We start from the raw sequence: 56,339 nt of genomic DNA, 5'->3' as shown, positions 1-56,339 counted from the left end.
AGAGCATGGGCATCGGCCGCGAACTGGTGCGCATTGCCATCGAGGCTGCCCGGCGCAAGGGGTCGGAAGCGGTGATCCTCGTCGGCGATCCGCCCTACTACATGCCGCTCGGCTTCGAGAAGGTCAGCTACAAGGCGCTGGAGTTCCCGGGGCCGGTCGATGCCAATCGGGTGCTGGTCGTGCCGATGGCGACCGATGTGCACGGGCGGTTGAAGGGCGTCATTGAATGGCGGCCCTTAAAGGTCGGCGGTTCGGTGGAAATTGCTCAGCTTGACAGCCCAGGATGGTCGTGGGAGACGGGCGAACGCCTGCTGCACGTCGGAAACTGATCGCCGGCAGCAAGCCGAAACGAGGGTGAGGTTCTGATATGCTTGCTGTCCCGTCGCATGGGGAGACTGCGTCTCATGGTGTCATCACCTGCTCGGACAGGCGCATGTTGCCAGCCGCCTGCTGTGCCCTGCTTTCGGCAAAACGGCATGTCGGCCTGACATCGGTGCGTTTCTTCCTGCTTGCCATCGATATCGACGACAATGCCCGCGAGCAGATCAAGATCTTCACCCGGCATCACGGTTTTGATATCGAAGTCGTTGATTTCGTGTCGCCTTCCTTCGAAGGACAGGGGTTGGGGCGGTGGCCTGCATCGGCGGTCGCGAGGCTTTACATGGATGAGCAGCTACCATCCGACATCGACCGTCTTCTCTATCTGGACGCCGACACGCTTGTGGTGTCGGCGCTCGATGCCCTGTTCGACATCGATCTCAAGGGCCAGCCACTGGCTGCGGTCGACGATTTCCTGATGGCTTTCCCTCGCAATATGGGCGTTCGCATCGCACAGATCGGCACGGCGCCGGAAAGTCGATATTTCAATTCCGGCGTGCTTCTGATCGACTGGGCTGGTTTGAAGCGGCGCAACTTCCTGAAGGATGCGCGCGCGCTGTTTTTCCGGGATTCCAATCGTTACGATTGCCCGGACCAGGATGCGTTGAACGTGGTGACCGAGAGGAACTGGTTGCCGCTCGATCCGAAATGGAATGCCCAGACCGGTATCCTGGCCTTTGTCCCAAAGCCTGCCATCCTGCATTTCACCGGGCCGAAGAAGCCATGGCATTCACGGGTGCAATTCATGCACCGTGATGCGCACCGATTCTACAAGACGGAACTCGCCGGTACGGCGTGGGCCGGCTTCTGCGCCACGCCATCAATTTTTGCCAATATCCGTAGCCTGCTGTCCCACCATCTGATCAATGTAACGAAGCAGCGCAAGCACAGGATCACGCAGCGCTATTTCGAGGCTCAACAGACGCCTCGCGGGACTTGATCCACATTCAGAACCGCTTGATCATCCAGGTGATATCGAAGCCCTGGGTGAAATTGTCGATCCGACCGAAGACATCGTAGCCTTGCCGCTGATAGGCACGGTAGGCATCGGGATTGATCGTGTCGATGTAGGCACCGATGCAGCCGCGGGCGCGGGCTTCCTGCTCTGCGCATTGCAGCAGCTTGCCGGCCATGCCCTGTCTGCGCAGGCGCTCGGGGACGAAGAGCATTTCGACATAAAGCCAGCCACGTCCGGTATAGCCGACAAGGCCACCATCGATATGGCCTTCGTCATCGGTCAGTGGAATGAAAAGGTTCCGGCGGTCCGTCTGGCCGAGCATGATGTCGTTATGCGCCTTGAGGCCGGCCAATATCGTGGCCTCGGCATCTGCCGGGACACTGTCGGATAGCTGCAGTTCGTCCATCCGTTCAGCGCCCCTCGCGCCACCACATGGCAGACACGGCCAGCAGCAGGATTCCGAGCCCGGCAAAGCCTGCAAACAGCGGCAGCGTATTGACGCCCTTCAGCACGGTTTCGTCGGTCAGGCGGATCAGCATGCGGCGATCGTCGGCAATGCGGATGTCGCCACGCACCGGCAGAATATCGGGCAGACGCAACCCAGCTTCGCCGTCATCGAGGCGGGTAAGCAGGCCGCGGCTTTTGCCGGTCACGCCGGCAAGCGTTTCCGTCGTCGAGACCATGGCGCGAAATTCGGGAGAATCGACGGCCCCGACATGCACCAGGGTCGAAAAGTCGCCGTTGGTGACGGTGAACAGGCCGGTTTCGGTCATCCGTCGTTCGCCGCGATAGAGGCCCGGCTGAATTTCAGCAAGATTCAAGCTCTCCGTCTGGCCCGACGGCGTGGTGATCGTTGCCGAACCCGGCGCGTCGCCGATGGTCTGGCGCGTGACTTCCATTGTGCGGCCGGTGGCGCGGGCCTTCAGCGCCTCTTCCTCGAGTTCCGGCTCCTTCATCAGCCAATGGGCGATGCGGCGATAGAGCGAGACATGCGGGCCACCGCCTTCGAAGCCACGGGCCCAGAGCCAGCCCTGGTCGGAGAGCAGCATGGCGACACGGCCTTCATTGGCGCGGTTGAGCACCAGCAGCGGGCGACCGTCATCGGCGGTCATCACGGTTTCGCCGGTGGTCTGGTCGACGTCGACGCTGCGGAACCAGCGGCCCCATTGCGGCGGTTCAACCGCCGACCCGTCAAGACCGCGGGTCACCGGATGGCGCTTGCCCTGTTCCGACAGGCGCGGATAGAAACCGGCCTCATGCATGTCGCCGGTCGGGGAGGCTGGCAGCACGGTGGCGAGCGGGGTGAGCGCGATCGAATCCTCGCCGGCATGTTCGGGACCGGCGGCAATCAGCAGGGCGCCGCCATTGCGGACATATTCGGCGATGTAGTCGTAGTAGAGGATCGGCAGCACGCCGCGATGCTGGTAGCGGTCGAAGATGATCAGGTCGAAGTCGTTGATCTTCTCGACGAAGAGTTCGCGGGTCGGGAAGGCGATCAGCGACAGTTCGTTGATCGGCGTGCCGTCCTGCTTTTCCGGCGGGCGCAGAATGGTGAAGTGGACGAGATCCACCGAGGCGTCAGATTTCAAGAGATTGCGCCAGGCGCGTTCGCCGGCATGCGGCTCGCCGGAGACGAGCAGCACGCGCAGGTTTTCGCGGATGCCCTCGATCAGGTGAATGGCGCGGTTGTTGACATCGGTGACTTCGCCGGGCGTTCCAGCGACCGAAAATTCCAGCACATTGTTGCCGCCGCGCGGGACCTTGAAGGCGAAGGACGTCTCGGCGCCCGGAACGGCGTTCAGCGCACCGATATCTTCGCCGTTCATCTTGACGGTCACGTCGGCCGGTTGATCGGAGGCCTTGCCGTCATCGAAGACGCGGAAGGTCAGTTCCTGTTCCTCGTTGACGATGCCGAAGCGCGGCGCGCGCAGGATTTCGATACGGCGGTCGAACTCGTCGGCCTTGCCGGTCACCAGTCCATGCACCGGGGCATTGAAGGGCAGGGGCTGGTTTTCACCGGGAATGTCATGCACCTGGCCGTCGGTCAGGAAGATCGCGCCACCGATGCGGGCCGGCGGTACGTCTGTAATGGCCGCGTTCAGGGCTTCGAAGAGTTTCGTCGAGGGCGCGTCGGATGTCGCCGGATCGGTCACTTCGACGATGCGTGGCTCGATATTGCCGAAGCGCGACAGACGGTCGCGCAGGCCCTCGAGCGCCCGGTCGGTCTGCTCGGCACGGCCGGCGATCTGCTGGCTCTGGCTGCGATCGACGATGACGGGGACAACCGTGGTGAGGGCTTCGCGGTCTTCCTGCAGCAACAATGGATTGGCAAGGGCAGCCAACACGGCTGCCGAGGCGGCAAAGCGGATGACCGTGCCGCGAACGCTGCGGAACAGGCCGAGCGTCAAGAGCAACACTGCCAAGACGGAAAGTATGCCGATGGCAATCCAGGGGATGAAGGGTGCAAATTCCACGGTCATGTCATTGCCCCAGCCGTTCGAGCAGGGCCGGCACATGTACCTGGTCAGCCTTGTAGTTGCCGGTCAGCATATACATCATGATGTTGACGCCGGAGCGGAAGGACATTTCCCGCTGCAGTTCATCGGCGGGGACCATCGGCATGACGCTGGCGCCATTGGTATCGATCGCCCAGGCGCCAAGCAGGTCATTGGCGGTGATCATGATCGGGGTGACGCCGTCGCCGGACGAGGCAACGCCGCTGGACGAGGACTGTGCTTCCTGCCGCGCCTCGACCCAGAGCGGGCTGCCATTGTAGCGCCCCGGAAAGCCGTTGAGCAGATAGAAGGATCGGGTCAGCACATGGTCCGAGGGGACGGGTTCCAGCGGCGGAATGTCGATATTGGCAAGGATCGCCTGCAACCGTTCGCCATTGACGCTCGGACCAGCGTCGTCACCGAGCGAGGAAAACTGGTCGCGGGTGTCGAACAGCACGGTGCCGCCAGCGCGCATATAGGCATCGATCCGGCTGATCGCGGCGGCTGACGGCATCGGTGCCGAAGCCGAGATCGGCCAGAAGATGATCGGGTAGAAGGACAGTTCGTCCTTGGCGATATCGACGCCGACCGGCGGCGCCGGCTCCAGCGTGGTGCGATAGGTGAGGAAGTCGGTAAGGCCTGCAAGCCCCTGTTCGGACAGGCGGTCGACATCGCTCTCGCCGGTGACGACATAGGCGAGATGGGTGTTGTCGAGCCGACCGAGGATCTGCTCGTCGCCGCGCTTCGCATCGGCTGCTTCCGACTGTCGCTGCGACACGGGGGAAAAAAGCAAGAGCGCGGCAAAGACGGCCATGGTCGCGGTTGTCGCCGCACGGCGCGGAATACGCGAGAAGGCGCCGCCCATGAACAGGACAACGAGGCTATCGGTTACCAAGAGCAGGAATGCGGTGATCAGCAGGCTCGGTTTCAGCGGTTTCGCTTCCGTGCCGGCCATCGGCTCACGCGCAACGGTCAGGCCGGCGGGGCTCGGGATCGGCCTGATCGTGGCCTCCGGGGGCAGCAGGTTGAGCGCGACGAAGCCGTCCTCGGTACCGTAGAGGCCAGGCGGGTTGTCGAAGGTTGCAGCCTCGGGGCGCGCCGGGCCAAGATCAAGCGGCCTTGCATTGCCGGCGTCGGCGGTCAGGGCGCCGCGGTCGGTCAACAGACGGTAAGGTGCCAGTGTTGGCGCGGTTGCCTGACCGGGCTGGGCTTCGGCAGCGCCGACGCGGGTCAGTTGCACGATCCGTCGCAGCATTTCGACGAAGCTGCCGGAAATCGGCAGATCCGACCATGTCGCCTCGGCGCTGATATGGAAGAGAACGACGCGGCCGGCGCCGCTTTCCTTGACGGTGACCAGCGGCGTGCCATCGGCAAGGCTCGCCCAGGTGCGCTCGGCAAGATCAGGGGTCGGCTCGGCCAGAACCTGGCGCTTGACCAGAATGCCATCTGCTCGCGGCATGCCGGCAAAGGGGCCAAAGCTGGGGAAGTCTGCGAGCGGTTGCGGTTCGGCCCAGGACAGGGCGCCGCCAAGGGCCCGCTCGCCCTGGCGCAGGATGACCGGCACGAGCGGGTCGCCGCTGGGTGCTGCAGCGAGGCGTGCGCCGGCAAAGCGGATAAGCGTACCACCCCGGGCAATCCAGCGCTCGATCGGTTCATAGACATCGGCCGGCAAGCGACCGACATCGGCAAGAACGATCGCGGATGGGTTCTGCTTGAGTATTTCCGGTATCGAGACGGCGAGGTCGGTCATGCCCGGTTTGACGAGATCGGCATAGGGGCCGAGGGCGCGTTCGATATAGTAGAGCGGCGAAAGCAGCGGCTGGAAACCATCGCCACTGTCGCCGGAGATCAGTGCTACCTTGCGTCGGCGGAAACCGTCGTCGAGCAGATGCGTGGCGCCGGCGCTGGCAATGCCGGCGACCGACAGGCGGGCGAAATCATTGCGCAGTTCGAAGGGGGCGGCGATATTGCCGCTGGCTTCGGTCGCGCCGACGGCAAAGTTGACCGGGCCCGAGGCGATGACGCGGCCCTGGCGGTCCTGCGCATCGACGATCAGGCTCTGGGCCTCGGCGCTTTTCAGGCGTGACAGGGTGACGGCCAGGGCATCGGCACCATTGTTGGCGCCGGTGATGGCGACCGTAGCCTGGCCGGATCCTTCGATCAGGCGAAACTCAACCGGTGACAAGGCTGCGAGATCGCCCAGAAACGGATCGTCGTCGCGAAGCGCTACGCCATCGGAAATATAGGCCAGCGTGCCGGCGCCGTCTTCGGCAAGGGCCGTGCGCAGCGCGTCGATGGTACGGGTCCGGTCGGGACGCAGCGGCCTGGGCGCTGCCGCGCCAAGCTTCTCCAAGGCTGCGGCGGATGTACCGGGCACGGCGTCATGCGTCTGGTCGGCGGTGAAGACGATCGACACCGGAATGTTGCGGTCACCAGCGTCGCCGATCAGCGTGGTTGCGGTTTCGACACGGCGATCCCAGTCGGCGGTGGTTGCCCAGCCGTTGTCGACGACAAGCACCAGCGGGCCGTCGGCCGACAGCGAGGCGTTGCGCGGATTGAGCACGGGATCGGCCAGCGCAAAGATGACCAGGGCGGCGATCATCATGCGCAGGAGGGTCAGCCACCATGGGCTTTTCGAGGGTGTTTCCTCGCGCTTCAGCACGCCGGCGAGTATCTTCAGCGGTGGAAACACTTCAGCCTTCGGGCGCGGCGGCGTGAGTTTAAGCAGCCACCAGATCAGCGGCAGGGCTGCGAGAGCCATCAGGATTGCGGGAGCGCCGAAGGCGAGCGGGAGGGCGTTCATGGGCCGCTGCTCCGGGCAACGGCAGGCGTCATGCCCGACAGATGCATGTGGATGGCGACCAGCGCTTCGGAGGCGAGGCGATCCGTGCGGTTGTGAACAAAGCTCCAGCCCATGCGGCGCAACTGGTCGCTGATGCTGTCGCGGCGGGCGATATAGGCCCGGCGATAGTCGTCGCCAAGGCTTTCGGCGCGACCGGATATCAGCTTGTCGCCGGTTTCCGGGTCGGTGAATTCGGTGCGGCCGGTATAGGGGAAGGTTTCCTCAGCCGGATCTGCGATTTCGACGACATGGCCGCGCAGGCCGCGACGGGCGAGCGGCGTGATGCGTTCCATGACGCGGTCTGCGTCATCGAGGAAGTCGCCGATCAGGACGATGTCGCTGGCGCCACGGATCATGCGCGTGTCGGGCAAGCCGCTGGTCAGCGGCGCGTGCATGATCGCGGTCGCCAGACGTTCGGCGGCATTGCGGGCGGAAACCGGCTCCATGATGCCCGGACATCCGATGCGCTCGCCGGATCGCGCCAGGATTTCGGCCAGCGCCAGCATCAGCACCACGGCGCGGCTTTCCTTGGACACCGAGGCGAAGCTCGACTTGTACATCATCGACGGCGACATGTCGGCCCAGAGCCAGACGGTATGGGCGGCTTCCCATTCACGGTCGCGGATATAGGTATGGTCGTCGCGGGCGGAGCGGCGCCAGTCGATGCGGGCGAAGCTTTCACCACCGGAATAAGGGCGGAATTGCCAGAAGTTTTCGCCGATGCCGCGCTTGCGGCGACCATGCCAGCCGGCAATCACCGTGTTGGCGATGCGTTTTGCCTCGACCATGCAATCGGGTACCAGAACAGCACGCTGGCGCGCGCGTTTCAGCACTTCGCTGCTTGAGGTCTGCTCGACGATCTGGCCGATCGATGCCACCTTGGCGATGCCTCCTTATGCCCGAAGGCTTTTGACAAGACCGTCAATCACGTCGCGAACGGTCATGCCTTCGGCGCGGGCGGCGAAGGTCAAGGCCATCCGGTGTTCAAGCACCGGCTCGGCCAGCGCATGAACATCGTCGATCGAGGGAGCGAGGCGGCCTTCATAGAGTGCGCGGGCGCGGGCGCAAAGCATCAGCGACTGGCCGGCGCGCGGACCCGGACCCCAGGCGACATTCTTGTCGGTTTCCGCATTGCCATGGCCGGGGCGGGCGGATCGCACCAGAGACAGGATGGCATCGACGACGGTGTCGGACACCGGCATCTGACGGATCAGCTTCTGGATTTCCAGCAGACGCTCGCTATTCACGACACTGGTCGCGCGGTTTTCGCTGACGCCAGTGGTTTCCAGCAGGATCTGACGCTCGGCGGCCAGTTCCGGATAAAGCACGTCGACCTGCAGCAGGAAGCGGTCGAGCTGGGCTTCGGGCAGGGGATAGGTGCCTTCCTGTTCCAGCGGGTTCTGGGTTGCCAGCACGTGGAAGGGGGCGGGCAGCTGATAGGCCTGTCCGGCGATGGTGACGTGATATTCCTGCATCGACTGCAAGAGCGCCGACTGGGTGCGCGGGCTGGCGCGGTTGATTTCGTCTGCCATCAGCAATTGGGCGAAGACCGGCCCCTTGACGAAGCGGAAGGAGCGGCGGCCGTTTTCGTCCTGGTCCATCACTTCCGTGCCGAGAATATCGGAGGGCATCAGGTCAGGGGTGAACTGGATACGATTGCCGTTGAGGCCGAGAACCGTGCCGAGCGTGCTGACCAGCTTGGTCTTGGCGAGACCCGGTACGCCAACGAGCAGCGCATGACCGCCGGACAGGATGGCCAGCAAGGTATTTTCGACGACTTTTTCCTGGCCGAAGATCACCTTGCCGACTTCGGCGCGGATATTGGCAATGTCGGCAAGCGCCTTTTCGGCGGCTTCGATGATCGCCTTGTCGTCCAGTGCGGCATCCGGATTTGGCATCATGCCCATGGTTAGCTCCAATTGGTTCGGCCTATTCCGGCGAATCGGGTGCGAACGCGATCCGCAGCGTCTGAAACTAACTTATTAGCGAACAAGCGGCTGACAAGCACGTTCCGAATGACTATCTCGTGACTGTGATAGGTTAGAGACCAAACCGGGACGCGAATATGGCAAGCGAAACGCTGAAAGCGACGACGGACGCGGCCGGACTGGCGGCGCTGATTTCGCGCGCCGCAGCCCAGACCGAGGGCGGAAAGGCCAGTTTGCCGCCCGTGGATCGCTGGGAACCGCCGTTTTGTGGCGATCTCGACATGGAAATCCGTGCCGATGGGACATGGTTCTATATGGGCACGCCGATCGGCAGGGCACCGCTGGTGCGGCTGTTCTCGACGGTTCTGCGCAAGGACGAGGATGGGAAAACCTATCTCGTCACACCTGTGGAAAAGGTTGGCATCCGAATCCAGGACGCGCATTTCGTCGCCGTCGAGATGAGTGCGACCGAAATTGACGGTGCACAGGTGCTGACGTTTCGCACCAATGTCGGCGACGTTGTCGAAGCGGGGGGCGAGCACCCGTTGCGGTTCGTGATCCATGGCGAGAACCATGAGTTGAAACCCTACCTGCATGTCCGCGGAAGACTGGAGGCGCTGGTGTCGCGCGCCGTGATGTATGATCTGGTGGAAAAGGGCGAGGTGCGCGAAATCGATGGACGCGCAATGTTTGTTGTCACGTCCGGCGGGGCTGTCTTTCCGGTGATGCCGGCGGATGAACTCGAACGGCTGTCGCGATGAACGGGTTTGAATTTTCGGCCGCGGATTTCCGCCGTCGGGCGCTGAACCAGGCTGGCGGGCCGGTCGATCAGGCATGGCGCGATCACGGCGATCATGTGCTGAACCTTGCCAGCGTCATCGAGATCGAAAGCCTGAAGCTCAAGGATGCAGCCGTCCTGGTGCCCATCATCGACGATGGTGACGAGGCGCGGCTGATCCTGACCAAGCGCACGACGAAACTGCGCAAGCATGCCGGACAGATCGCCTTTCCCGGCGGTGGCATCGACGAGACCGATGTGTCGCCGGAAGAGGCTGCACTGCGCGAGGCGCATGAGGAAATCGGCCTTGATCCGGCCTATGTCGAGACCGTTGGCCGTCTACCGCAATATCTGGCCGGTACCGGTTTTCGTATCGTGCCGGTGTTGGCCGTGGTGCAGCCCGGTTTCACGATCACGCCGAACCCGGCCGAAGTCGACAGTGTGTTCGAAGTGCCGCTATCCTTCCTGATGGATCCGCAGAACCACCGCCAGGACAGCCGCGTCTGGCAGGGCGTGGTCCGCCATTTTTACGTGATGCCCTATGGCGAACGCCAGATCTGGGGCATTACCGCCGGTATCATCCGGACGCTTTACGAAAGGCTTTATGCATGACCGATCTTTCCCAGCAGGACTGGTTCCGCACACCGGCGCTCGGGCGGCTGTTTGCCTTGCTGAATGCCGATGGCGGCGAGGTTCGGGTCGCGGGCGGGGCGGTGCGCAACGGCCTGCTTGGACTGCCGGTCAGCGATATCGATCTGGCAACGACGCTTCAGCCGGAAGAGGTGATTGCGCGGGCCAAGGCGGCGGGCATCAAGGCGGTGCCAACCGGTATCGAACACGGCACGGTTACCCTCGTCCTGGATGGCAAGGGCTATGAAGTCACGACCTTGCGTCGGGACGTGGAGACCGACGGCCGGCGGGCGCAGGTGGCTTTCGGGGCCGACTGGCAGGAGGATGCCGAACGCCGCGACCTGACGATCAACGGGCTCTATGCCGGTCAGGACGGGCAGGTGATCGATCTGGTCGGCGGGCTTGCCGATATCGAGACGCGCACCGTCCGTTTCATCGGCGACGCGGAGCAGCGGATTGCCGAGGACTATCTGCGTGTGCTGCGCTTCTTCCGCTTCTTCGCCTATTACGGCCATGGCCGTCCGGATGCGGCGGGGCTGAAGGCTTGCGCCAGGGCGCGCGAGAAACTGAAGACGCTGTCGGCCGAGCGGGTGTGGAGCGAGACGAAGAAGCTGCTTTCGGCGCGCGATCCGGGCCGGGCGCTTTTGTGGATGCGCCAGTCCGGTGTTTTGGGAGAGATCCTGCCGGAAACGGAAAAATGGGGCATTGACGCCATTCCGGGACTGATCGCGGCCGAACAGGCGCTGGGCTGGGCCGTCGATCCGTTGTTGCGGCTGTCTGCGATCGTGCCGAAAGATGCTGCGCGGGTCGCTGCGATGGCGGAGCGGCTGAAGCTTTCCAATGCAGAGGCGCAGGTGCTGGAGCGGTATGCGAAAGCGCCGAAGCCATCGGACACGACGACTGACGTTGCCTTCGATCGCGACCTCTATCAATTCGGTCAGGATGGGATGATCCGGGTCTTGAAGCTGGAGCTTGCTTCGGCACGCATGCAGGTGGAAGGCGATCCGAAATTCATGGCCAAAGCCGCACGCCTTTCGACGCTGCTGCAGCGTGCGGAGCGCTTCGAGCGGCCGGTCCTGCCGGTCAAAGGCAGCGATGTCCTGGCGGCAAACGTGACGCCTGGGCCAGCCGTTGGCGAGATCCTTGCCAAGGTCGAAGCCGGATGGATCGCCTCCAACTTTACCCTCGACCGGGAAAAACTGCTGGCCCGTATTGCGGCGCTTGCGAAAGGCTGATCTTCGGGACCAGAGCTTGCTCAGCTATCGACCTTGTGGTCTTCGCGGATGCGCGCCTTGATGTTATCGACCATGGCCGGACGTATGGTGTCCTCGCCATGGTCCGCGCGCAGGTGCTCGATAGCGCGCCGTACGACTTCCGCATCCTCTTCGGCGCGGGTGTGCCAATTGCAGCCCGGGACCAGGGTTCCGCATTCAAAGCTTTTCATGGTTGTCTCCTCCGTTTCAGTGCCTTTGGTACCAGCCCTTGCACAGGCAACGAACCAGAGGCCCCAATGTTCACGCCCATTTGCTAAAAAGCCGCCCGTGCAGTGCACGGGCGGATACAGGCGGTGGATTGTGGATCGTCATCTGCGCACGCTGGCGTCAGTCGGGCATGGCCCAGGCATGAAAGACAGATTGTGCCGCGGTTCTCTGCTGCTTGCGGCCGGGACCTTCAATGTCGTTCGCGACCATCTGGTCGGTCAGATTGGTCCCACCCAGACCAAGTCGTACCTGCTCGACGAAATAGGAGTGCGGAAGATCGACATCGCTTGAGCAGCGCAAACGTTCCGCCAGGCGGTCAATCAATTCGGGTACGTCAATGGAGCGTGGGGCGGTCTCACTCACTGCGGCAATGGTTGCAGTACCGGACTGGGTCATCGCATTCTCCTCCTCGAAACTGCGTGAGCCCGCAGAATGAGCAAGGATTCCGTTGAATGCAATGACTTCCGTCAAGCATTCGGGCTGCGCAGGCTAAGCTTCCGATATTTTAGCGTATTCTTTATCCACCGCCCTGTGCACGAGCAGTGGATAACTTTTATCGGTGCTTGCCTAGGGCCAACGAACCACAGGCGGCATGGAAGAAAGAATCGATTCGACATTGCCGCCGGTTTTCAATCCGAAGATCGTTCCGCGATCGTGGAGCAGATTGAACTCGACATAGCGGCCTCTGCGTACCAGTTGCTCGTCACGGTCTTCTTCCGTCCAGGGCGTGTTGAAATTGCTGCGGACGATCTTCGGATAGACGAGATTGAAGGCGCGGCCGACATCCTGGACGAAGGCGAAGTTTGCATCCCATCCGCCCTTGTCCGCCTGTGGATAGAGCCAATCGAAGAAGATGCCGCCGACGCCGCGTGGCTCGTTGCGGTGCGTGAGAAAAAAGTATTCGTCGCACCAAGCCTTGTAGGCGGGATAGTCGGCAATATCGGCGTGGTGCTGGCAGGCTATTTCCATCGCCCGGTGGAAGAGTTGCGTGTCCCTGTCTTCCTGGGTGCGGCGGCGGTCGAGGACAGGAGTAAGGTCGGCGCCACCGCCAAACCATTGGCTTGAAGTGACCACCATGCGGGTGTTCATGTGCACGGCGGGCACATTGGGATTGACCGGATGGGCGATCAGCGAAATGCCGGAGGCCCAGAAGCGTGGATCTTCTTCCGCGCCGGGCATCTGCTTGCGGAATTCTTGCGAAAATTCGCCGTGTACGGTCGACGTGTGCACGCCCACCTTTTCGAAGACGCGGCCTTCCATCATCGACATGCGTCCGCCGCCGCCTTCGCCGTTTTCACGCAGCCAGTCCTTGGGCTTGAAGCGTCCGGGCTGGCGATCCGACAAGGGACCGGCCAATTCGTCTTCAATTGCCTCGAAGGACGAACAGATGGTGTCGCGCAAGCTCTCGAACCACGTGCGCGCGGCGATCTTCTTGTCTTCAATATCGGCGGGAAGGCCTTTTGGCAGATCCGGTCGCTGCATGGATTTTCCTCATTGCGTCGCTGCGCGTCGATTATCAGTTTCATATATGCGCGGCCACCGGGATCGGAAGCCCCACCGGCAAAATCGACTCGCCAATCGATGTGGGGCGCACTAATGTCACGGGATGCGAGGTATGTCATGACGAGAATACCCGGTCCGCCGCCGCTTAACGGCCTGAGAAAACGCATTGCCGACCATCGGGCCGCCTCTTCAGGCGGCGGGAAAGGCCATTTTGTCCGCGAGACGTATTGCCTCACCCGCGACGAGGCCCGCGCAAAGGCGCGCGAATGGTTCGATACGTTTCCCAAGGCCGCCTACTGGACCGAGGTGGAAAGCTGGCGCCAGCTTGATGGCGACCAGATCGAATTCACCATGCGGCGTCTGCCGTCTGCCGATTGAGCAGCGCGCTTCCCGGAATGTTTGAAATATCTCGAATTCTAATGATTGGCGCAATCGAACGACAAAACATGGGTGGCATTCTGTGTCGTGAGGACGGCCGTGCATGATGCTTGCGGCATTGTTCGACATGATAGGCGACGCTAGGCTTCTCGATGAGTTCAGTCTCTTTTAATTCCACATCCGCGAGTTCGCTTGCGGTGCTGACCGGTTCGACTTCGGCGCTGGAGCGCACGCAGAGGCAGGTCGCGAACGGTCGTGCCGTCGAACAGGCGGCAGACAACACCGCCTATTGGTCCATTGCGACGACGATGAGGTCGAGCAGTCTTTCGATGTCGAGCGTCGAAGATGCGAACGGCCTTGCGGCAGCCCTAACAGATACGGCTGCCGTCGGCATTCGCGAAGCCACGCGCCTGGTTTCGGAAATCCAGTCCAAACTCGTGCTTGCTACCGCTGTCGGCGCGAACAAGCCAGCGATCAATTCCGAGATTACGCAGTTGAAGGATCAACTGAGTGCGGTGGTCGACAACAGTGCCTTCAACGGTCAGAACTGGCTGAAAGTTGAAGCGGGGTCGCAGCCGAAAGTGTCCTCCATGGTGGCGTCGGTCACGGATGGCGGCGAGGGTGACCTGTCGATCAACATGATCGATTTCGACACCGCGAAGTCCACCCTGGTTTCAGGCGAGAACGCCGCCGATGGCATGCTGACACGTTCCTATTCCGGTATGACGCGATCCGGTGCGCTGTACGACTTTCATCTGATCGATGCCAATTCCGTCGTGCCCAATGCGGCGAGTTCGAAAGAAATCAAGATCGACAGCCAGACCGGCAGTGCCGAACTGGACGGTATGATTTCCGCACTGAACCGGGTGATGGCCGACATGATCAGCACGGGGGCGGAGGTTGGCGCCACGCGCAATCGGGTTTCGGCGAACATGGAATTCATTCAGGGTGTGCAGGATGTCACCGAGACCGGCATTGGTCGGCTGGTCAACGCGGACCTCAACGAACATTCCGTCGTCCTGGCTGCCCAGATGGCGGCGCAGCAGCTTCAAACGACTTCGCTCAACATTGCCAACAATTCCATGAGCGCTTCGCTGAAACTGTTTCTCTGAACTGACCACGGATCATAGATAAAAGCCCGCAGAGATGCGGGCTTTTATCGGTGTTGATGCCAATCAGCGTTTCCGCGCGGCGCGTTTGCCCCGTGTCTTGTCGGTTGGTGTCTTGTCGGTTGGCGCCTTTCCCTTGGGCGATGCGGCCGACAGCGGGGGAGGAGACTCCGGTGCCGGCGGCAGCCCAGGATAGCTGTTCGTCTTGGCACGCGCGGTGATCGAGGGTGTTGCCGATGGCTTGTCCGATGCTGCCTTTATGGGTGTCGAAACCGGTGCCGAAGCCGCATCAAGCGCCGCTGACGGCGTGAAGTTGACTTCGCTGACCGTCGTGGGCAACAGGACCGCTGGCTCGGCATCGACCGCAGATGCTGCGGGCGCCGGCGCTTCGGGCTCAGCCTCAACCTTAGCCTCAGGCGGCTCTACTGGCGGGACCAGCGTCATCACGGCTGCGGGCGGCGGAGACGGTTTCGCCACGGGCGGTTCCGGCAAAATCTGTTCGTCCACGAGCGCTTCAGAAGGTGGTGGTTCGGCCACCAGGGTTATCGTTGGGGCCTCGTCCGCCGTCACTTCCCTGGCGCGCTCCGCGCCTTGGCCAAGGATATCCTTCAGAACCTTGGTGACCTGCAGTGCGCCGGCGATATCAGTATTGGTCGAATGGCCACACAGCGGAACGCGGATGTCGGTCTTGATCTTCGGGCGCGAATTGATTTCGCCGAACCAATCCAGTTCGCCCACCACATCGACGACGTCGGCGAAGATGTCCGGCATCTTGATGCGACCGCCGAAAGTGACGATGCGGGACGTGTCGGCCAGTAACTTGAGGCGAGCCGGTGCCGATGATGTCAGCAATTGCAAGGCATCCGCCAGGACACGGTTGCCGCGAGAGTGGCCGGCGAGCAGGTTGAACGAGAATTCGGGGTCAGCCAGCAAAGTGGCGACCGTGTCCGTGTCCAAGCCGGTGCTGCGGATGCTTTCGGTATCCGCATCGCGTTTGCCATAGGCGCCGAGTTTTGGCCGACCGACCATATCATCGATGACTTCGAGATTGCTGCGCACATGGCCGAGCCAGCCGAAGAAAAAGGCGCCACCGATCGCCTCGTTGACGATATCGCCGAGGCCGTAGCCAGAGACGACGGCCGCTACCGGAGCATCGATCGCATTGGCAACGTTGCGGGCGAAGGCGGCGGCGCCGATGGCCGATCCACCGATTCCGGCCACGGCGAGGGCGTGCACGTCACGACCACCGCGCAGGCGGTACTCCTCGATGCTGTCGCAGATCGTCAGCATGCCCTGTCCGGCCGGCGGGACGATCATGATCAGGCCTTCGGAGGCCAGCGCATCGCTGATATAGAACGTCTCTTCGGCCGACAGCGACTTCACGTCGTAAAAGAGTGCGTCGAGCCCGGTGTTGCGCATGCGCCATGGCTCGAGAGCCGCATTGCGCGCGGGCCGGTGTTGAAGCCGTTCGGGTGTGCTGAAGGTGCGGGCGAACTGGGTCAAACTCAGGGCGAATGCTGTTTCGAACATTTCCATCTCCCATTTTTGCTGCGCTGCAACATAAACCGTTCCGGATGAATTAGCAATTGTGGTTGTATATCGGCGCGCAATGGCTTTCGGCTTCGATCCGAAGCTAACGGATCGGGGCGGCGCGGTCCTTGACGATTGCCTTTTTCGGAGGGCTAAAGCGCGATCTGCCGCATTGCCTCGCCGACAATCATCGCGGCCGACATGGCCACGTTGATCGAGCGTTGGCCTTCCACCATCGGAATAATAACACGGGCATCCGTGATGTCATGAACATGATCGGGAACGCCGGCGCTTTCGCGGCCAAAGAGCAGTATGTCGTTCTGCTGATATCGGAAGCCGGTATAGGGCTCGGCCGCCTTGGTCGAGGCGAGAACGAGGCGGCGGTTCTCCCGGCGTCGCCACTGGTCGAATTGCTCCCAGTTGACATGGCGTGTCATCGCGACGCTGGCGAGGTAATCCATGCCGGCGCGTTTCAGGTTCTTGTCGGACAGAACGAAGCCGGCCGGCTCGATGATGTCGACTTTCAAGCCGAGGCAGGCGGCAAGGCGCAGGATGGTGCCGGTATTGCCGGGTATGTCGGGCTGGAAAAGGGCGATACGGAGCGCTGTCATGGGGCAGGTTCTACGCCAGGCCCCGGTGCGCCTCAAGAGGCTTGGACGTGCGGATCAACCTTCCGGTTGTTGTCTGCGTGCAACAGTTGCAGGGAATGGCCGGCAAGGCGCCATTCGCCGCTTTGCAAGGGCTGCCGAGGTGGTTACAACAGCTTCATCTGTAACACGCACGAGGGAGGGCCATCGATGGATTTTTTCGGTTTGAAGCCAGTGCCCCGCCTGCTTGCCAGGCCTGCGTGACGGCGACTTCATCGCCTTTGTATTTCCCAAACTGATTCATCTTGCGGCCCTATCTGGCCTCAAACATTGACATTTCGCGCATCTGCGACACGTCCCGATGGCCTGTCCGCTCGCGCGCTGCTTCATGGAGTTTCTCATGTTCTCGTGGTTTGAAAACCGCTTGAATGCCTATCCTTCGGATGCGCCTTCTCTGCCGCCCAAGGGGCTGTTTGCCTTTTGCTGGCATTACACGAAACCGGCCTGGCCATGGCTGCTGGTGCTCGGGATGTGCTCGCTGCTAATCGCGGTGGGCGAAGTATTCCTCTACCAGTTCCTCGGCAATATCGTCGACTGGCTGTCGAATGCCGACCGCACCACGTTCCTCGAAAACGAGGGTTCGCGGCTGTTCGCCATGGGCGCGCTGGTGCTGGTCGGTCTGCCGATCGTCGGGATCATTCACTCGATCACCATGCATCAGGTTCTGGCAGGCAACTTCCCGATGATCGCGCGCTGGCAGATGCATCGCTTCCTGCTGCGCCATTCGATGACGTTCTTCGCCAACGAGTTTGCCGGACGGGTGTCGACCAAGGTGATGCAGACGGCTTTGTCGATCCGGGAATCGACGATGAAGGTCATCGACGTTTTCGTCTATGCGACGAGCTTCTTCGTCTCGATGCTGGCGCTTGTGGCGGCCGTCGACTGGCGTCTGGTTCTGCCGCTTGCCGCATGGATCGTCATCTATGTGCTGATCCTGCGCTTCTTCATCCCGAAGCTGCGCAAGCTGTCCAGTGAACAGGCGGATGCGCGCTCGATGATGACCGGCCGCATCGTCGACAGCTATACCAACATTGCGACCGTGAAGCTGTTTTCCCATGCCGGCCGCGAGGAAAGCTATGCCAGGGAGGGCATGGATGCCTTTCTCAGTACCGTGCACCGCCAGATGCGGCAGATCACGCTGCTCAACATCGCTGTCGATATCAACAATGCCATCGTGCTGTTTTCGATCTCGGCGCTGAGTATCTGGTTCTGGCTCGACGGCGTGGTGTCGGTCGGTGCGATCGCGATTGCCATCGGTCTTGCCATGCGCATCAACGGCATGTCGCAATGGATCATGTGGGAAGTGGCGGCGCTGTTTGAAAACATCGGCACCGTCTACGACGGCATGGGCATGATGACCACGGCGCATGACATCGTCGATGTGCCGACGGCTAAAGCGCTGACGGCGCCGAAGGGTGAGATCGTCTATGACGCGGTCGGCTTCCACTATGGCAAGCGCAATGGCGTGATCGAGGATTTCGCGCTGAAGATCAAGGCGGGCGAGAAGGTCGGTCTGGTCGGACGCTCCGGCGCGGGCAAGACGACGCTGGTCAACCTGTTGCTGCGCTTCTACGATCTTGAAAAGGGGCGTATCCTTGTCGACGGGCAGGACATTTCCCAGGTTTCGCAAGACAGCCTGCGGTCGCTGGTCGGCGTCGTCACCCAGGATACATCGCTGCTGCACCGGTCGATCCGCGACAACATTGCCTATGGCCGGCCGGACGCCACGGACGCCCAGGTGATCGAGGCTGCCCGCCGTGCCAATGCCTGGGACTTCATCCAGACGCTGGCCGACCAGCAGGGCAGGACGGGTCTTGATGCGCATGTCGGTGAACGCGGGGTGAAGCTGTCCGGTGGCCAGCGCCAGCGCATCGCGATTGCGCGCGTCTTCCTCAAGGATGCGCCGATCCTGGTACTGGACGAGGCAACGTCCGCACTCGATTCGGAAGTCGAGGCGGCGATCCAGGAAAGCCTGTTCAAGCTGATCGAGGACAAGACGGTGATCGCGATTGCGCACCGCCTGTCGACGCTGACGCAGATGGACCGGCTGATCGTGCTCGACAAGGGGCGGATCATCGAAAGCGGCTCGCATCAGGAACTGGTGGCGCTGGGTGGCGTCTATGCCGACCTGTGGAATCGCCAGTCCGGCGGCTTCCTAGCAGCTGAGGACGGTGACGAAGCCGAAGAGGCGGCGGAGTAACCAGCCGTGGCTTGACATTGACGAGACGCGTCGCCCTTCACCCGGCGGCGCGTTTCAGTTTTTCTGCCCGCAGATCAGGAAATGTCGATTGGCATTCAGGGCCCGTATGCTTATGCGGGTGCCGGGCGCACTTCGAAATCAATGAAATGGCGAAACCGATGCGGTACTATCTCGACTGGTTCTGGGCTGCGTTGGCCGGCGGCATGCTGGCTGTGATGGTCACGCTGAACAGTGGGCTTGCCAGCTATTCCACCCCGTTCATCGCGTCCTGGGTCGTGCATGGTGTCGGAGCTGTCACAGCGGTCGTGCTGTTGCAGGCCAGCCGGATGTGGTCCTCGAAACCGGCTGACCTGGCGATCCATGCTGGCAGGCCGCCGCTCTGGTCCTATTTTGGCGGAGCGCCGGGCGCGCTTGCCGTTGCGCTGGGGTCCATTGCGGTCAATTCCAGCCTTGCCCTGGCCGGTGCACTGTCGTTGATGCTCGTCGGCCAGATCCTGTTCAGCCTCCTGTCCGACCTCTGGGGCTGGTTCGGGACGCCCAAACGCGCGCTCAACCGTTTCGACCTGCTGGCTGCCTTGCTCGTCACCATGGGCAGTGCGCTGGTGATCTATTCGGGAGGTGCGCAATGATCGGCTATGTGATGATCGCGCTTTCCGCCGGTGCCTTTGTCGGCATGTCGCGCTCGATCAATGGTCGCCTCGGCATGGATCGCGGGGCGTTCAGGGCGTCGTTCTGGAACCACCTGAGCGGCTTCCTGCTGCTCACGGTGTTCGTGTTGCTGTTCGAACGCGGCAATTTCCACACCCTGGGGCTGGCACCGAGCTGGGCCTTTACCGGCGGCGTCATCGGCGCGGGTTTCGTGGCCGTCAGTGCCTATGTGTTTCCGCGCATCGGCGCTGCCCGCTCGGCGCTGCTGATCATCGGCGGGCAGATGATTGCCGGGCTGTTGATCGACCAGTTGCAGGTCGCATCCGGTCTTCACCCCGGTCAGTTTATCGGCGTGTTCCTGATCCTGATTGGAATCTACCTGACGCGTTTCTCGCGCTAAGGCGAGACTGCACCGCGCAGGATTGCCCGGCTTCGGCTTTTCCAATCCGCCATCCGCCAATTCGCCAAGCCGCCGGTTTGCTGGAGCAACAGGCTGCTGCCCTCTCCGATCTGCATCGGCCTTCAGAACATCCTAATTTTACAATGACTTATAGTGGCGCGGTAGTGCTGGACTTCGCCGCCCGAGGTAATTTTTTCTTTATTTTAAGCTGCCAAGACAGGGCGATATCCATCAGGCTCAAACTGCGGTTTTTCAGATGTTCAGCAAAGTCAAAATCAAATTTCTCATGCCTGCGCTGTTTGCGCTCGTGCTCGTTCTCCTGTTGTTGCAGGGCGTGCTGGGAATGCGCTCAGTCTCCGAGCTCAATGCTCAGGCATCCAATTTGGGCGAGCGCATGGATCAGTCCCTGAAGACGGCGAACCTGGACAGGCTCTTGTCCGAAGTGCGCCGACTCTATCTGATGACGCTGACTTCCAGCAATGCGGCAGACCAGAAACGCATACTTGAGCAGTTGCAAAGCAAGACCGCGGAACGCGCAGCGGCGTTCAAAGCATTCAGTGATACGATTACTGATGCGTCAACGAAAGCGAGCATGGACAAGCTGAACGCGGTCCTGTCGACATACGATGCGCTGGGTGAGAAGTTCGTCACTGTGATCAAGGCGTCGCGCGTCTATGAAGCAAAGGCGATCATCGCGGAGATGATCCCGATCGGTGGTGAAGCCGGCATCCTCATGCAGGACATGATCAACGAAATCGGTGCCCGCAGCCAGGATGATCAGAAGGCGGCAGCGCTTGCAGCCGAGTTCGCCTATATCACCACCATCGGCGCCATTGTTCTTGCTGCAATTGTGGCTGCTGGCGCGGCATTGCTCAGCCTCGTCCGCGTCACGCGCCCGATCGGCGCCATCACCCAATCGATGAACATGCTTGCATCCGGCAACAACGAGATCGCGATCCCCCATACGGATCGTCATGACGAAATCGGAGAAATGGCTGCCGCGGTCTCCGTCTTCCGCGACAATGCCGTCGAACGCGAGCGGCTGGAACAGGAAACCGAAAGCAACCGTTCAATGAGCGAACGCGAGCGTCTCGCCCGGGACGAACAGACTGCGCAGGCCGCCGCCGACGTGTCGTTTGCGGTCGAGAGCATTGCCCGTGGCCTGAAGGGCCTGTCCGATGGCGACATGACATTCCGTCTCGACGTTCCCTTTGTCGGGCAGCTTGAGCCTTTGCGTGCCAATTTCAACGAATCGGTGGCGAAACTGCAATCGGTTCTGCAGTCCGTCGGCGAGAATGCCCGGATGATCGATGCCGGCGCCAACGAGATCCGTTCCGCTGCCAATGATCTGTCCCGGCGGACCGAACAGCAGGCGGCCTCAGTCGAGGAAACGGCGGCTGCGCTGGAACAGGTCACCACCGCAGTCAAGGAATCAGCGGTTCGTGCCGGAGAGGCCGGCAAGCTGGTCGAACAGACCCGTCACGGCGCCGAGCGCTCCGGCGAGATCGTCCACCAGGCCGTCAATGCCATGGAGGCGATCGAGAAATCGTCGAGCGAGATCGGCAACATCATCGGCGTGATCGATGATATCGCCTTCCAGACCAACCTGCTGGCGCTCAATGCCGGGGTCGAGGCAGCCCGTGCCGGCGAGGCAGGCAAGGGCTTTGCCGTGGTGGCGCAGGAAGTGCGTGAACTGGCCCAGCGCTCCGCCAAGGCGGCGCGGGAGATCAAGGCGCTGATCACGACCTCAGGCGAGAAGGTCCGGGATGGTGTCGATCTGGTCGGCCAGACCGGCAAGGCGCTGGAGTCGATCGTGACGGAAGTTCAGCAGATCAACAACAATGTCGCGTCCATCGCCGTATCGGCCCGCGAACAGTCGACCGGCCTTTCCGAGATCAACATGTCGGTCAACGAGATGGACCAGGGCACACAGCAGAATGCGGCAATGGTCGAACAGACCACGGCTGCGAGCCACAGCCTGGCGGCACAGGCGGCTGCACTCAATGGGTTACTCGCACAATTCAAGCTGGGTGAGGGGCGGGCTGACCTGCATGTCGCGACACCGGCCTCGCGTCCGGTCCCTTCGCCGGCGCATGCGATGAGCGGCAGGCTGGCCTCCGCATTTGGCGGTGCGGCGACGGTGGCCCGCCGGCGCTGACGATGGCCTGATCCGGTGAGGTTGAGACAAATAGATCAGGTTCGGCGGCTTCGGCCGCCGTTGCCATTTTTGCCCAGCCGGCATTACGTAAATGTAATGACCGCCATGCTTTGCCAGACGCCGGAAACCGCCTATATCGCATTGCATGTTTCAATCTGTTGCTCGTCTCTTCGAAAACTGGCTCGATCCGTTTTACCGCTCGGACAATTTGCGTCCGCCGGAAAAGACCTGGGCCTTTGTCTGGTTCTATGTCAGCCAGGCGAAGCTTGCCTTCCTGCTCATGGCGATATTCGGCGGCTCGATCGCCGTGCTGGAGGCCGGGCTGTTCTGGTTCGTCGGTCGGCTGGTCGATGTGCTCGACACCGTGCCCAAGGATGCCGGATGGGACGGGCTGATCGCGGCCCATGGTGGCGAGCTTGCCGCCATGGCCCTGGTGATGCTGGCGGGACGGTTCATTGTCGTGACGATCGGCGCGCTGGTCGAAGAGCAGGTCATCGTCCTCAACTTCTTCAACATGGTGCGCTGGCAGGCCTATGCGCATATCGCGCGCCAGTCGCTGTCCTTCTTCCAGAACGATTTTGCCGGCCGTATCGTCACCAAAGTCTGGTCGGCCGGCCAGTCGACCGGGGACCTGTTGACCTCGCTGCTGCAGGTCGTCTGGTTCATGGTGATCTACACGATCTCGACCATGGCCCTCGTCGCGCAGCTCGACTGGCGGCTTTCGGCGGTCATCGGTGTCTGGATCGCGATCTTCCTGGTGCTTGCGAGGCTCTTCGTCCCGCGTATCCGCTATCACGCGAGGGAATCAGCCGAAGCGTCGTCGATGTTGAATGGCCGTCTGGTGGACAGCTATTCGAATATCCAGACGCTGAAACTGTTCGGCAAGGAGCGGCAGAACGATCACTATATCAAGGCGGGTTTCGACCGGTTCCAGGACACGTTGCGGCCGTTCGCACGGTTGCTGACGGGTGTTCGTGCGTCGCTGGCTGTTTTGTCGGGGATCATGATTGTCACGGTCGCCGCGCTATCGATCGATCTTTGGTTTGCCGGCGCGATTACCGGCGGCGGCGTGGCGTTCACACTCGGCCTCGTGCTCAGGCTCAACATGCTGCTCGGTCGGATGATGACGCAGATGAACAGCATCATGCGCAATATCGGCACGATCCAGAATTCCGCCGAACTGATCGCCAGGCCGATCGACCTGGTCGACCGTGCCGATGCCACTGCGTTGAAGGTCGTCTCGCCCGAGATCCGCTTCGAGGATGTCAGCTTTCACTATGGCCGCAAGAAGGGCGTGATTGATCATCTGACACTGACCATCGCGCCGGGCGAGAAGGTGGGCATTGTCGGCCGCTCCGGGGCAGGTAAGTCGACCTTGGTCAATCTGCTTCTGCGCTTCTACGATGTCGAGGGCGGCCGTATCGTGATCGACGGCCAGGATATCTCGACGGTGACGCAGGAGAGCCTGCGGTCGCAGATCGGCATGGTGACGCAGGATACGGCGCTGTTGCATCGCTCCATCCGCGACAACATCGTCTTCGGACGCGAAGATGCGTCGGACGATCAATTGCTGAAGGCGGCGGATCGGGCGGAGGCGCTCGACTTCATCCAGCGGCTGGAGGATCAGCGCGGGCGCAAGGGTTTCGATGCGCATGTCGGCGAGCGCGGGGTCAAGCTATCGGGTGGGCAGCGCCAGCGGGTGGCGATTGCCCGCGTGATGCTGAAGGATGCGCCGATCCTCGTTCTGGACGAGGCGACCTCGGCGCTCGATTCCGAAGTCGAGGCTGCCATCCAGTCCAATCTCGACAAGCTGATGCGGGGCAAGACAGTTCTGGCCATTGCCCATCGCCTGTCGACCATTGCCGCGCTGGATCGCCTTGTCGTCATGGACAAGGGCCGGATCATCGAGCAGGGCACACATGCGGAACTCGTCGCGCGGGGCGGGCTCTATTCGGAGCTTTGGGCGCGGCAATCCGGCGGCTTCCTCGATACCAAGGGCGTTGTCGAGCAAGCCTGATGCGCTGTTGCTGCCCACCGGCATCCAGTTGATGCGTTCAACAGTGGGTGGCACGTGCTCAGTTGTCGGGTGCGACTTCGCCGATCAACGCGACGTCGGCGACAAGGCCGAAATGGTTCGATCCATAACTCTCGTCAAGGCGTTTCAGCGACAGGGGCGCGATATCCTTGTCGACGAAGATATGGTCGATCGGAATGCCGGCCAAGCCGGCTTCGACCGGCCAGGTGGCAGGTTCGGCGCCGACCTTGCGCAGACCGGAGCGCCTAAGAAAGCGTTGCATGTCCGGCGCAATACTGTCCGAATTGAAATCGCCGGCCAGGATCACGCTGCCCTTGGCATCGTTGAGGCCAAGGATGAGGTTGTCCAGCTCGATGCTGTGGTAGTCATCGAAATACGGTTTGGAGAGATGAGCCGCGAGGAGACTGATCCGGCGGCCGGCAACCTCGATCTCAATTTCGGCAAAGCGGTCGGCGCGCAGGTCACTGAGCTCGTCGTAGCGGCCGGCCCGGATCGGATGTTTCGACAGCATCATCAGATCGCAGGTCGGCGTCTCGATGCCGCAGCCAATTCTGTAGGGATAAGTTTCGCCCAGCCGATCGAGTTCGCCAAACAGCGGATTGGCTTCCATGATGTAGACAACATCGGCCTGCGAACCCTGGATCATGTCGGCGATCTTCTTCGCGTTATCAACATTGTCGTTGAGGACGTTGAAGCTGAGGATGCGCAGGCGCGGGGCATTTGCCACGACTTCGGGCGGCAATGGGCTCGGCACGAACTCCCGTTTCATCCACAGGCTGTGGCCAATCAGGGCGAGACTGGCTGCCAGCAGCATCCAGGCATAGGTGCCACGCTTGACGAGCAGGCAGATCACGGTTCCGGCAAGAACGATGACGCTGATTTGCAATTGCAGGCTGAAAAAGAAGGAAAAGATCCAGAGCTCGGTGACGTAGCGCATGCTGAGAGCCGTGAGCGCCAGTGTCAACAGGACGCAAATTACGCAGTAGATAGTATCTCTCATGCCCGTCCCGACCCTGTCTTCCGGGCGCGGCCGGAGGCACGTGACCATGCTCGAAAAAAGCCTTACTTGCAAGAACCGTCCGCTTCATCCAACCTCATGGCACAACGTCAGAATTTATTGCGCGACATAGTGGCTCCTTCCCCTGCGGAGACTGGACAGAATGGATTATCAAGCTTAGAACGCGCCAATCTGGGGGGAATCTATGGCCGGACTATGTCTGCTTGATGATTCCCGCTACGGGGGCAGAATGCGGTGTGTCGCAGGATTGCGAAGAGGATAATTTGACCGTGAGCGAACACGAGACCAATGCACAACATGCGGCCGAACCTACGCGCCGTGACTTTCTCTACATGGTGACCGGTATGGCCGGCGCAGTTGGCGTTGCCGCTGTCGCATGGCCGTTCATTGATCAGATGCGCCCGGACGCCTCCACTCTTGCGCTCGCTTCGATCGAAGTCGATGTGGCGGCGCTCGAGCCCGGCATGTCGCTGACGGTGAAATGGCGCGGCAAGCCGGTGTTCATCCGCAATCGCACCGCCAAGGAAGTCGAGGAAGCCAACCAGGTTGCTCTTGCCGACCTCAAGGACCCGATTGCCCGTAACGCCAATGTCGATGCTGCCGCTGACGCGACGGACCTTGCTCGCTCTGCAGGCGAAGGCAAGGAGAACTGGATCGTCATGATCGGTTCCTGCACCCACCTCGGTTGCGTTCCGCTTGGCCAGGCCGGGGACTTCGGCGGATGGTTCTGTCCCTGCCACGGCTCGCACTACGATACCGCGGGTCGTATCCGGAAAGGTCCGGCGCCGATGAATCTGGCAATTCCGACTTTCGGATTTGTGTCCGATTCTGTGATCAAGATCGGTTGAGGGGATAATTAAACATGAGTGGTCCTTCCAGTTACCAGCCGACGACCGGCGTCGAAAAATGGATTGATGCGCGCCTTCCGTTGCCGCGCATGGTCTATGACAGCTTCGTCGCCTATCCGGTTCCCCGCAACCTGAACTACGCCTACACCTTCGGTGCCATGCTGGCCGTCATGCTGGTGGTACAGATTCTGACCGGTGTTGTGCTCGCGATGCACTACTCGGCGCATGTTTCGGTGGCATTCGATTCGGTTGAAAAGATCATGCGCGACGTCAACCATGGTTGGCTGCTGCGCTACATGCATGCCAACGGCGCGTCGTTCTTCTTCATCGCCGTTTACCTGCACATTGCCCGTGGTCTCTACTACGGGTCCTACAAGGCGCCCCGCGAAATCCTCTGGATCCTCGGCGTGGTGATCTTCCTCCTCATGATGGCGACCGCCTTCATGGGTTACGTGCTTCCCTGGGGCCAGATGTCCTTCTGGGGTGCTACCGTCATCACCGGCTTCTTCACCGCGTTTCCGGGCGTCGGCGAGTGGATCCAGCAGTTCCTGCTCGGTGGCTTTGCCGTCGACAATCCGACGCTGAACCGCTTCTTCGCGCTGCACTACCTGCTGCCGTTCATGATCGTCGGCGTTGTCATCCTGCATATCTGGGCTCTGCACGTCACTGGCCAGACAAACCCGACCGGCGTCGAAGTCAAGTCGAAGACGGACACCGTGCCGTTCACGCCTTACGCCACGCTCAAGGATGCTTTCGGCATCTCGGTCTTCCTGATCGTCTACGCCTGGTTCGTCTTCTACATGCCGAACTTCCTCGGCCATCCGGACAACTACATCCCGGCCGACGCGCTGAAGACCCCGGCTCACATCGTTCCGGAATGGTACTTCCTGCCGTTCTACGCGATGCTGCGCGCGATCACCTTCAATGTCGGTCCGATCGACTCCAAGCTCGGTGGCGTTCTGGTGATGTTCGGCGCGATCATCGTGCTGTTCTTCCTGCCCTGGCTCGACACGTCCAAGGTTCGCTCTGCGGTCTATCGTCCCTGGTACAAGCTGTTCTTCTGGCTGTTTGTGGTCAATTCGATCATCCTCGGCTGGCTCGGCGCCATGCCGGCAGAAGGCATCTATGTCGTCCTGTCGCAGGCCGGAACTGCTTATTACTTCGGTTTCTTCCTCGTGATCATGCCGCTCCTCGGTCTGTTCGAGACGCCACGGCGTATCCCGAACTCGATCACCGAGGCGGTTCTCGAAAAGAGCGGCAAGTCCGCCGCCGCCCAAGCCTGAGCACGTGAGAGGAACAGAACAATGAAGAAGCTTTTCACGAGCATCGCGCTGATTGCTGCCATGGCCGGATTTTCCGGCCTGGCTTCCGCAGCGGAAGAGGGCGATCTCGCCCATCAGGTCGAGCACGCGGCAAAGGTCGGTCACTACCCGATCCTCAAGCCGGAGCAGATCGACTGGTCTTTTGCCGGTCCGTTCGGCAAGTATGACAAGGGGCAGCTCCAGCGCGGTCTCAAGATTTACACCGAAGTCTGTGCCGCCTGCCATTCGATGAACCTGGTCTCCTTCCGCACACTGGAGGATCTGGGCTATTCGGAAGAACAGGTGAAAGCCTTCGCGGCGAACTATGAAGTGCAGGACGGTCCGAACGCCGACGGTGAAATGTTCACCCGCAAGGCGGTGCCGTCGGATCATTTCCCATCGCCGTTCCCGAACCATGAAGCGGCTGCTGCTGCCAACAACGGTGCAGCGCCGCCGGACTTCTCGCTGATCGCCAAGGCGCGCGGCGTGACCCGCGGCTTCCCGACATTCGTTTTCGATATCTTCACGCAGTATCAACAGGGTGGCCCGGATTACATTCATGCCCTGTTGACCGGCTATCAGGAGCCACCGGAAGGGATTGTCGTTGCCGAAGGCACGCATTTCAACCCGCATTTCATTGCCGGCCAGTCGCTTGCCATGGCGCCACCGCTCAGCGATGGTCAGGTGACCTATGACGACGGTGCACCGCAGACGCTGGACCAGTATTCCCAGGACGTTGCCGCATTCCTGATGTGGGCTGCCGAACCGCATCTGGAAGACCGCAAGCGGATGGGCTTCATGGTGATGATCTTCCTCGCGATCTTCACTGCGCTGATCTACCTGACGAAGAAGTCGGTCTATTCCAACAAGGAACACTGATCGTCTGTTGTCGATCATTCGGAAAGGCGGCCTCCGGGTCGCCTTTTTTCGTTGGGGACGGCATTCACAAGTAAGCGTTCCATTTACCACAGGTCCTTCGAAACATCAGCTTTTCCATCGCCACGGGGCTGGAGATGCGGTATGCGAAGGGCCAGTTTGCCGCCAAAATCTTCCACAGGTCACGGATACCCATGAGCTCGCCAGTCCAGAATTTCCTCGTCGATTCCATCCGCTCGATTCCCGACTATCCGAAGCCGGGCATCATCTTCCGCGACATTACGACCCTATTGGGCAATGCCCGAGCGTTTCGTCGTGCCGTCGATGAGCTGGTGCAGCCCTATGTCGGGTTGAAGATAGACAAGATTGCCGGCATGGAAGCGCGCGGCTTCATCCTGGGCGGTGCCGTGGCGCATCAGTTGTCAGCCGGCTTCGTGCCGATCCGCAAGAAGGGCAAGCTGCCGCACGAGACGGTCAGCATCGCCTATAGCCTCGAATACGGCGTCGACGAAATGGAAATCCATCTCGATGCGATCCAGCCCGGTGAGAAAGTCATCCTGGTCGATGACTTGATCGCGACCGGAGGTACGGCCGTTGGCGCGGTCCAGTTGCTGCGCCAGATCGGCGCCGATGTCGTCTCGGCCTGTTTCGTCATCGACCTGCCGGATCTCGGCGGGCGCCAGAAGCTCGAAGCGCTCGGCGTCGAAGTCCGGACACTGGTCGAATTTTCCGGTCACTGACAAGGCGGATGATCAGGTCAGGCGGTGGCAATACCCCCACCTGCGCGCCGCTGAGCTTGCTCAGGCGGTCAGTGCCTTTGCGATGTCTGCCTCGATCTCTTCCGGTGCTGTGCGCGGCGAAAAACGGGCAATCGGTTTGCCGTCGCGGCCGATCAGGAACTTGGCAAAGTTCCAGGCGATCTCGTTGCCCTGTTCCTCGCCCGGCGTCTCTGCCTTCAGATAGGCAAAGAGCGGATCGGCGCTTGCGCCGTTCACCTCGACCTTGGAAAAGAGCGGGAATGTGACGGCAAAGCTCGTCTCACAGAAAAGGGCGATGTCCTTTTCCGTTCCCGGCTCCTGGCCGCCGAACTGATTGCAGGGAAAACCGAGCACGACGAGGTCACCCTTGAAGGTCTGGTGAATTTTTTCAGGCCGCTGTATTGCGGGGTGAGCCCGCAGGCGCTCGCCGTGTTGACGATCAGCATTAGCTTGCCGGCATAGTCCGACAGTCTGCGGTCCCTGCCTTCGATGTCGCGGGCGGTGAACTGGTAAATGTTCATGCGGGCTTATCCTCTGGTGCTGGAAACTCGATGATATTGCTGTTGAAGCGCAGGACGGGTTCGGCATTCTGATTGAGGCCTTCGCACAGGGCCGTGATGACCATGTAGCCTTTTGAACCTGGCATGCGGCGGGTATCGATCGGCGTCATAAAATAGGTGATCCTGTCGCCGGCGTAGACAGGTTTCAACCACTGCAGTTCAGAAAAACCAGGCGAGGGGCCGAGCCTTGGAGCGTCGGTCCCGGTGGCGTTCAACCGTGTCGCCTCCGCATCCCAGAAGGCGACGAAATTCTTCATCCAGCCGGCGCAGGTATGCCAGCCCGAGGCGCAGAGGCCGCCAAAGACATACGACTTCGCCGCTTCGGCATCGATATGGAAGGGCTGCGGATCGAATGTGCTGGCGAAACGGATGATGTCTTCGGCGGTGAAGGTCATAGAGCCGAGCTCGATGCGGGTGCCGGCGGGGTGGAGGTCGAGCATCTTCATGCGGAGATACCCACAGTCTGGCGCAGCCGCATCATGATCGAGTTGCGGGCCGAGAGGACCAGTTGGCCGCGCTGGTTGGTCAGTTCGTGCTGAAAGGTCACGATGCCCAAATGGGGACGCGAGCGCATCAGCCGGGATGCTTCCACAGTGGAATGGCCGGCCAGCGTGTCGCCGGCCAGCACCGGCTTCCGCCATTGCATCAGGTCGATGCCGGGGGCACCTTCTGACGCCGAGCGGAGAACATAGGTGTCGATCATCATGCGCATGAAGATACTGCTGGTGTGCCAGCCCGAGGCGGACAGTCCGCCAAGAATGCTGTCTCGACCGGCTTCCTCCGACAGATGCATCGGCTGGGGATCGAACTCACTGGCGAATTCGATGATCTCTTCGGCGGATATGGTCTTCGGAAGGAAATCAAATCGCCGGCCGGGGGTGAAATCCTCGTAGTGAAGCTTGTCTGTGTCGCTCATCTCATTCTCGCTTTCACCGGCAGTCTGCGCAAGATGGGATTATGTTCAAGTCTGAACTTGTTTTCTGCGCATAAAAAAAGCGCCTCGTTGAAGGCGCTTTCTTGCTTGCCTCAGGTGTTGAAGCGGAAGTGGATCACGTCACCGTCCTGGACGACATATTCCTTGCCTTCGTCGCGGCCCTTGCCAGCTTCCTTGGCGCCGACTTCACCCTTGAAGTTGATGTAGTCGTCATAAGCGATGGTAAAGGCGCGGATGAAGCCGCGCTCGAAGTCGGTATGAATGACACCGGCGGCGGCCGGGGCCTTGGTGCCGCGCACGATGGTCCAGGCGCGGGTTTCCTTCGGGCCGACAGTGAAATAGGTGATCAGGTCGAGCAGGTGGTAGCCGGCGCGGATCAGGCGGTCGAGGCCTGCTTCTTCGAGGCCGAGCGCCGAGAGGAATTCTTTCGATTCCTCGTCCGGCAGCTGGGCAACTTCGGATTCGATCGCAGCCGAGATGATGACGCATTCGGCGCCTTGCGCCTTCGCCATTTCGGCGACAGCCTTGGTATGCGCATTGCCGTCGACGGCATCGCTTTCCGCGACGTTGCAGACGTAGAGTACCGGATGCGAGGTCAGAAGGTTCAGGCCTTTCAGAACTTCGATCTCGTCGGCAGCCAGGGTCTTCAGCAGGATTCGCGCAGGTTTGCCGTCGTTGAGAAGCTTGATGACCTCTTCCATGACCGGCAGCTGGGCGAGCGAATCCTTGTCCTTGGAGGCTGCGCGCTTGCGGGTCTGCTCGACGCGGCGCTCAAGGCTCTCAAGGTCGGCAAGCATCAGCTCGGTCTCGATCGTGTCTGCATCGCCGACCGGATTGATCTTGCCCTCGACATGGGTGATGTCATCATCCTCGAAGCAGCGCAGGACGTGCACGACCGCATCGACTTCACGGATATTGGCGAGGAACTTGTTGCCGAGGCCTTCACCCTTCGATGCGCCGCGCACCAGACCGGCGATATCGACGAAGGAGATGCGGGTCGGGATGATTTCCTTCGAGCCTGCGATTGCCGCCAGCTTCTGCATGCGCGGATCCGGCACGGCCACTTCGCCGGTATTCGGCTCGATGGTGCAGAAGGGATAGTTTGCAGCCTGGGCTGCAGCCGTCCTGGTCAGCGCGTTGAAGAGAGTGGACTTGCCGACATTCGGCAGTCCGACGATACCGCATTTGAAGCCCATGGGTTCATTCCGTCACGTAGTGGGATTTGTTGCCTTGCCTATGGGGGAAGGGGCGCGCCGGGTCAAGGGTTTCGGCTGATATTGCGCCGCGCGCAAAGGTCAGGCAGGATAAGTTGCAGCCGTGGGGGATGAGGAACGTCTGTTGTTGAATGGCCGGATAAGTCATTCATGCCGAAATGATCGACGACGGAAAGAGCCTTATGCCGAATAAAGACGTCTCCCTGAAGCCGAAATTGCAGTCCAAGCCGAAGCTGGAGCAGCCCAAGCTCTACAAGGTAATCCTGCTCAATGACGATTACACACCGCGCGAATTTGTCACTGTCGTGCTGAAAGCGGTGTTCCGCATGAGCGAGGAAGCCGGCAATCGCGTGATGATGACGGCGCACAAATTCGGGTCTGCCGTGGTTGTCGTTTGCACGCGCGATATCGCCGAAACGAAAGCGAAGGAAGCGACGGATCTGGCCAAAGAGGCAGGATTTCCGCTGATGTTCACCACTGAACCGGAAGAGTGAGCCGCCTGTCTCGGTTGGCTTCGGCTTCGTTTCATGCCACGCGGGCCCTCCGTATCTCGATCTTTCGACACATTGCCACAACTACCAAAACTGATGAAGGTCGTTGACCAGCAATTCCAGGTCGTGTGTCTGCCCGTTGCGTGAAGATAAAATATTGCTAATGTAAGTTATTCGATAGCCGCGGTGCCTGCAGCGAGGGGAGCGTTGTAGTGCTTTGTCGAGGCCGCGTTCATGCATGGAGGGGGCTCATGCGTTCTAAACTGCTTGCCGAATTCCTGGGTACGTTCTGGCTGGTGTTCGGGGGCTGCGGCAGCGCCGTACTGGCCGCCGCGTTTCCGGAGGTCGGGATTGGCCTTCTGGGCGTGTCTCTGGCTTTTGGCCTCACCGTCTTGACCATGGCCTATGCGGTTGGCGGTATTTCCGGCGGACATTTCAATCCCGCGGTCTCGGTCGGGCTCACTGTAGCCGGGCGGTTCAACAAAGGTGATCTCGCGCCGTATGTGGCGGCACAGATTCTGGGTGCTGCCGCTGCGGCGCTGGTGCTCTACATCGTTGCCACCGGCAAGGCGGGTGGCGACATCGGCGGCTTTGCCGCAAACGGTTACGGCGAACATTCTCCGGGTGGATATTCCCTCATCTCGGCGCTAGTGATCGAGGTGGTGCTGACCGCCTTCTTCCTGGTCATCATTCTCGGCTCCACCGGTGCCAAGGCACCCGCCGGGTTCGCGCCAATCGCCATCGGCCTCGGCCTGACGCTGATCCACCTGATCTCGATCCCGGTGACCAATACTTCGGTCAATCCCGCGCGCTCGACCAGTCAGGCGCTCTTTGTCGGGGGCTGGGCGTTGCAGCAGCTCTGGTTGTTCTGGGTGGCCCCCATTGTCGGTGCGGTGATCGGGGCCTTGCTCTGGAGAGGATTGTCCGACGAGCGGAAGTAATTGCCAGCGTTTTGGCGGCTACCGCCTGCTGTCCTGCAGTTAGACTGCGGAGGGGCATCGATCGCACCCGCCGTGCTCAGTCTTCCTTCTTGCCGAACATGCGTTTCAGCATGTCGGCCATCGGGCCGGTTTCGGGCAGTTTCTTCGGCTGGTTGAAATTTCTCGCCTGGTGGATATGAGACTTGCCGGCTTTCGACGCCTTGGGTTGCTGGGCGGCCGGTTTCTCGTCGTCCGCCTTGCCGCCGGTTGCCAGCGCAAGCTTGTTCATCAACTGCGAATCCTCGCCCTTGACCAGCATGTCGGCATTGTCGGCCAGCGCCTCAAGCAGCGGGTCGAGCCATTCCGCATCCGATTTGGCGAAGTCGCCGAGCACATAGCCATGGACGCGCGACTTGTCGCCCGGATGGCCGATGCCGAGGCGCAGGCGGCGATAGGCGAGGCCGCAATGGGCGTCGAGCGACTTGATGCCGTTGTGGCCGCCATGGCCGCCTCCGGTCTTGATCCGCGCCTTGCCGGGCACCAGGTCAAGTTCGTCGTAAATGGCGACGATATTTTCCGGCCCGAGTTTGTAGAAGCGCATGGCCTCGCCGACGCTTTCACCAGAAAGGTTCATGAAAGTCTGCGGTTTGATCAGCAGGACTTTTTCGGAGCCGAGGGTCCCCTCGGCGATCAGGGCCTTAAACTTCTTCGACCAGGGCGAGAAGGAATGGCGCCGATGGATCTCGTCCACGGCCATGAAACCGATGTTGTGACGATTGCGCTCATATTGAGAGCCCGGGTTTCCGAGCCCAGCAAGGATCATCATGGCTTGCGTCCGTTCCTGCCGTTCTGGTCATTGATCGCGCCGCTTATGGCACGATCTTTCACCACAGCGAAACGCGCCGAATGTCAAGGCGTGGTGGCGAGCCCGCTCGCGTTCGCGTCGAGCAGACCATAGTTGCCGAGGATCTTTGCCTGCCGGCCATCGGCGATCATTGCATCAAGCGCGCCCTGCATTTTGGCCAGAAGTTCGGCGGGGAAAGTCGGGTTGCAGGCAATCGAGAACTTTTGCTCGGTGAAGACGAATTTGACTTCCAGAGGCTCACCCTCCTTCACCAGTTGCACGTAGTGCTGTTCGTCGATCGGCATCAGGTCGAGACGCCCGCTTTCCAGCTTCTTCAGCGTCAGCTTGAGGTCGGTGGCGAGGTCTATCTTCTCAAAACCGGCGTTTTCAAGCAGCGTCTGGGTATAGTCGTTGCGTTGCGTGCCGACCGTGTAGGACTTGGCCTCGTCGGTGTTCTTCACATCCAGCACCGATCCCTTGCGGGCGACCATCAGATTGCGGCCGACGGCCAGTGGCTCGACCCATTTGAACAGCGTATCGCGTTCGGGGATATGGGCGGTGGTCAGGACGCAGTGCATGGCTTCGGTCTGGGCCAGCGCAATCGCACGGGCCCACGGCATCATTTCGACGGAGTAGGGGACCTTCAGTTCCTCCATGATGACGATCAACTGGTCGTAGCCCGCGCCCTTGATGTCATTGCCCTCGCGGAAATTATAGGGCGGATAGTCTTCGGTGGTGAAGTAGACTGTGTCAGCGGCGGCAACCGGGGCCGCCGCAAGTGAAAGCAATATGCCGAGAACTTTCATTGCGGTATGCCTCTCTTCCTGGTGTTCCTAGCCTGCCGCATTTTCGCGCAGGCGGTTCAACTTGATGGCGGTTTCAATCAGGCTGTCGACCGGTTGCGGCCGGGCAAAGAAATAGCCCTGACCAAAATCGACGCCAAAGTCGTTCAGCAGCTGGCGCTGTTCTTCGGTCTCGACGCCTTCTGCCACAACGCTGCATTCCATCTTGTGCGAGATGGCGGTAATGCCCTCGACCAGCATGCGGCTCTTGTTGCGCAACTCCGGTTCGGCCTCGGAGAGCGAACGGATGAAGGACTGGTCGATCTTGACGATGTCGACCGGGAAGCGGTTGAGATAGCTCAGCGACGAATAGCCGGTGCCGAAGTCATCCAGTGCTATCCGATAACCGAAGCGGTTGAAGTCATCGAGGATGGTGCGGATTTGCGGATTGTCGTGCAGCAGCGTTGCTTCGGTGATCTCGATGACGATGCGTTCGGGCGCGACGCCATGTCTCGTCGTCAAGGTGGCCAATCTGACGGGCAATGATGGTTCGAACTGCAAAGGCGAGAAGTTGATCGCCAGATAGGCGGTATGGTCATCCTTTGCCGTGCTCAGGCGCACGAGGTTCTCCAGCGCTTTTTCCAAGACCCTGCCGCCGACCTTGCCGATGGCGCCGATCTCCTCGGCAATGCGGATGATCTCGATCGGCGGAACGATACCGCGCTCAGGATGCACGAGCCGCATCAAGGCTTCGTAGCCGATAACCTTGCCAGTTTCGATCTGGACGATCGGCTGGAAAAAGGCATCGAACCAGTCATTGTTCAATCCCTGCTCGATGTCGCGTTCGATCTCCGCGCGCTGACGGGTGTCGTCCTGGATCAGCGGATTGTAGAGTTGCGCGCCATTCTTGCCATCGCGTTTCTTGCTGTACATGGCCATATCGGATTTTTGCAGCAGTTCGGCGGCATTCTCGGCGTGGCGCGGGTAGAGGGCTATACCGACACTGGCACTCAGGCGGGCGGTGGCACCGTCGATATCGATTGGTTCGACAAAAATATCGCATAGCTGCCGGCTCAACGTCATGGCGACAGCCTCGGCGTCCGGTGCGCGCAACAGGATGGCAAATTCGTCGCCGCCCAGACGGGCTGCCGTTGCGCCGTTCGGCAGATGTGCCTTCATCCGCTCGACGAAATGGCACAGCACGGTATCACCGGCCTGGTGGCCGAGATTGTCGTTGATCCACTTGAACCGATCGAGGTCGACAAAAATGCAGGCAAGCTCATGATGCGCTGCGTCCGTCAGCCGTATTTCGTCGTCGAGTGCGGCTTCAAAACCCTTGCGGTTGCGCAGGCCCGTCAGGTGATCGGTGATGGCCTGGCGGTGATTGCGTTCCTCGGATTGTTTCAGGGCCGTCACGTCGGTCATGACGCTGAGCGACAGGCCTTCGTCTCCGTCGTAGGCTGCACGATTGGCTTCGGCGATCAGGACGTCCATCACTGTCCCGTCGGCGCAGACGAACCGTGTGGTGGCTTCGAGAACGCCGACGATCGCCTTGGTGTTTTTGCGCTCCAGGTAGTTTTCCCAAGCGTCCAGCGGCACGAGTTCGGAAAAATGCCTACCGACGACCGATTGACGCTCATAGCCCGTTGCCAAAAGCCAGTAATCGCTAACGCCGGTAATGCGGTCCTGCTCGTCGAGGGAGAAGAGCATGGCGGGGGTCAGGTTGTAGATTTCGGTGGTGCGCTGATGGGCGAGCTTCAGTTCGCGTTCTTCCTGTTCGAGCTTGATCTGCATTGCATTGAAGCTACGGGCCAGGCGACCGATCTCATCATTCGATTGCCAGTCGACGTGATGGCGTGAGCCGAGCCGGCGTGTTGCCTCAATCGCGGCGGTCAATTTGAGCAGCGGTTTCATCACCATCACGCGGTTGCCGATGACTGCAGCGCCAACAACGCCGACGACGGCCAGCATGAAAATGCCGATCAGCATCACCTCTGCCTGACGCAGAGAGGAGAACATGTCGATCCGGCTATAATATATGGTGATCGTGCCGACGAGTTTCGGCCCCTCGATGGCGTTGTAGAAAATTTCGCGGGTGATCGAGCTCAGGCCGTTCTTCGGCCATTTGGGCAAAGCCGGCATGGAAACATTGATGCCGTTCGACAGATCGCGGACATGAACACGACTGACGGTACTGCTGGAGATGATGGTGGCTGTGATCTGTTCGACACTCTCGCGGTCGAAATCCCACATCGGCTTGGCCAATGCCTGGGCATTGGCGGCAATCAACACTTCCAGGTTTTGCTGCAGTTCACCGGAAGCGCGGTCCGTGGTCAATGACAGGAACAGGGCAAAGAGCGGAACGACAAGGATGAAGATCGTGATGGCAACAATCGCCAGGAATCGACTCTCGACCGATCGCGTCATCGGCTGCTTTCCAGTGTGTGCCGGTGACAATGCGACATGTTTCTCGGGAGGCTCCCTTTTTGGCGAGAATACGGCTGTCACGCTTTCACGAAACAGTTAACTCAAGCTGAAGCTGCAACCCGCATTTCTTTCAGTTTTATGACTAAAAGACCCGTGAAACGAAAAAACCCACCCTGTTTCCAAGGTGGGTTCTTCTCCAACCGAAATTTCGGTTTGATCAGGCTTCTGCTTCGGCTTCTTCTTCAACGCCACCAGCCGGTGCAACCAGGGTTGCAATGGTGAAGTCGCGGTCGGCGATGACCGGAGTCACGCCTGCCGGCAGTTTGACGGCCGAGATGTGAATGCTGTCGCCGATCTTGGCGCCGGAAAGATCAACCGTGATGAATTCCGGGATGTTGTCGGCCGGGCAATGCAGTTCAACTTCGTGACGAACGATGTTGAGGACTGCGCCGATCTTGACGGCAGACTTTTCTTCGTTGACGAAATGCACAGGAACCTGAACCGAAACCTGGCTGTTGGCCGAGATGCGGAGGAAGTCGATGTGCATGGTGAAATCACGAACCGGATCGAGCTGGTAATCCTTCGGGAGAACCTTGATCTTTTCGCCGTTGATTTCGATAACGGCGATCGTGGTCATGAAACCGCCGGCATGAATGCGCTTGGTGACCTCGTTCGTATTGAGCGAGATCGAAATCGGGGCCTGCTTGTCACCGTAGATGACAGCCGGGATGGAACCGTTGCGGCGAAGTTCGCGGGAGGACCCCTTACCTACCCGTTCGCGTGCTACGGCCTTGAGCTCGTAAGAAGCATGGCTCATGGCTTTACCTTTCAAGTTGTCTGGAGAGCCCCGGTGGCTGCATGTGGGCAGCGGTCCAAGGCTAGAGGCGTTTGACAGCCTCATCCGCGTTGCCTCCAAGGGTGTCTACGCGGACGGGGGCGCTATAAACCAGTCGCCCCCGAATAGCAAGTTTTGTTGCATCAAAACCACCGGCTGACCAAGGGGTTTGGCGAAGATCCTGGGTTTTATCACGATTTCAGCCGGCGTAGCGATCTCGGTAACTATCTTTGCGAAGCATTTGGCAATTGACGAATGTTATTTCGTTGCCGAGCAAGATTTTTACATACGGTTTTTTGATGCTGAAATTCGTGAATTGCATTGTCGTCGATCATGATCCGGTCTCGCTGGCCGCGGCGGTCGGAATATGCGTTTGTGGTGCCCTTCTGACCATGCGGCTTTTCGGTCGGATCCGCAGCACCCGTGGGGTGGCCCGTGCCAGCTGGATCTCGCTGACCAGCGTCATTGGCGGTTGCTCGATCTGGACGACGCATTTCGTTGCCATGATGGGATACGAGGCCGGTGTCGTCACCGGTTATGAGCCGCAGCGGACATTGATGTCCCTGGTTCTGGCGGTCAGCATCACCGGCATTGGCTTTGCCATTGCCGGCCTTGCCCAGCGCAGTCTCGTCATCGAGGCGGGCGGCGCGATCGTCGGTCTCGGCATCGCGGCCATGCATTATGTCGGCATGAGCGGATACCAGGTTCAGGGACAGCTTGAATGGGACCGCAGTTATGTCGTGTTTTCGCTGCTGTGTGGTGCTGTCTTCGGCGCGATTGCAACGAACCGCGCGTCGCGGCCGCTGACCCGCTTTTGTCGCCTGGGCGGCGGTGTGGCCCTGCTTGTCGCCATTGCCTCTACGCATTTCCTCGGCATGACAGCGGTAACAGTCGTGCCTGACATCCAGGCGCAACTGCCGCACGACGTGTTGCCCGAAAGCATTCTGACCGTTGTCGTGGTTGTCGTGACCATGATGATTATGACGATCGGTGCAACGTCCTACGCCATCGACAAGCAGTCGTCGAAATCGGCTGTCGAGCGATATCGTCAACTGTCGCTTCACGATGCGCTCACCGGTTTGCCGAACCGCTCCGCCTTTATCGAGCGGCTCGGTCATATGATCGACATGCCCTCGACACGCAGCGAGCGCATCTATGTGTTCTCTTTCGATCTCGATCGTTTCAAGGAAATCAACGACGTGCATGGCCATGCGGCCGGGGATCAGGTTCTGCGCGCCGTTGGCGAGCGCATGACTGCCCGTTTGCGCGACGGCGAATTTGTCGCCCGTATCGGCGGGGACGAGTTCGTCGCAGTATCGTCGCGGCTCTACACCAAGGCGGATGCGCAGCTATTCGCCGAAAAAGTCATCCAGGATCTGGGCGCCCCGGTCGAATGGCAGGGCGAGACATTTGCGATCGGGACCAGCATCGGCGTCACCATGTATCCCGATGGGGCCGAGAGCATCGACGACCTGATGGCGCAATCCGATATCGCCATGTACCGGGCCAAGGCGATCGGCTCGAACAATGTGTGCTTCTACGACCGTTCGATGGATCTGGCCGCGCGCGAACGCAATGCACTGGCGATGGACATGCGCAGCGGCTTCCAGCGGGGCGAGTTCGAACTTTATTATCAGCGGCAGAACAACACGTCCACGGGTGAGGTCATCGGGCTGGAGGTGCTGTTGCGCTGGAACCATCCGGTGCGCGGGCTTGTGTCGCCGACCGAGTTCATTCCGATTGCCGAGCGCAGCGGCTTCATCCTCGAACTTGGCGACTGGGTTCTGCGCCAGGCCTGCCTGGCGGCGGTGCAATGGAGCAATCCGTTGAGGATCGCCGTCAATGTCGCGCCGAAGCAGCTTGCCGATATCAGACTGGCCGAGCGCGTGCGCGAAATTCTCGAGGAAACCGGGTTGCCTGCGGAGAGGCTGGAGTTGGAAATCACCGAATCCGGTATCATTGCCGACCAGCAGCATGCGCTGCAGATCATCCGCCAATTGAAGGCGATCGGCGTCAAGATCGCGATGGACGACTACGGAACCGGGTATTCGTCGCTGTCAACGCTGCAACTCTTTCCTTTCGACAAGATCAAGATCGATCGTGGCTTCATCGATGGCGTGGCCAGCAGCCGACAATCGGCAGCGATCGTGCGCTCGACGCTGATCCTTGCCTCCAGTCTCGATATCCCCGTTCTCGCCGAAGGCGTGGAAAGCGAGGCGCATGTGCGTTTCCTGCAGGCCGAGGGTTGCGAGCAGGTGCAAGGCTATTTCTATGGCCGGCCAGTGCCGCTGTCAGAGTTGCGTGACGTGATCGATCTGGTGCGCATGATCAAAGCTGACGCGTCTCCGGTATTGGAATCGGGCAAACCCGACCTTGCAGCCTGAGAGCGCAGCCGGTTGATACGGATTGTGAATTTGTCGCATATATGCGCCACCTCCTGAGGCGAATATGTTCTGTTGCTTGTGTTCTTTCGTCTCATTGAAACATGCTGCATGCAGGATCATAACTGCATCCAGCTTTGGGAGGAGCCGATGCGACAGGATATCAGCCATTCGGCACTCGTCTATTCGACCACGCAGAAAGCCTCGGCAGCGGTGACGTCGCCGGTTGCCGCCTCGTGGAGCCGTTGCCTCAATCTTTATCACCTCGCGCCGGAAGAAGCGCGCAAGCCTGCTCAGGTGGACGATCTTGCCTTCCGGGAGGCGCATCAGCGTATGGAACGGCTGATCGGCAGCTCGACGGACGAGGTGGATCGGCTCTACCATATGATCGGGCGCTCGGGTTGCTGCATCATCCTGGCCGATGCCGACGGGATTGTTGTCGACCGTCGCGGCGCGCCGGGCGATGACACGGAATTTCGCGCCCTCGGCCTCTGGCAGCAGAATGTCTGGAGCGAGGCAAGTGTCGGGACAAACGGCATCGGCACGGCGCTTGTCGACGAGCGTGCGGTGGTGATCCACCGCGACCAGCATTTCATGAGCGCCAATATCGGTCTTTCCTGCGCGACGGCGCCGATCCGCGACCACCTTGGCCGGGTCATGGCAGCGCTGGATGTCTCCACCTGCCGTAACGACGTCACCGACATGACGCTTGCCGTCTTGTCGCAGGCGGTCAAGGATGCGGCTGCCCGGGTGGAAACGAACCTCTTCCGACAGGCTTTTCCGGGCGCGCGGATCGTTGTCGTACCGCAGGCAAATTCGATATCGGCGCTGATTGCAGTCGATGGCGACGATCTGATCCTTGGCGCGACCAGAGCAGCCCGAATAGCCCTCAAGATCGATGATCAGGCGATTTCTCAGGGCATGGCGGCGGCCGATGCGCTGCGTGAGGCGCGCGGCGGCGGTGGCAGCGATCTCGACGATGCCGAGCGCGCAGCGCTCCGCCGCGTCTTGTCACGCACGCAAGGCAATGTCTCGCAGGCGGCGCAGATCCTCGGTATCAGCCGGGCGACGCTGCATCGGAAGCTGAAGCGCTTCCAGGCGCAATAGAGATTGGCAGCAGTGTCGCATTCCTGAAACAGAGTGCAGTGCGGCACGCACACGGTGGACTTCACCGCGCAGCCAATCGCGGCAATCATCCTCCGACCGGCCCGAGGAGGGGCCTGTTCACAGGGAGGATTGAGAGATGAACATTCAGGTCCAGAAAATTGCAGCGTCGCCGTTCAAGCTGAAATATGGCAACTTCATCGGCGGCGAATTTCGCGAGCCGGTCAATGGCCGCTACTTCGAAAACACCACGCCGGTCACCGGTGGCAAACTCTGCGATGTTGCTCGCTCCGACGAACACGACATCAATCTGGCGCTCGATGCGGCACACGCCGCCAAGGATAAATGGGGCCGCACGTCGTCGACCGAGCGTTCCAACATCCTGATGAAGATTGCCCAGCGGATGGAGGACAATCTCGAACTGCTCGCGCGTGCGGAGACCTGGGACAACGGCAAGCCGTTGCGCGAGACCATGGCGGCCGATATTCCGCTCGCCATCGACCACTTCCGCTACTTCGCGTCGTGCATCCGCGCCCAGGAAGGCACGATCGGCGAGGTCGATCGCGACACGATCGCCTATCACTTCCATGAGCCGCTCGGCGTCGTCGGCCAGATCATTCCGTGGAACTTCCCGATCCTGATGGCGGCCTGGAAGATGGCGCCGGCACTGGCTGCCGGAAACTGCGTCGTGCTGAAGCCCGCCGAGCAGACGCCGGCCTCGATCCTCGTCTGGATCGAACTGGTTGGAGACCTGCTGCCGCCGGGCGTGCTCAACATCGTCAATGGCTTCGGCCTCGAAGCCGGCAAGCCGCTCGCGACCAGCCCGCGGATCGCCAAGATCGCCTTTACCGGCGAGACCTCGACCGGCCGCCTGATCATGCAGTATGCCAGCCAGAACCTCATTCCTGTGACGCTGGAACTGGGCGGAAAGTCGCCGAACATCTTCTTCGAGGATGTGATGCGCGAGGATGACGACTATCTCGACAAGGCGCTTGAGGGCTTTGCGATGTTTGCGCTCAACCAGGGCGAGGTCTGCACCTGCCCGAGCCGCGCTTTGGTGCACGAGAAGATCTATGACCGGTTCATGGAAAAGGCGCTGAAGCGAGTTGCCGCAATCCGCCAGGGCGATCCGCTCGACTTGTCGACGATGATCGGTGCGCAGGCCTCTTCCGAGCAGCTTGAGAAGATCCTGTCCTATATGGATATCGGCCGGCAGGAAGGCGCCGAGGTACTGATCGGCGGCGAGCGCAACAACCTCTCGGGCGATCTGGCGGGTGGCTACTACGTCAAGCCGACGGTGTTCAAGGGCCACAACAAGATGCGGGTGTTCCAGGAAGAGATTTTTGGGCCCGTCGTGTCCGTCACGACCTTCAAGGATGATGCGGAAGCCCTCGAAATCGCCAATGACACGCTTTACGGCCTAGGATCGGGTGTCTGGAGCCGCGATGCCAATCGTTGCTACAATTTCGGCCGCAACATCCAGGCCGGTCGCGTGTGGACCAATTGCTACCATGCTTATCCGGCCCATGCGGCGTTTGGTGGCTACAAGCAGTCGGGCATCGGCCGCGAGACCCACAAGATGATGCTCGACCACTACCAGCAGACCAAGAACATGCTGGTCAGCTACAGCCCGAAGGCGCTCGGCTTCTTCTGAGTGAGCTTCCTTCTCCCCGCTTGCGGGGAGAAGGTGCCCGAAGGGCGGATGAGGGGCCGCTCGGATTTGCCCCTCGCCCTAACCCTCTCCCCGCAGGCGGGGATAGGGGACTGTGCCGGAGTTGCTCATGACCACGACCACCAATCCAGGCGAACCCCGCGTCATCGCCACAGAGGCCGCACTCGCGTTCCTCGGCGAAATCCGCAAGGACCATTCCGATGTCCTGTTTCATCAGTCCGGCGGTTGCTGCGACGGGTCTTCGCCGATGTGTTATCCGGCGAGCGACTACCGGGTCGGTGAGACCGATGTGAAGCTGGGTGAGATCGGCGGCGTGCCGTTCTATATCAGCGGCAGCCAATTCGAGGTGTGGGCGCACACGCAACTGATCATCGACGTCGTGCCGGGGCGAGGGGGCATGTTTTCCCTCGACAATGGCAGGGAGCGCCGATTTCTCACGCGGTCACGGCTGTTTTCCGGTGGCGAGGCGTGTCCGCTGCCAGCGCGCTGACCGAATTTGCCGGGGGGATTGCTCGGTCCGTCAGCGAATGCCGAAGGTTTCGCAGGCAGCGTCGATGATCGCCAGCTTGGCGGATTGCGATTCCGCGTATTCGCGGCGGAATTCCTTCGAGACCCACATGACCGAACGGCCGCGGGTGCCCTCCCAGCCGATGCTGCCGATCGCTTCGGCCTCACGCAGCTTGCGTGTGAGATGGGTGCGCGACAGGCGGAAGGTTTCGGCCATCTGCGGCACGGACTTGACCTGGGTTGCGACGCGCTCGACAGACGGGTCCGCCGGTTCGATGCCGGCCAGCAGCCAGTCCATGACAATGCCGCCATTGTTCAGCCAGGTGAACAGGGTGAATGTCTGTGGCGGCGTGCGGATTTCCGGAGATATCAGAAAATTCGCCGTGATCTCCGGGTGCAAGCGATGAAGCAATGTCGGGTTTGCCTCATAGGCCGCCTGCCGGTGCCCACCGTCCAGACGGTCGAGCGTGACGAGATGGATCCACATCCACTGGCCGACGGCAGCCGTCGTTTGCGATGCCGGCCTTACCGGTCGGTTGCGTTTGTCGGCGGTCGCCATCTGCTCGGCTATGCCATAGACCAGCATTTCCTTGATGAAGGCATCGGCGGTATTGACGCTCGATATGTTGTGGTTTTTGACCTGTTCGTAGAAGCGCGCCATAACAATGGCTGGATCTGCCGTCCCGCGGGCTGCTTCGCTGAAATAGATCGACATCGCCAGATGTGCCAGGAGCCAGCGTTGCTGCGTGCCGAATACAGCGGCAAGCTTGGGCGATACGGCATTGATTTCGAGAAGCGCTTTGGACTGATCGCGAATTGCCTCGTGCAAATCGGAATTCCGGAGCAGCATTTCGACTGTCAGAGACATGAGGGCTTGGCCAGGTGAGAGTAATTCGATGCATGCGCAGACGCAGCAATCACTCAACATGATAGCCGATCTGTTTTAATGGACTTGCGTCAAGGAATGACGTTTCGCGATATAACTAAAAAAATAAGCTAAATATTCCAGTGCAATGCGTCCAAATGCGACGCATTGCACTGTATTGCCGAATATCAGTCGAAGAGGCTGGAAACAGACTCTTCCGCGCTGGTACGGTTGATGGCTTCGCCGAGCAAGCTGGCGGTCGAGAGCACACGAATATTGTGCGCCGACTGGACAGCCGTGGTCGGCTGGATAGAATCGGTGATCACCAGTTCGCGCAGCTTGGAGGAGGCAACGCGGGTAACGGCACCGCCGGACAGGACGCCGTGGGTGATATAGGCCGTTACGCTGGTGGCGCCGTGTTTCAGTAGCGCTTCAGCGGCATTGCACAGCGTGCCACCGCTGTCGACGATGTCGTCGATCAGGATGCAATCCTTGCCGGCGACGTCGCCGATGACGTTCATGACTTCGGACTCACCCGGACGGTCACGGCGCTTGTCGACGATGGCCAGCAGACAGTCGAGGCGCTTGGCCAATGAGCGGGCGCGCACCACGCCGCCGACGTCGGGCGATACGACCATGACGTTGTTCTGGTCGTAGTGTTCCTTGATGTCGCGCGCCAAGAGCGGCACGGCATAAAGGTTGTCGGTCGGAATATCGAAGAAGCCCTGGATCTGGCCGGCATGCAGATCAAGCGTCAGGACGCGGTCTGCTCCAGCCTCGGTGATCAGGTTTGCCACGAGCTTGGCCGAGATCGGCGTACGCGGTCCCGGCTTGCGGTCCTGACGGGCGTAGCCGAAATACGGAAGCACCGCGGTAATGCGCCGAGCAGACGAACGCCGCATGGCGTCGATCATGATCAGCAGTTCCATCAGATGGTCGTTCGTCGGAAACGACGTCGATTGCACGACGAATACGTCCTCACCGCGCACGTTTTCCTGGATTTCGACGAAGATTTCCTGGTCTGCGAAACGGCGGACGCTGGCCTTGCCGAGTGGAACATTGATATAGGAGCAGATCGCTTCGGCCAGCTGCCGGTTCGAATTACCTGCGAAAACCTTCATCGTGGCCCGCCTGTTACATGCCTTGAGATGGGCGCTTTTTACCGTCCTTGCCCCTGAATGCAATAGGCTTGGCGGCGTTCACCCGCTTTTTCGTCAATTCGGGGTGAGTTAACTCTGGATAGGGTGAATAAGGCAACTTTGACGGGTTGAAATCCAAGGTCTAACCGGTCTGCGCGTTTTTCCATGCCACATATTGTGCCACGCTCTTGGTGGCGATCTGCTGCATGACGGAGGCCGGAACGGAAGCCCATGGATCCTTTGCGCCAGAAGGCAGGCTTTCCTGGCCCTGAATGCGATGAAGCCGGCCGCCGCTGGCGTCCAGAATGTCCCAGACATAGACGATCGTCACGTTGCTGCCGTCGGCAAAGGCAGAAAAATAGCCCTTCAGGATATGTTCGCTGGCCGGATCATTGGCGCTTTTGATGGTCAGGCCATGCGCGCGCGCTTCTGCGCCCAGCTGGCGCGAGAGTGGCGTTACGGCCTGAACCGGCGCGCCGATGATCGGCAGGAAGCGGATTGTGCCGCGGGCGGTCGTCGCGCCGGCTGGTGCGAGGGAAGCCTGTTGAGTCTGCTGAGCGACCGGCGCCGGCTGTTGCTGTTGTCTGGCCGCCTGTGCTTGCGGTTGCTGTGGAAAGGCTTGGCTTGTCCGATCGTTATTGTAGCCTTCTCCGTCGAGGGGCGCGGACGCTACCGGATTGTTACCCTGACTGAGGGCAGCCGCCTGGGCCTCCAGCGTATTCTGCGGAGAGCTGTGGTACTGGTAGCCGGGTTGGTCGAGAGGGGCGCTCTGGACGCCTTGGGTGGCAACCGCTCCCAGCGGTGCGGCGGATGTCTGGCCCATGTCGCCGCCGCCCTGGCCGCCATCACCGACATCGACGGGCGGCGTCAGGACTTCGGTACTGTTACAGGCGCCAAGCTGCAGGAGCAGGACGAGTATGGATGCCAGCCGTACGGAACGTCTCATCTATCGCCGATCCTTCTCCGTCACTCCTGTTTGCAAGCTTGTAGCAGCAATTTCCTGTCAATTCTCTGAACAGATGGTGATCGCTTCTCGCCTCAGCGGATGATCAGCTCGAGCGGATGGCGGGAGAGGGGGCGCGGCGCATCCTCTGTCGTCAGATAGGTGTGACCGAGCGTCATCGCCGTCTCGCGCTCGCTGTCCATGATGATCATGTGCACGAAGAGCGTCATGTCCGGCAGGATCGGCTGTACATTGCCGGCGTGAAACATCTGGTGCTCCATCCACGAGGGTGAAAAGCGGGCGCCGAGCGAATAACCGCAGGCGTTCAGGCGGTGCCGGGTCAGGCTACGGTCATCGAGGATACGGGCATGGGTGTCGAAGACATCGCCGAACGTGTTGCCCGGGCGCAGCACGCCCTCGATCGCCTTGATGGTTTCGTGGCAGGCGGCATAAAGCTCGCGGTGGCGCGTGCTGGGTTCGCCAACAATCACCGTGCGCATCATCGCGGCATGATAGTGCGCGGCGGCACCGGCCCATTCGAGGGTCAACTGGTCGGTGGCAGACAGTTTGCGGCGTCCGGCCTTGTAGCGGCACAACAGTGCATCGGCGCCGGATCCGATGATGAATTCATTGGCCGGGTAATCGCCGCCGCCGCTGAAGACCGCGCCCTGCATGGCAGCCAGAATATCGGCCTCGTCCGCGCCGGCGCCAATCAGCGGCAGTGCCGCGTCGAGCGCGTCGTCGGCGAGTTCGGCAGCTCGTATGGCAAAGGCGATCTCGGCCGGGCTCTTGGTCAGCCGCAATTCACTGACAAGGTAGGAAATATCGACGATCTCGCAGAAATTCGTCATCTGATTGTCGAGCAGACGGGCGACGCGGCCGGTCATGCCATGCGTGTCATATTCGATGCCGATGCGCGTGCCGAGCAGGTCCATGTCGCTGAGCAGGCCGCGCAGATCCGCCGTTGGATCGGCGTTGACCCGATCGACCCAAATGACAATGTTCTGGATTGTCGAGGTGTGCTTGGCCTGGCGCAGGTCGGCTGATCGCGTCAGCAGGGTCATGCTGCCATCGGCCTTGACCACGAGGGTCTGGAAGAAGCAATAGCCGAAAGTGTCGTAGCCGGTCAGCCAGTACATGCTTTCCTGGGCGAACAGCAATACCGCGTCGAGCTTCTGTTCCGCCATGCGCGCGGTCAGTCGTGACAGGCGGGTCGCATATTCGCTCTCGTTGAAGTGTAGTGCCATGTCAGTGCTCCAATATCGCGATTGCGGAAATCTGCCGTCCGTAATCCGGTTCGCCGGCATGGGTGGTGCGGCGGTAGGAATAGAACGTCTCAGGGTCGGCATAGGTACACAGGCCCAGTGTGTCTGCTTCGATGCCGGCTCTGGCGAGACGCATCAAGGTGAGGCCGGGCAGGTCAAACATGGCGTGGCCTGGTTTTGCCGAGGGAGAGAAGAAGGGGGAGAAACCGGGATCCTCGTTGGCGAAGCGTTCGACGAACTCTGGACCGACTTCGTAATTGGCGACACTGATCGATGGGCCGAGCGTGGCACGGATCGACTGGCGTCGCGCACCAAGTCCAATCATCGCTTCGATCGTGTTTTCAATCACGCCTGTCAGGGCGCCTTTCCAGCCGGCATGGGTCGCACCGATGACACGGTTTTCCGGGTCGGCAAACAGGATTGGACCGCAATCCGCGGTCAACACGCCAAGGATCACGCCCGGCGTTGCCGTTACCTGTGCATCGGCCTTCGGACGGCTGCCGTCGTAATGCGCGTCAATGGTCACCACATCCGGCGAATGGACCTGATGTGCGGTGGCGAGGCGATCCAGCGGCTGGCCAAACCATGTGCTGACCCGACGACGATTTTCCTCGACGTTTTTCGGTTCGTCATGCGATCCTAGGCCGACGTTCAAACCGCGATAGATGCCGTTCGACACACCACCGGCGCGGGTGAAGAAACCATGGCGGATACCGGAGGCCGCTGCCTGCTGAAGCCGCGCGCCGATGATGGGCTGCGGCGTCGAGGTCTCGCTCATGTTTTCGTCTCCGGCATTGATATGTCCTCCGCAGCCTGATTCTTTTTCCAGTAAATATTACTGAATTTATTGGCTTTCTTGGACTTCCCTAGGCGCTGTTTTCGACGCGATGGTGGCAATGGCAGGCTATCAAGTCAATGCTTGACCTTGAAGGGAGCGACATGCACGACCGGATTGGACACGGCCATCACCTTGAACAGTTCCCCCATATAGCCGTTGCCGGAGCCTGCCAGTCGCTTGACGGCCTCGACGATATCGTTCTGGATCTTTTCGTCCTTGCCACGACCAAGCGCGGCGGCCCGCTCTTCGATTCCGAGCCCGACGAGAAAGTCGCCCTGGTGCATGCAGCCGTTCAGATGGACGCCGGCGGAGAGCGATGTTCGGGCGAGATTCTCAAAGTCGACATGGCTGGTCAGGTCGGCGAGACCGGGATGGGCGAGTGGCGGATCATATTCATGGGCACGCACAGCCTGCAGTGTGTCGCCGAAATTGCTGACCATATGGCCATAGTCGATGACCAGAGCCGTTCCATGATGCTGCCGCAGCCGTTCGCAGATGGTCAACATTACGGATTGACGGGCGGGAGCGACCTCGTAGATGGCACCGTCGTCCGGCAGAGCAAGTTGTTGTGGCAACAGAGCCGCATCGAGCGTCGCGACGCCGGTTGTGAAGCAAAGGTCACCCTGTTTATCCAGGCCGACCATGCGCTCGCGAAATCCGGTCGGCGTCTTGACGAACTGGCGGATCGGGATCGCATCGAACAACTCATTGGCGGCAAGCAGTGTGAAGCCACCCGGCACGCCCTCGAAACTGTCGTGCCAGGACACCTTGTCGCCGTGCGATGAGAGTGTCTCCATCTGGGTCAGCTTGAGCAAGGCACTGGTTTCGACCAGATGCACGGTGGCGGTTTCATACAGGCCGGGTGCGACGCGGGCGATGACACGCAGCATGTCGGCCATCATCGTGCCGCGGCCAGGGCCGATTTCGACCAGCCGGACATCCTGGGGTTCGCCGTGGCGCTGCCAGGTGGTGATCATGAAGACGCCCAGCATTTCTCCGAAGAGCTGGCTGATTTCCGGCGCGGTGACAAAATCACCGGCGCGGCCGAAAGGATGGCGCGTGCGGTAATAGCCGTGCTCGGGATCGGCAAGGCAGAGGGCGAAATAGTCGGTGATGCTGATCGGGCCGTTGGCCAGGATCAAGGCCTTGATCTTTTCGGCAAGCGGTGTGGGCATTCGCATGACCTCCTCAGCCTCGATCCGTCCGATCAGCGCGAACGGCGGCGCGACCGGACCACACGATGACCCAGATGCCGATGGCTACCATCGGCAGGGACAGGACCATGCCCATGGTCAGCCAGCCACCAAACAGGTAGCCGATCTGTGCGTCTGGTTCGCGGAAGAACTCGACTAAGATCCGGGCAACGGCATAAAGGCTGACAAAGACGCCCGTAATGCGGCCGGGAAAGCGCAGTGCCTTGAAGACACGTGCGAGGACTTGCAACAGCACGAAGAGCAGCAATCCCTCGAGCGCTGCCTCATACAGTTGGCTGGGATGACGCGGAAACGGGCCACCGGTCGGAAAGGCCATGGCCCACGCGACATCGGCTGGACGGCCCCAGAGTTCGCCATTGATGAAATTGGCGATGCGACCGAAAAACAGGCCGAGCGGCGCGACGCTGGCGACAAGATCGAACAGGCTCCACAATGGGATTGCGTGCTTTCGGGCGAAGAAGACCATAGCGAGCGTGGCGCCCAGGAAGCCACCGTGGAACGACATGCCGCCATTCCAGACCTCGATCGCGCGCATCGGATTGGCTGCAACCGAGGCGAAATCGTAAAAGAATATATAGCCGAGGCGTCCGCCGGCGACGATACCGATGGCCGCCCACAAAATGAAGTCATCCACCTGCTGGATGCTCAGCGGCGGCTGGCCATTGGGCCAGAGCTGCGGGCGGCGCAAAAGATCGCGGGCAACGAGCCATCCTAGAAGGATGCCTACGACATAGGCCAGTCCATACCAGTGGACAGCCAAAGGGCCGACCGAGAAGGCGATCGGATCGATCGCGGGAAAGCTCACGACGGCGAAAAGTTCCAAGACTGACAACAATGGCGTTCTTTCGTTTATGCAGGGCGAAAATGGCGTTGCGAAATGACCCGGTCAAGCCCGGCCTGGATGGAATCGCGTCACCCTGCAACACCGTCAACCACCTTTATCAGTTCGAAACTTCTTGCAAGCTCCCGGTTGAATGCCTACCTCATCTTCAACGGGGTGATCCCCGACGGATCTTGATTGAAGAGGAGCCATGCCATGTCGACCGGGCCGAACCGTATCATGGACGAATTTGCCAAACTGATGACGGACGCAGCCGGCGCCGCGCAAGGCGTGCGCCGGGAAGTCGAAACCGCGTTTCATGCTCAGGCCGAGCGCTGGATGAACAGCATGGATCTGGTCAAGCGCGAAGAATTCGACGTCGTGCGCGAGATGGCGCTGAAGGCACGCGAGGAAAACGACCTGCTGCAGAAGCGGATCGAGGCGCTCGAAGCGCAGCTGTTGGGCACAACGGGCAAGCCGGCGGAGTGAAATCCGCTAAATCGGTTCAATCACTTGAATTGCAGCAAGACCCGTAACCTGTTGGTTGCGGGTCTTTTGTCTTTCCAGGCCCTTGACCATGCGTTCTCCACCGCCAATCCCCGGTTATTTTGCTGCTTGTGGACAGGTGGCAAAAAGCCAATGGCCAGAGTCGCTTATGCCGCATTGCGCAGGCGATTCCCGAAGGTCCATCCACAGGCCCGGGCCGCAATTGTGGCATTGGGGGCTGGTGCTTGGTTCTGGCGATTATACACTGATTTTAAATGATGATTCGAAACGGGCCTACGTAAGTTTCGGACAGGGTGCGTGTTTTATCCTGGGGTCCTTCGGAATCGTTCCAGTGTAGTTTCCGGTTCTGGTGTTTGAGTTGTTCGGCATGCCGCCGAAAGCCTACATTCATTCCGGTCAAGAAGGTGATGCATGAGCCTCATGGAAATGGAAGTCGAACGCCAGTCCAACCCGGTCGATATGATCGAGTTTGTCGCGGCGACCAATGATTGGTCGTTCGAGCGTTCCGGCGAAGACGAGATCGCAATGACGGTCGAAGGGCGCTGGACCGATTACCATGTGTCGTTCTCCTGGATGGAAGAGTTCGAAGCGCTGCATCTTGCATCAGCCTTCGACCTGAAGATCCCGGAAAATCGCCTCAACGAGGTGATTAAGCTTCTCTCCTACATCAACGGTCAGGTGCTCATGGGGCATTTCGACTTGTGGCGTAACGAGGACGTGGTCATTTTCCGCCAGTCGCTGCTGCTTGCCGGTGGCGCTGAGCCGACCAACCGACAGGTGGAAGTTCTGCTTTCGTCGGCGGTTGATGCCTGCGAGGCCTATTACCAGGCCTTCCAGTTCGTCGTCTGGTCGGGTGTCGATGCCAAGACTGCCATGGACGCAGTGCTGTTCGAGACCGTCGGAGAGGCCTGAGCATGAGCCAGTCAGCATTCGGGCAGATCGTGCTCGTCGGCGCCGGCAATATGGGCGGCGCCATGCTGTCCGGATGGCTGAAGAATGGCGTACCGGGCTCCTCCGTCACGGTGCTGGATCCGTCGCCGTCCGAAACGATGATGGCGATGATCCGCGATGCGGGTGCGAGCCATTCGGTCAATCCGCCGGAGGGCCTCACTGCCGATATCCTGTTCCTGGCCGTAAAGCCGCAGGTCATGGATGCTGTCCTGCCGAAACTCAGTTCGCTGATGGGCGAGACGACTGCTGTCGTTTCGGTCGCGGCCGGCAAGACGATTGCTTCCATGGAGACCCATCTGGGCGCGGCCGCCATGGTTCGCGCCATGCCGAATACGCCGGCGATGATCGGTCGTGGAGTGACCGGCGCCTATGCCAATGCCGCCGTCAGCGAAACGCAGCGCGATATCGTGCATCGTCTGCTGAAGGTTTCCGGCCCGGTCGAATGGGTCGATAGCGAGGACGCGATCAATGCCGTGACTGCGCTTTCGGGCAGTGGGCCGGCCTATGTGTTTTATCTCGTCGAATGCATGGCAGAGGCAGGCCGCAAAGCCGGACTGCCGGCGGACCTTGCCATGCGTCTCGCGCGGGAAACGGTCGCGGGGGCTGGTGAACTGCTTCATCAGTCTCCCGACCCCGCTTCCAAACTGCGCCAGAACGTGACTTCGCCGGGCGGCACGACCGCCGCTGCCTTGTCCGTCCTGATGGCGGACGAGGGCATGCAGCCATTATTCGACCAGGCGATCGAGGCTGCTCGCAAGCGGGCCGAGGAACTGGCCCAGTGAGCGAAAGCAGCGTGAGCGAGATCAGCTTTGCCGACTTCGAGAAGGTCGATATCCGCGTCGGAACGATTGTCGACGTGGAGGCCTTTCCCGAGGCGCGCAAGCCGGCCTTCAAGCTGAAGATCGATTTTGGGCCGGAGATCGGGATCAAGAAATCCTCTGCGCAGATCACCGTGCATTATACGCCGGATAGCCTGCTCGGTCGTCAGGTGCTGGGTGTGGTCAACTTTCCGCCACGCCAAATCGGACCGTTTCGCTCCGAGGTCCTTACGCTTGGCTTCGAAGATGCGAACGGTGCGATTGTTCTGGCGGCCGTCGAGCAGGCGGTTCCGAATGGCCGTAAACTGATGTGATCAAAGGCCCGCGAGGGCCTTTTCCTTTCAGTGGATGTCCCTGCTGACGGGATCGGTGAGCGAGAAGCCGTGAAAGCGGACCTTGAAGCCCGCCCGTTTTGGCGAGCATGCGGTGATGCCGACCGAGAGCTGTTCAATGTCGGGCGGAAAATAGGCGAGCCTCGCCATCTGCCAAGGACTGTCTTCATCCAATCGATACTGTACAAAGAACGCGTCGCCGAGGCGGCTGGCTCTGACACCGATGGTCTTTGTCGACGGGGGCAGTGCAAAGGCCGACCAGTCGGAGCGTCCACGCGTGGTCGCGACGGTGCTGAAATGGCACAGGCCATCTGTGAATTCGATGCCGCACTTCATCCAGTGATCCGCGTCGTGACGGATCATCAGGCCGGCCTGATCATAGAGTTCCTCATAGGCGCCGGTGAAGCGGGTCTCCGCAGTGAAGTCACCCTGCCGGGTTTGTTGCAGGACATGACCATTGTCATGCTGGAAGCCGTAATAAGTCCTCTGCCAGAAATCCGTCTCCCGACCGGTCTCGACCACCAGGTCCGTTCCTTCCAAATGGGTGGAGGCGGGTGGATTGAGCCATGTCATGCCGTTCCACGGGGTTTTCGAGGGGGCGTTCCACGATGAGGTCATTTCAGCATCCTTGCCGGATCAGACGGGTATTCGGATCACGGCACGAAGGCCGCCAAGGGGGCTGTCTTCGAGCGTGACATTGCCGCCATGGCTGCGGGCGATATCGCGGGCGATCGCCAATCCAAGCCCGGTGCCCGAGGCATCGAGATTGCGGGCTTCGTCAAGCCGGAAGAACGGCTTGAAGACATCTTCACGGGATGCCGGCGCAATACCGGGGCCATTGTCGTCGAAGATCACCACGAGCCATTTGGCGGTATGGCGTGCCTCGATGTTGAGCGTCGTTGCGTAGCGCCGCGCATTGGACGCGAGGTTCGACACCAGGCGGGCAAAGGCGTTGGGTCTGACGGCTATCTCTTCATCGCCGTCGATCGTGTAGGTCAGCGTCTTCCTGTGCAGGGCAAAATCCGTTTCGAGCTTTTCGAACAGATCGCCTAGCCTGATCCGGCCGACGTCTTCCTCCGCCTCGCCCTTGGCAAAATCGAGATAACCTTCCAGCATGGTCTGCATGTCGTCGACATCCTGATTGAGGTTGTCGAGTTCCGGATCGTCGCCGGCGAGTGCCAGTTGCAGCTTGAATCGGGTCAGGATGGTGCGCAGGTCGTGGCTGACACCCGATAACATCGCGGTGCGCTGCTCCATCTGACGTTCGATGCGCTCTCGCATCAGAATGAAGGCGAGGCCGGCGCGGCGCACTTCATCGGCGCCACGGGGACTGAAATCGTCTGGTGGCCGCTGACCCTTGCCGAAACTCTCTGCCGCATTGGCCAGCGCCAGGATCGGCCGGATCTGGCCCCTCAGGAACAGGATGGAGATGATGATCAGCACCAGCGACGTGCCGACCATCCAGACAAGGAAGATATGGGTGTTGGAGGCGTAGGCCTCGTTTCGCCGGGCAAAGATCTGCAGGATGCCCTGGTCCAGCACGATGCGGATCTCGACCAGGCTGGAATCGCCGACGGTGTCGATCCAGAAGGGCCGGCGGATCTGGTTCTGGATCTGGTCCGACAGGATCTGGTCAAGGATGGAGAAGAAGGGGCGTGGGCGGGCAGGCGGCAGTTCCGAACCTGGCTCCATCGCAATGGTGAGGTTGAGGCGTTCCTTTGCGATCTGCACCAGTTGCCCATAGTCCTGGGGGCTCGGATAGGCTTCGATCAATGCAATGACTGCCGAGATGTCACGGGTGACGGCAGCGGACAGGCGTTCGGTCACCAACTGCCAGTGTCGCTCCATGAAGACGAAGGCGACGACGGTTTGGAGGATCAGCATAGGCAGGATGATGATCAGCAGCGAGCGGGCGTAGAGACCCGTCGGCAGCCGGTGGCGCAGCCACCGAGACAGATAACGCAGCCCGGTTGGCGGACTGCGGTCCTGATCCCGGCGGATCTGCTCGAAAAGCGTCATTGTCTTCGCTTCCTTGGTCTTCGCTTCCTACGGGGGCTGGCCACCTTATGCCGGCTGACCTCAGTCCATGCTCAGGCGATAGCCGATGCCGCGAACGGTTTGCAGCCACAATGGATTGGCCGGATCATCCTCGATCTTCCGCCGCAGACGATTGATCTGCACGTCGATCGTGCGTTCGCCGACGTCTGCGTCATTGCCAACCAGTTCGTGGCGCGGGATGGTCTCGCCAGCCCGTGTGGCGAACAGATACATGATTTCCTGTTCACGATCGGTCAGACGGATGGTTTCTGCACCTTTGCGCAATTCCTTGCGCAGAACAGAGAAAGTGTAGGGGCCGAACATGACCTGTTCGATCTTCGGCGCGTCCGGATTAAGATTGCGCTTGAGGATATTGTTGATGCGCAGCACCAGTTCGCGCGGATCGAATGGCTTGGCAAGATAGTCGTCGGCGCCTGCCTCCAGGCCGGCAATGCGGGAATCGGCTTCCGAGCGGGCGGTCAGCAGGATCACCGGGCATTTTTTCGCGTCCGACAGGCTCTGTGTGAGGGAAAGGCCGGATTCGCCCGGCATCATCACGTCGAGCACCAGAAGGTCAAAATTCAAACCTTCGAGCTTGCGGCGTGCTTCGGCGGCATCAGCGGCCACGGTCACCCGGAACCCTTTTTCCGTCAGGAAGCGGTGGAGAAGGTCGCGGATGCGGGTGTCATCATCGACGACGAGGAGATGCGGTGCATCGTCTGAAAGCAGGATCTTCTTGGCCACGTCAGTCGGCTCCGTCGGTATCCGGGTTCCCGGCAACTGTCTGTTTCTGCATGCCGTCGAGGAAGCGGCGAACGGCATCGCGTTCGGCGATGGAAAGTCCCTGCATGGCATTGGCAATGCGTTGCGACTGCGGCTCCGACAGCGCGAGCGCCAGTTCGCGGCCGGCAAGCGTTGGATAGAGCCGCCGTTGGCGGCGGTCGGCAGGACCTGCCATCTGACGGATATAGCCGCTGTCGATCAGTTCCTTCAGCACGCGTGCAAGGCTCTGCTTGGTGATCTGCAGGATGGCCAGCAGG

The 56,339-nt window shown here is 60.6% G+C and carries 55 protein-coding genes and 1 pseudogene (2 of these 56 running past the window's edge); 26 read left to right on the top strand and 30 right to left on the bottom strand.

The window, feature by feature from the left end:
- Positions 1–329 carry the 3' portion of an N-acetyltransferase gene (locus tag LQ231_RS15590; protein WP_230172020.1) on the top strand. The gene continues 262 nt to the left of window position 1, outside the view, so the window shows 329 of its 591 coding nt (coding positions 263–591); the start codon falls outside the window, past its left edge; the stop codon is at positions 327–329.
- Between the two features lie 104 nt (positions 330–433).
- Positions 434–1,318, top strand: a complete 885-nt coding sequence (locus LQ231_RS15585; protein ID WP_230172016.1) for a glycosyltransferase family 8 protein — start codon at positions 434–436, stop codon at positions 1,316–1,318.
- A 7-nt stretch (positions 1,319–1,325) separates the two neighbouring features.
- Here LQ231_RS15585 and LQ231_RS15580 read toward each other — a convergent pair whose 3' ends face one another.
- Genes LQ231_RS15580 through LQ231_RS15560 form a run of 5 tightly spaced genes read right to left on the bottom strand, consistent with a single transcriptional unit; the run spans position 1,326 to position 8,580 of the window.
- Positions 1,326–1,742, bottom strand: coding sequence for a GNAT family N-acetyltransferase (locus LQ231_RS15580; RefSeq protein ID WP_230172014.1), 417 nt, complete (start codon positions 1,740–1,742; stop codon positions 1,326–1,328).
- Between the two features lie 4 nt (positions 1,743–1,746).
- The gene (locus LQ231_RS15575) at positions 1,747–3,816 is read right to left on the bottom strand and encodes a hypothetical protein (protein ID WP_230172012.1); all 2,070 of its coding nucleotides are present in this window, start codon (positions 3,814–3,816) and stop codon (positions 1,747–1,749) included.
- Position 3,817: 1 nt separating this feature from the next.
- Entirely contained in the window at positions 3,818–6,634 is a 2,817-nt protein-coding gene (locus LQ231_RS15570) for a DUF4159 domain-containing protein (protein WP_230172009.1), read from the bottom strand.
- Positions 6,631–7,551, bottom strand: a complete 921-nt coding sequence (locus LQ231_RS15565) for a DUF58 domain-containing protein (protein WP_230172006.1) — start codon at positions 7,549–7,551, stop codon at positions 6,631–6,633. Before LQ231_RS15565 ends, LQ231_RS15570 begins: the two co-directional genes overlap by 4 nt.
- A gap of 15 nt (positions 7,552–7,566) precedes the next feature.
- Entirely contained in the window at positions 7,567–8,580 is a 1,014-nt protein-coding gene (locus LQ231_RS15560; protein ID WP_230172003.1) for a MoxR family ATPase, read from the bottom strand.
- 158 nt (positions 8,581–8,738) lie between these two features.
- Here LQ231_RS15560 and LQ231_RS15555 point away from each other — a divergent pair, with 158 nt between their 5' ends.
- The 3 genes from LQ231_RS15555 to LQ231_RS15545 are packed head-to-tail and all read left to right on the top strand — an operon-like array spanning position 8,739 to position 11,244.
- Positions 8,739–9,362, top strand: coding sequence for a DUF1285 domain-containing protein (locus LQ231_RS15555; protein WP_113141882.1), 624 nt, complete (start codon positions 8,739–8,741; stop codon positions 9,360–9,362).
- The gene (locus tag LQ231_RS15550; RefSeq protein ID WP_230172000.1) at positions 9,359–9,991 is read left to right on the top strand and encodes a CoA pyrophosphatase; all 633 of its coding nucleotides are present in this window, start codon (positions 9,359–9,361) and stop codon (positions 9,989–9,991) included. The genes LQ231_RS15555 and LQ231_RS15550 overlap by 4 nt, the downstream gene beginning before the upstream one ends.
- Positions 9,988–11,244 (top strand): CCA tRNA nucleotidyltransferase, encoded by a 1,257-nt coding sequence (locus LQ231_RS15545; RefSeq protein ID WP_230171998.1) that lies wholly within the window; start codon positions 9,988–9,990, stop codon positions 11,242–11,244. Before LQ231_RS15550 ends, LQ231_RS15545 begins: the two co-directional genes overlap by 4 nt.
- Before the next feature lie 20 nt (positions 11,245–11,264).
- Here the strand turns inward: LQ231_RS15545 and LQ231_RS15540 are convergent, their stop codons facing one another.
- The 3 genes from LQ231_RS15540 to hemF all read right to left on the bottom strand — a co-directional run bounded on the left by LQ231_RS15540 (position 11,265) and on the right by hemF (position 12,972).
- Positions 11,265–11,453, bottom strand: a complete 189-nt coding sequence (locus tag LQ231_RS15540; RefSeq protein WP_113141879.1) for a DUF1059 domain-containing protein — start codon at positions 11,451–11,453, stop codon at positions 11,265–11,267.
- A 157-nt stretch (positions 11,454–11,610) separates the two neighbouring features.
- Entirely contained in the window at positions 11,611–11,886 is a 276-nt protein-coding gene (locus LQ231_RS15535) for a hypothetical protein (protein ID WP_113141878.1), read from the bottom strand.
- A 171-nt stretch (positions 11,887–12,057) separates the two neighbouring features.
- Complete coding sequence (hemF, locus tag LQ231_RS15530; RefSeq protein WP_230171996.1) at positions 12,058–12,972, bottom strand: oxygen-dependent coproporphyrinogen oxidase; 915 nt, start codon at positions 12,970–12,972, stop codon at positions 12,058–12,060.
- Positions 12,973–13,110: 138 nt separating this feature from the next.
- Between hemF and LQ231_RS15525 the strand changes: the two genes are divergently transcribed.
- Together LQ231_RS15525 and LQ231_RS15520 are read left to right on the top strand one after the other, a co-directional pair.
- Entirely contained in the window at positions 13,111–13,371 is a 261-nt protein-coding gene (locus tag LQ231_RS15525; RefSeq protein ID WP_113141876.1) for a hypothetical protein, read from the top strand.
- Positions 13,372–13,523: 152 nt separating this feature from the next.
- Positions 13,524–14,483, top strand: a complete 960-nt coding sequence (locus tag LQ231_RS15520) for a flagellin (protein ID WP_230171994.1) — start codon at positions 13,524–13,526, stop codon at positions 14,481–14,483.
- A 63-nt stretch (positions 14,484–14,546) separates the two neighbouring features.
- Here the strand turns inward: LQ231_RS15520 and LQ231_RS15515 are convergent, their stop codons facing one another.
- Positions 14,547–16,010 (bottom strand): cell envelope biogenesis protein OmpA, encoded by a 1,464-nt coding sequence (locus tag LQ231_RS15515; protein WP_230171992.1) that lies wholly within the window; start codon positions 16,008–16,010, stop codon positions 14,547–14,549.
- Positions 16,011–16,162: 152 nt separating this feature from the next.
- Complete coding sequence (locus LQ231_RS15510; protein ID WP_230171991.1) at positions 16,163–16,621, bottom strand: tRNA (cytidine(34)-2'-O)-methyltransferase; 459 nt, start codon at positions 16,619–16,621, stop codon at positions 16,163–16,165.
- Between the two features lie 376 nt (positions 16,622–16,997).
- Here LQ231_RS15510 and LQ231_RS15505 point away from each other — a divergent pair, with 376 nt between their 5' ends.
- The 5 genes from LQ231_RS15505 to LQ231_RS15485 all read left to right on the top strand — a co-directional run bounded on the left by LQ231_RS15505 (position 16,998) and on the right by LQ231_RS15485 (position 24,080).
- Entirely contained in the window at positions 16,998–18,857 is a 1,860-nt protein-coding gene (locus LQ231_RS15505) for an ABC transporter ATP-binding protein (RefSeq protein WP_230171990.1), read from the top strand.
- Between the two features lie 158 nt (positions 18,858–19,015).
- Positions 19,016–19,486 (top strand): DMT family transporter, encoded by a 471-nt coding sequence (locus LQ231_RS15500; RefSeq protein WP_230171989.1) that lies wholly within the window; start codon positions 19,016–19,018, stop codon positions 19,484–19,486.
- Positions 19,483–19,905 (top strand): DMT family transporter, encoded by a 423-nt coding sequence (locus LQ231_RS15495; protein WP_230171988.1) that lies wholly within the window; start codon positions 19,483–19,485, stop codon positions 19,903–19,905. The genes LQ231_RS15500 and LQ231_RS15495 overlap by 4 nt, the downstream gene beginning before the upstream one ends.
- A gap of 256 nt (positions 19,906–20,161) precedes the next feature.
- Positions 20,162–22,063: a methyl-accepting chemotaxis protein gene (locus tag LQ231_RS15490; RefSeq protein WP_290371363.1), complete on the top strand. Its 1,902-nt coding sequence runs from the start codon at positions 20,162–20,164 to the stop codon at positions 22,061–22,063.
- A 145-nt stretch (positions 22,064–22,208) separates the two neighbouring features.
- On the top strand, positions 22,209–24,080 hold the full coding sequence (locus LQ231_RS15485) for an ABC transporter ATP-binding protein (RefSeq protein ID WP_230171986.1): 1,872 nt from the start codon (positions 22,209–22,211) through the stop codon (positions 24,078–24,080).
- Positions 24,081–24,138: 58 nt separating this feature from the next.
- On the opposite strand, the gene LQ231_RS15480 is transcribed toward LQ231_RS15485, so the two are convergent.
- Positions 24,139–25,098, bottom strand: a complete 960-nt coding sequence (locus LQ231_RS15480) for an endonuclease/exonuclease/phosphatase family protein (protein WP_162742651.1) — start codon at positions 25,096–25,098, stop codon at positions 24,139–24,141.
- A gap of 287 nt (positions 25,099–25,385) precedes the next feature.
- Between LQ231_RS15480 and petA the strand changes: the two genes are divergently transcribed.
- The 4 genes from petA to LQ231_RS15460 all read left to right on the top strand — a co-directional run bounded on the left by petA (position 25,386) and on the right by LQ231_RS15460 (position 28,881).
- Positions 25,386–25,964: a ubiquinol-cytochrome c reductase iron-sulfur subunit gene (gene petA, locus LQ231_RS15475; RefSeq protein ID WP_230171985.1), complete on the top strand. Its 579-nt coding sequence runs from the start codon at positions 25,386–25,388 to the stop codon at positions 25,962–25,964.
- A 14-nt stretch (positions 25,965–25,978) separates the two neighbouring features.
- Positions 25,979–27,247, top strand: coding sequence for a cytochrome b N-terminal domain-containing protein (locus LQ231_RS15470; RefSeq protein WP_113141868.1), 1,269 nt, complete (start codon positions 25,979–25,981; stop codon positions 27,245–27,247).
- 21 nt (positions 27,248–27,268) lie between these two features.
- Positions 27,269–28,144: a cytochrome c1 gene (locus LQ231_RS15465; RefSeq protein ID WP_113141867.1), complete on the top strand. Its 876-nt coding sequence runs from the start codon at positions 27,269–27,271 to the stop codon at positions 28,142–28,144.
- A gap of 191 nt (positions 28,145–28,335) precedes the next feature.
- On the top strand, positions 28,336–28,881 hold the full coding sequence (locus LQ231_RS15460) for an adenine phosphoribosyltransferase (protein WP_113141866.1): 546 nt from the start codon (positions 28,336–28,338) through the stop codon (positions 28,879–28,881).
- 60 nt (positions 28,882–28,941) lie between these two features.
- Here the strand turns inward: LQ231_RS15460 and LQ231_RS15455 are convergent.
- The 4 genes and pseudogenes from LQ231_RS15455 to ychF all read right to left on the bottom strand — a co-directional run bounded on the left by LQ231_RS15455 (position 28,942) and on the right by ychF (position 31,589).
- Positions 28,942–29,420 (bottom strand): annotated as a pseudogene (locus tag LQ231_RS15455) (glutathione peroxidase).
- Complete coding sequence (locus tag LQ231_RS15450; protein WP_230171984.1) at positions 29,417–29,905, bottom strand: MaoC family dehydratase; 489 nt, start codon at positions 29,903–29,905, stop codon at positions 29,417–29,419. Before LQ231_RS15450 ends, LQ231_RS15455 begins: the two are co-directional and overlap by 4 nt.
- Positions 29,902–30,375 (bottom strand): MaoC family dehydratase, encoded by a 474-nt coding sequence (locus tag LQ231_RS15445; protein ID WP_230171983.1) that lies wholly within the window; start codon positions 30,373–30,375, stop codon positions 29,902–29,904. The genes LQ231_RS15450 and LQ231_RS15445 overlap by 4 nt, the downstream gene beginning before the upstream one ends.
- 110 nt (positions 30,376–30,485) lie before the next feature.
- Positions 30,486–31,589 carry a redox-regulated ATPase YchF gene (ychF, locus tag LQ231_RS15440; protein WP_113141862.1) on the bottom strand — a complete coding sequence of 368 codons (1,104 nt, stop codon included), beginning with the start codon at positions 31,587–31,589 and terminating at the stop codon, positions 30,486–30,488.
- A gap of 200 nt (positions 31,590–31,789) precedes the next feature.
- Here ychF and clpS point away from each other — a divergent pair, with 200 nt between their 5' ends.
- Together clpS and aqpZ are read left to right on the top strand one after the other, a co-directional pair.
- Positions 31,790–32,101 carry an ATP-dependent Clp protease adapter ClpS gene (clpS, locus tag LQ231_RS15435; RefSeq protein WP_113141861.1) on the top strand — a complete coding sequence of 104 codons (312 nt, stop codon included), beginning with the start codon at positions 31,790–31,792 and terminating at the stop codon, positions 32,099–32,101.
- Positions 32,102–32,349: 248 nt separating this feature from the next.
- Positions 32,350–33,039, top strand: coding sequence for an aquaporin Z (gene aqpZ, locus LQ231_RS15430; protein WP_230171982.1), 690 nt, complete (start codon positions 32,350–32,352; stop codon positions 33,037–33,039).
- Between the two features lie 76 nt (positions 33,040–33,115).
- On the opposite strand, the gene pth is transcribed toward aqpZ, so the two are convergent.
- The 4 genes from pth to LQ231_RS15410 all read right to left on the bottom strand — a co-directional run bounded on the left by pth (position 33,116) and on the right by LQ231_RS15410 (position 37,888).
- On the bottom strand, positions 33,116–33,844 hold the full coding sequence (gene pth / locus LQ231_RS15425) for an aminoacyl-tRNA hydrolase (protein ID WP_230171981.1): 729 nt from the start codon (positions 33,842–33,844) through the stop codon (positions 33,116–33,118).
- Positions 33,845–33,927: 83 nt separating this feature from the next.
- Complete coding sequence (locus tag LQ231_RS15420; RefSeq protein WP_230171980.1) at positions 33,928–34,668, bottom strand: transporter substrate-binding domain-containing protein; 741 nt, start codon at positions 34,666–34,668, stop codon at positions 33,928–33,930.
- Positions 34,669–34,695: 27 nt separating this feature from the next.
- Positions 34,696–37,071: an EAL domain-containing protein gene (locus tag LQ231_RS15415; protein ID WP_230171979.1), complete on the bottom strand. Its 2,376-nt coding sequence runs from the start codon at positions 37,069–37,071 to the stop codon at positions 34,696–34,698.
- Positions 37,072–37,288: 217 nt separating this feature from the next.
- The gene (locus LQ231_RS15410; RefSeq protein ID WP_113141856.1) at positions 37,289–37,888 is read right to left on the bottom strand and encodes a 50S ribosomal protein L25/general stress protein Ctc; all 600 of its coding nucleotides are present in this window, start codon (positions 37,886–37,888) and stop codon (positions 37,289–37,291) included.
- A gap of 317 nt (positions 37,889–38,205) precedes the next feature.
- Between LQ231_RS15410 and LQ231_RS15405 the strand changes: the two genes are divergently transcribed.
- The 4 genes from LQ231_RS15405 (at position 38,206) to LQ231_RS15390 (ending at position 43,553) form a co-directional block, all read left to right on the top strand.
- The gene (locus LQ231_RS15405; protein WP_230171978.1) at positions 38,206–40,290 is read left to right on the top strand and encodes a bifunctional diguanylate cyclase/phosphodiesterase; all 2,085 of its coding nucleotides are present in this window, start codon (positions 38,206–38,208) and stop codon (positions 40,288–40,290) included.
- A gap of 147 nt (positions 40,291–40,437) precedes the next feature.
- Positions 40,438–41,394, top strand: coding sequence for a helix-turn-helix domain-containing protein (locus LQ231_RS15400; RefSeq protein ID WP_230171977.1), 957 nt, complete (start codon positions 40,438–40,440; stop codon positions 41,392–41,394).
- Positions 41,395–41,536: 142 nt separating this feature from the next.
- A complete protein-coding gene (adh, locus tag LQ231_RS15395; protein ID WP_290371377.1) occupies positions 41,537–43,045 on the top strand; it encodes an aldehyde dehydrogenase in 1,509 nt (502 codons plus the stop codon).
- A gap of 127 nt (positions 43,046–43,172) precedes the next feature.
- Complete coding sequence (locus LQ231_RS15390) at positions 43,173–43,553, top strand: DUF779 domain-containing protein (protein WP_230171975.1); 381 nt, start codon at positions 43,173–43,175, stop codon at positions 43,551–43,553.
- A 30-nt stretch (positions 43,554–43,583) separates the two neighbouring features.
- Here LQ231_RS15390 and LQ231_RS15385 read toward each other — a convergent pair whose 3' ends face one another.
- The 7 genes from LQ231_RS15385 to lgt all read right to left on the bottom strand — a co-directional run bounded on the left by LQ231_RS15385 (position 43,584) and on the right by lgt (position 50,669).
- The gene (locus LQ231_RS15385; protein WP_113141855.1) at positions 43,584–44,438 is read right to left on the bottom strand and encodes a hypothetical protein; all 855 of its coding nucleotides are present in this window, start codon (positions 44,436–44,438) and stop codon (positions 43,584–43,586) included.
- Between the two features lie 185 nt (positions 44,439–44,623).
- Entirely contained in the window at positions 44,624–45,556 is a 933-nt protein-coding gene (locus tag LQ231_RS15380) for a ribose-phosphate pyrophosphokinase (protein ID WP_007608394.1), read from the bottom strand.
- Between the two features lie 160 nt (positions 45,557–45,716).
- A complete protein-coding gene (locus LQ231_RS15375; RefSeq protein WP_230171974.1) occupies positions 45,717–46,520 on the bottom strand; it encodes a hypothetical protein in 804 nt (267 codons plus the stop codon).
- A gap of 92 nt (positions 46,521–46,612) precedes the next feature.
- Positions 46,613–47,764: a Xaa-Pro peptidase family protein gene (locus LQ231_RS15370; protein WP_230171973.1), complete on the bottom strand. Its 1,152-nt coding sequence runs from the start codon at positions 47,762–47,764 to the stop codon at positions 46,613–46,615.
- A 1-nt stretch (position 47,765) separates the two neighbouring features.
- A complete protein-coding gene (gene pgeF / locus LQ231_RS15365) occupies positions 47,766–48,560 on the bottom strand; it encodes a peptidoglycan editing factor PgeF (RefSeq protein WP_230171972.1) in 795 nt (264 codons plus the stop codon).
- 134 nt (positions 48,561–48,694) lie between these two features.
- Positions 48,695–49,795 carry a class I SAM-dependent methyltransferase gene (locus LQ231_RS15360; RefSeq protein WP_230171971.1) on the bottom strand — a complete coding sequence of 367 codons (1,101 nt, stop codon included), beginning with the start codon at positions 49,793–49,795 and terminating at the stop codon, positions 48,695–48,697.
- Positions 49,796–49,808: 13 nt separating this feature from the next.
- Entirely contained in the window at positions 49,809–50,669 is an 861-nt protein-coding gene (gene lgt / locus LQ231_RS15355; protein WP_230171970.1) for a prolipoprotein diacylglyceryl transferase, read from the bottom strand.
- Between the two features lie 201 nt (positions 50,670–50,870).
- Here lgt and LQ231_RS15350 point away from each other — a divergent pair, with 201 nt between their 5' ends.
- The 4 genes from LQ231_RS15350 (at position 50,871) to LQ231_RS15335 (ending at position 53,244) form a co-directional block, all read left to right on the top strand.
- Positions 50,871–51,143: an accessory factor UbiK family protein gene (locus LQ231_RS15350; RefSeq protein ID WP_230171969.1), complete on the top strand. Its 273-nt coding sequence runs from the start codon at positions 50,871–50,873 to the stop codon at positions 51,141–51,143.
- 429 nt (positions 51,144–51,572) lie between these two features.
- Positions 51,573–52,073: a YbjN domain-containing protein gene (locus LQ231_RS15345; RefSeq protein WP_113141848.1), complete on the top strand. Its 501-nt coding sequence runs from the start codon at positions 51,573–51,575 to the stop codon at positions 52,071–52,073.
- A 2-nt stretch (positions 52,074–52,075) separates the two neighbouring features.
- Positions 52,076–52,894: a pyrroline-5-carboxylate reductase gene (gene proC, locus LQ231_RS15340; RefSeq protein ID WP_113141847.1), complete on the top strand. Its 819-nt coding sequence runs from the start codon at positions 52,076–52,078 to the stop codon at positions 52,892–52,894.
- On the top strand, positions 52,891–53,244 hold the full coding sequence (locus LQ231_RS15335) for a tRNA-binding protein (protein ID WP_230171968.1): 354 nt from the start codon (positions 52,891–52,893) through the stop codon (positions 53,242–53,244). Before proC ends, LQ231_RS15335 begins: the two co-directional genes overlap by 4 nt.
- A gap of 27 nt (positions 53,245–53,271) precedes the next feature.
- Here the strand turns inward: LQ231_RS15335 and LQ231_RS15330 are convergent, their stop codons facing one another.
- The 4 genes from LQ231_RS15330 to LQ231_RS15315 form a co-directional block, all read right to left on the bottom strand.
- Entirely contained in the window at positions 53,272–53,835 is a 564-nt protein-coding gene (locus LQ231_RS15330) for a DUF1349 domain-containing protein (RefSeq protein WP_230173383.1), read from the bottom strand.
- Between the two features lie 63 nt (positions 53,836–53,898).
- Positions 53,899–55,281: an ATP-binding protein gene (locus LQ231_RS15325; protein WP_113141845.1), complete on the bottom strand. Its 1,383-nt coding sequence runs from the start codon at positions 55,279–55,281 to the stop codon at positions 53,899–53,901.
- 60 nt (positions 55,282–55,341) lie between these two features.
- Complete coding sequence (locus tag LQ231_RS15320) at positions 55,342–56,043, bottom strand: response regulator (RefSeq protein WP_162742649.1); 702 nt, start codon at positions 56,041–56,043, stop codon at positions 55,342–55,344.
- A gap of 1 nt (position 56,044) precedes the next feature.
- Positions 56,045–56,339: the 3' portion of a MarR family transcriptional regulator gene (locus LQ231_RS15315; RefSeq protein ID WP_230171967.1), read on the bottom strand. Its footprint extends 221 nt past the window's final position; the window shows 295 of its 516 coding nt (coding positions 222–516); its start codon lies off the right edge, out of view; the stop codon is at positions 56,045–56,047.

Source organism: Rhizobium sp. CECT 9324 (assembly GCF_918741265.1).
Classification (GTDB): domain Bacteria; phylum Pseudomonadota; class Alphaproteobacteria; order Rhizobiales; family Rhizobiaceae; genus Allorhizobium.
Note: the sequence above shows the minus strand (reverse complement) of the source record. Positions and strands in the feature narration are given on the sequence as shown.

Coding starts and splice junctions, on each gene's coding strand:
- LQ231_RS15575 (WP_230172012.1), bottom strand. CDS start 3,816: ATGACCGTGGAATTTGCACCCTTCATCCCCTGGATTGCCATCGGCATA.
- LQ231_RS15585 (WP_230172016.1), top strand. CDS start 434: ATGTTGCCAGCCGCCTGCTGTGCCCTGCTTTCGGCAAAACGGCATGTC.
- LQ231_RS15490 (WP_290371363.1), top strand. CDS start 20,162: ATGTTCAGCAAAGTCAAAATCAAATTTCTCATGCCTGCGCTGTTTGCG.
- LQ231_RS15515 (WP_230171992.1), bottom strand. CDS start 16,010: ATGTTCGAAACAGCATTCGCCCTGAGTTTGACCCAGTTCGCCCGCACC.
- LQ231_RS15380 (WP_007608394.1), bottom strand. CDS start 45,556: ATGAAGGTTTTCGCAGGTAATTCGAACCGGCAGCTGGCCGAAGCGATC.
- LQ231_RS15360 (WP_230171971.1), bottom strand. CDS start 49,795: ATGCCCACACCGCTTGCCGAAAAGATCAAGGCCTTGATCCTGGCCAAC.
- hemF (WP_230171996.1), bottom strand. CDS start 12,972: ATGCAGCGACCGGATCTGCCAAAAGGCCTTCCCGCCGATATTGAAGAC.
- LQ231_RS15390 (WP_230171975.1), top strand. CDS start 43,173: ATGACCACGACCACCAATCCAGGCGAACCCCGCGTCATCGCCACAGAG.
- clpS (WP_113141861.1), top strand. CDS start 31,790: ATGCCGAATAAAGACGTCTCCCTGAAGCCGAAATTGCAGTCCAAGCCG.
- LQ231_RS15570 (WP_230172009.1), bottom strand. CDS start 6,634: ATGAACGCCCTCCCGCTCGCCTTCGGCGCTCCCGCAATCCTGATGGCT.
- LQ231_RS15445 (WP_230171983.1), bottom strand. CDS start 30,375: ATGAGCGACACAGACAAGCTTCACTACGAGGATTTCACCCCCGGCCGG.
- pgeF (WP_230171972.1), bottom strand. CDS start 48,560: ATGAGCGAGACCTCGACGCCGCAGCCCATCATCGGCGCGCGGCTTCAG.
- LQ231_RS15510 (WP_230171991.1), bottom strand. CDS start 16,621: ATGACAGCGCTCCGTATCGCCCTTTTCCAGCCCGACATACCCGGCAAT.
- LQ231_RS15370 (WP_230171973.1), bottom strand. CDS start 47,764: ATGGCACTACACTTCAACGAGAGCGAATATGCGACCCGCCTGTCACGA.
- LQ231_RS15555 (WP_113141882.1), top strand. CDS start 8,739: ATGGCAAGCGAAACGCTGAAAGCGACGACGGACGCGGCCGGACTGGCG.
- LQ231_RS15470 (WP_113141868.1), top strand. CDS start 25,979: ATGAGTGGTCCTTCCAGTTACCAGCCGACGACCGGCGTCGAAAAATGG.
- LQ231_RS15500 (WP_230171989.1), top strand. CDS start 19,016: ATGCGGTACTATCTCGACTGGTTCTGGGCTGCGTTGGCCGGCGGCATG.
- LQ231_RS15450 (WP_230171984.1), bottom strand. CDS start 29,905: ATGAAGATGCTCGACCTCCACCCCGCCGGCACCCGCATCGAGCTCGGC.
- LQ231_RS15345 (WP_113141848.1), top strand. CDS start 51,573: ATGAGCCTCATGGAAATGGAAGTCGAACGCCAGTCCAACCCGGTCGAT.
- LQ231_RS15485 (WP_230171986.1), top strand. CDS start 22,209: ATGTTTCAATCTGTTGCTCGTCTCTTCGAAAACTGGCTCGATCCGTTT.
- LQ231_RS15330 (WP_230173383.1), bottom strand. CDS start 53,835: ATGACATGGCTCAATCCACCCGCCTCCACCCATTTGGAAGGAACGGAC.
- LQ231_RS15460 (WP_113141866.1), top strand. CDS start 28,336: ATGAGCTCGCCAGTCCAGAATTTCCTCGTCGATTCCATCCGCTCGATT.
- pth (WP_230171981.1), bottom strand. CDS start 33,844: ATGATGATCCTTGCTGGGCTCGGAAACCCGGGCTCTCAATATGAGCGC.
- LQ231_RS15385 (WP_113141855.1), bottom strand. CDS start 44,438: ATGTCTCTGACAGTCGAAATGCTGCTCCGGAATTCCGATTTGCACGAG.
- ychF (WP_113141862.1), bottom strand. CDS start 31,589: ATGGGCTTCAAATGCGGTATCGTCGGACTGCCGAATGTCGGCAAGTCC.
- LQ231_RS15505 (WP_230171990.1), top strand. CDS start 16,998: ATGTTCTCGTGGTTTGAAAACCGCTTGAATGCCTATCCTTCGGATGCG.
- LQ231_RS15480 (WP_162742651.1), bottom strand. CDS start 25,098: ATGAGAGATACTATCTACTGCGTAATTTGCGTCCTGTTGACACTGGCG.
- LQ231_RS15465 (WP_113141867.1), top strand. CDS start 27,269: ATGAAGAAGCTTTTCACGAGCATCGCGCTGATTGCTGCCATGGCCGGA.
- LQ231_RS15350 (WP_230171969.1), top strand. CDS start 50,871: ATGTCGACCGGGCCGAACCGTATCATGGACGAATTTGCCAAACTGATG.
- LQ231_RS15420 (WP_230171980.1), bottom strand. CDS start 34,668: ATGAAAGTTCTCGGCATATTGCTTTCACTTGCGGCGGCCCCGGTTGCC.
- LQ231_RS15535 (WP_113141878.1), bottom strand. CDS start 11,886: ATGACCCAGTCCGGTACTGCAACCATTGCCGCAGTGAGTGAGACCGCC.
- LQ231_RS15495 (WP_230171988.1), top strand. CDS start 19,483: ATGATCGGCTATGTGATGATCGCGCTTTCCGCCGGTGCCTTTGTCGGC.
- LQ231_RS15525 (WP_113141876.1), top strand. CDS start 13,111: ATGACGAGAATACCCGGTCCGCCGCCGCTTAACGGCCTGAGAAAACGC.
- aqpZ (WP_230171982.1), top strand. CDS start 32,350: ATGCGTTCTAAACTGCTTGCCGAATTCCTGGGTACGTTCTGGCTGGTG.
- LQ231_RS15560 (WP_230172003.1), bottom strand. CDS start 8,580: ATGGGCATGATGCCAAATCCGGATGCCGCACTGGACGACAAGGCGATC.
- LQ231_RS15540 (WP_113141879.1), bottom strand. CDS start 11,453: ATGAAAAGCTTTGAATGCGGAACCCTGGTCCCGGGCTGCAATTGGCAC.
- LQ231_RS15325 (WP_113141845.1), bottom strand. CDS start 55,281: ATGACGCTTTTCGAGCAGATCCGCCGGGATCAGGACCGCAGTCCGCCA.
- LQ231_RS15405 (WP_230171978.1), top strand. CDS start 38,206: ATGCTGAAATTCGTGAATTGCATTGTCGTCGATCATGATCCGGTCTCG.
- LQ231_RS15410 (WP_113141856.1), bottom strand. CDS start 37,888: ATGAGCCATGCTTCTTACGAGCTCAAGGCCGTAGCACGCGAACGGGTA.
- LQ231_RS15545 (WP_230171998.1), top strand. CDS start 9,988: ATGACCGATCTTTCCCAGCAGGACTGGTTCCGCACACCGGCGCTCGGG.
- LQ231_RS15415 (WP_230171979.1), bottom strand. CDS start 37,071: ATGACGCGATCGGTCGAGAGTCGATTCCTGGCGATTGTTGCCATCACG.
- LQ231_RS15550 (WP_230172000.1), top strand. CDS start 9,359: ATGAACGGGTTTGAATTTTCGGCCGCGGATTTCCGCCGTCGGGCGCTG.
- LQ231_RS15580 (WP_230172014.1), bottom strand. CDS start 1,742: ATGGACGAACTGCAGCTATCCGACAGTGTCCCGGCAGATGCCGAGGCC.
- LQ231_RS15520 (WP_230171994.1), top strand. CDS start 13,524: ATGAGTTCAGTCTCTTTTAATTCCACATCCGCGAGTTCGCTTGCGGTG.
- LQ231_RS15375 (WP_230171974.1), bottom strand. CDS start 46,520: ATGAGACGTTCCGTACGGCTGGCATCCATACTCGTCCTGCTCCTGCAG.
- LQ231_RS15400 (WP_230171977.1), top strand. CDS start 40,438: ATGCGACAGGATATCAGCCATTCGGCACTCGTCTATTCGACCACGCAG.
- proC (WP_113141847.1), top strand. CDS start 52,076: ATGAGCCAGTCAGCATTCGGGCAGATCGTGCTCGTCGGCGCCGGCAAT.